This window comes from Allobosea sp. 117 (assembly GCF_000702305.1).
In the GTDB taxonomy this organism is placed as follows: Bacteria; Pseudomonadota; Alphaproteobacteria; order Rhizobiales; family Xanthobacteraceae; genus Ancylobacter.
Window position 1 is genome coordinate 23,611 of record NZ_KL370890.1, and the last position, 57,272, is coordinate 80,882.

Annotated in this window: 47 protein-coding genes and 1 pseudogene (1 of these 48 running past the window's edge); 13 read left to right on the top strand and 35 right to left on the bottom strand. The window is 67.8% G+C overall.

The window, feature by feature from the left end; translation table 11 throughout:
- Positions 1–156 precede the first annotated feature (156 nt).
- From cas2 to U742_RS0121350, 8 genes are all read right to left on the bottom strand, one after another.
- A complete protein-coding gene (gene cas2, locus U742_RS0121315) occupies positions 157–447 on the bottom strand; it encodes a CRISPR-associated endonuclease Cas2 (RefSeq protein ID WP_029356780.1) in 291 nt (96 codons plus the stop codon).
- A gap of 3 nt (positions 448–450) precedes the next feature.
- Positions 451–1,482 carry a type I-C CRISPR-associated endonuclease Cas1c gene (gene cas1c / locus U742_RS0121320; RefSeq protein ID WP_348981025.1) on the bottom strand — a complete coding sequence of 344 codons (1,032 nt, stop codon included), beginning with the start codon at positions 1,480–1,482 and terminating at the stop codon, positions 451–453.
- Between the two features lie 16 nt (positions 1,483–1,498).
- Complete coding sequence (gene cas4 / locus U742_RS0121325; RefSeq protein WP_029356784.1) at positions 1,499–2,140, bottom strand: CRISPR-associated protein Cas4; 642 nt, start codon at positions 2,138–2,140, stop codon at positions 1,499–1,501.
- Between the two features lie 10 nt (positions 2,141–2,150).
- Positions 2,151–3,092, bottom strand: coding sequence for a type I-C CRISPR-associated protein Cas7/Csd2 (gene cas7c, locus U742_RS0121330; RefSeq protein ID WP_029356787.1), 942 nt, complete (start codon positions 3,090–3,092; stop codon positions 2,151–2,153).
- A complete protein-coding gene (gene cas8c, locus U742_RS0121335) occupies positions 3,082–4,914 on the bottom strand; it encodes a type I-C CRISPR-associated protein Cas8c/Csd1 (RefSeq protein ID WP_029356790.1) in 1,833 nt (610 codons plus the stop codon). The genes cas7c and cas8c overlap by 11 nt, the downstream gene beginning before the upstream one ends.
- Entirely contained in the window at positions 4,911–5,588 is a 678-nt protein-coding gene (gene cas5c / locus U742_RS0121340) for a type I-C CRISPR-associated protein Cas5c (protein ID WP_029356792.1), read from the bottom strand. Before cas5c ends, cas8c begins: the two co-directional genes overlap by 4 nt.
- 172 nt (positions 5,589–5,760) lie before the next feature.
- Positions 5,761–8,103, bottom strand: a complete 2,343-nt coding sequence (locus U742_RS0121345) for a CRISPR-associated endonuclease Cas3'' (protein WP_156034303.1) — start codon at positions 8,101–8,103, stop codon at positions 5,761–5,763.
- Positions 8,104–8,741: 638 nt separating this feature from the next.
- Positions 8,742–9,755 carry an IS110 family RNA-guided transposase gene (locus U742_RS0121350; RefSeq protein ID WP_029356796.1) on the bottom strand — a complete coding sequence of 338 codons (1,014 nt, stop codon included), beginning with the start codon at positions 9,753–9,755 and terminating at the stop codon, positions 8,742–8,744.
- Between the two features lie 143 nt (positions 9,756–9,898).
- Here U742_RS0121350 and U742_RS22315 point away from each other — a divergent pair.
- Positions 9,899–10,487: pseudogene (locus U742_RS22315) on the top strand (transposase); the annotation flags it as partial.
- Positions 10,488–10,618: 131 nt separating this feature from the next.
- Here U742_RS22315 and U742_RS0121360 read toward each other — a convergent pair.
- Complete coding sequence (locus U742_RS0121360) at positions 10,619–11,221, bottom strand: TetR/AcrR family transcriptional regulator (RefSeq protein ID WP_029356798.1); 603 nt, start codon at positions 11,219–11,221, stop codon at positions 10,619–10,621.
- 85 nt (positions 11,222–11,306) lie between these two features.
- Between U742_RS0121360 and U742_RS0121365 the strand changes: the two genes are divergently transcribed.
- A complete protein-coding gene (locus U742_RS0121365; RefSeq protein ID WP_029356800.1) occupies positions 11,307–12,416 on the top strand; it encodes an efflux RND transporter periplasmic adaptor subunit in 1,110 nt (369 codons plus the stop codon).
- On the top strand, positions 12,416–15,526 hold the full coding sequence (locus U742_RS0121370) for an efflux RND transporter permease subunit (RefSeq protein ID WP_029356802.1): 3,111 nt from the start codon (positions 12,416–12,418) through the stop codon (positions 15,524–15,526). Before U742_RS0121365 ends, U742_RS0121370 begins: the two co-directional genes overlap by 1 nt.
- A 147-nt stretch (positions 15,527–15,673) precedes the next feature.
- On the opposite strand, the gene U742_RS0121375 is transcribed toward U742_RS0121370, so the two are convergent.
- Complete coding sequence (locus U742_RS0121375; RefSeq protein WP_029356804.1) at positions 15,674–16,567, bottom strand: LysR family transcriptional regulator; 894 nt, start codon at positions 16,565–16,567, stop codon at positions 15,674–15,676.
- 153 nt (positions 16,568–16,720) lie between these two features.
- Between U742_RS0121375 and U742_RS0121380 the strand changes: the two genes are divergently transcribed.
- Entirely contained in the window at positions 16,721–17,374 is a 654-nt protein-coding gene (locus U742_RS0121380; protein WP_029356806.1) for a hydrolase, read from the top strand.
- Between the two features lie 216 nt (positions 17,375–17,590).
- Here the strand turns inward: U742_RS0121380 and U742_RS0121385 are convergent, their stop codons facing one another.
- Positions 17,591–18,784 (bottom strand): MFS transporter, encoded by a 1,194-nt coding sequence (locus U742_RS0121385; RefSeq protein ID WP_197028311.1) that lies wholly within the window; start codon positions 18,782–18,784, stop codon positions 17,591–17,593.
- A 108-nt stretch (positions 18,785–18,892) separates the two neighbouring features.
- Positions 18,893–19,546 carry a Crp/Fnr family transcriptional regulator gene (locus U742_RS0121390; protein ID WP_051661407.1) on the bottom strand — a complete coding sequence of 218 codons (654 nt, stop codon included), beginning with the start codon at positions 19,544–19,546 and terminating at the stop codon, positions 18,893–18,895.
- A gap of 235 nt (positions 19,547–19,781) precedes the next feature.
- On the opposite strand from U742_RS0121390, the gene U742_RS0121395 reads away from it, so the two are divergent.
- The 3 genes from U742_RS0121395 (at position 19,782) to U742_RS0121405 (ending at position 23,202) form a co-directional block, all read left to right on the top strand.
- Positions 19,782–20,591, top strand: a complete 810-nt coding sequence (locus U742_RS0121395) for a hypothetical protein (RefSeq protein ID WP_197028312.1) — start codon at positions 19,782–19,784, stop codon at positions 20,589–20,591.
- Between the two features lie 126 nt (positions 20,592–20,717).
- The gene (locus tag U742_RS0121400; RefSeq protein WP_029356815.1) at positions 20,718–22,154 is read left to right on the top strand and encodes a DUF1254 domain-containing protein; all 1,437 of its coding nucleotides are present in this window, start codon (positions 20,718–20,720) and stop codon (positions 22,152–22,154) included.
- Between the two features lie 22 nt (positions 22,155–22,176).
- Positions 22,177–23,202, top strand: coding sequence for a DUF1214 domain-containing protein (locus tag U742_RS0121405; RefSeq protein ID WP_029356816.1), 1,026 nt, complete (start codon positions 22,177–22,179; stop codon positions 23,200–23,202).
- Between the two features lie 208 nt (positions 23,203–23,410).
- Here U742_RS0121405 and U742_RS0121410 read toward each other — a convergent pair whose 3' ends face one another.
- From U742_RS0121410 to U742_RS0121455, 9 genes are all read right to left on the bottom strand, one after another.
- Positions 23,411–24,484, bottom strand: coding sequence for a tartrate dehydrogenase (locus U742_RS0121410; RefSeq protein WP_029356818.1), 1,074 nt, complete (start codon positions 24,482–24,484; stop codon positions 23,411–23,413).
- Between the two features lie 83 nt (positions 24,485–24,567).
- Positions 24,568–26,265, bottom strand: coding sequence for a GMC family oxidoreductase (locus U742_RS0121415; protein WP_029356819.1), 1,698 nt, complete (start codon positions 26,263–26,265; stop codon positions 24,568–24,570).
- Complete coding sequence (locus U742_RS0121420; RefSeq protein WP_029356821.1) at positions 26,262–27,056, bottom strand: ABC transporter permease; 795 nt, start codon at positions 27,054–27,056, stop codon at positions 26,262–26,264. Before U742_RS0121420 ends, U742_RS0121415 begins: the two co-directional genes overlap by 4 nt.
- On the bottom strand, positions 27,056–27,928 hold the full coding sequence (locus tag U742_RS0121425; protein ID WP_029356822.1) for an ABC transporter permease: 873 nt from the start codon (positions 27,926–27,928) through the stop codon (positions 27,056–27,058). Before U742_RS0121425 ends, U742_RS0121420 begins: the two co-directional genes overlap by 1 nt.
- A gap of 87 nt (positions 27,929–28,015) precedes the next feature.
- Positions 28,016–29,053 carry an ABC transporter substrate-binding protein gene (locus U742_RS0121430; RefSeq protein WP_029356825.1) on the bottom strand — a complete coding sequence of 346 codons (1,038 nt, stop codon included), beginning with the start codon at positions 29,051–29,053 and terminating at the stop codon, positions 28,016–28,018.
- Positions 29,054–29,117: 64 nt separating this feature from the next.
- Positions 29,118–30,422: an NAD(P)/FAD-dependent oxidoreductase gene (locus U742_RS0121435; protein ID WP_029356827.1), complete on the bottom strand. Its 1,305-nt coding sequence runs from the start codon at positions 30,420–30,422 to the stop codon at positions 29,118–29,120.
- A 17-nt stretch (positions 30,423–30,439) separates the two neighbouring features.
- Positions 30,440–31,162, bottom strand: coding sequence for an HAD-IA family hydrolase (locus U742_RS0121440; RefSeq protein ID WP_029356829.1), 723 nt, complete (start codon positions 31,160–31,162; stop codon positions 30,440–30,442).
- A gap of 37 nt (positions 31,163–31,199) precedes the next feature.
- A complete protein-coding gene (locus U742_RS0121445) occupies positions 31,200–32,291 on the bottom strand; it encodes an ABC transporter ATP-binding protein (protein WP_029356831.1) in 1,092 nt (363 codons plus the stop codon).
- A gap of 103 nt (positions 32,292–32,394) precedes the next feature.
- Entirely contained in the window at positions 32,395–33,111 is a 717-nt protein-coding gene (locus tag U742_RS0121455; protein WP_029356832.1) for an HAD-IA family hydrolase, read from the bottom strand.
- Between the two features lie 97 nt (positions 33,112–33,208).
- Between U742_RS0121455 and U742_RS0121460 the strand changes: the two genes are divergently transcribed.
- The 3 genes from U742_RS0121460 (at position 33,209) to U742_RS0121470 (ending at position 42,678) form a co-directional block, all read left to right on the top strand.
- Positions 33,209–34,075 (top strand): LysR family transcriptional regulator, encoded by an 867-nt coding sequence (locus U742_RS0121460; RefSeq protein WP_029356833.1) that lies wholly within the window; start codon positions 33,209–33,211, stop codon positions 34,073–34,075.
- Between the two features lie 268 nt (positions 34,076–34,343).
- Positions 34,344–35,306: a LysR family transcriptional regulator gene (locus U742_RS0121465; protein WP_029356834.1), complete on the top strand. Its 963-nt coding sequence runs from the start codon at positions 34,344–34,346 to the stop codon at positions 35,304–35,306.
- Between the two features lie 247 nt (positions 35,307–35,553).
- Complete coding sequence (locus U742_RS0121470) at positions 35,554–42,678, top strand: autotransporter outer membrane beta-barrel domain-containing protein (RefSeq protein ID WP_156034304.1); 7,125 nt, start codon at positions 35,554–35,556, stop codon at positions 42,676–42,678.
- Positions 42,679–42,743: 65 nt separating this feature from the next.
- Here the strand turns inward: U742_RS0121470 and U742_RS0121475 are convergent, their stop codons facing one another.
- The 13 genes from U742_RS0121475 to U742_RS0121535 form a co-directional block, all read right to left on the bottom strand.
- Complete coding sequence (locus U742_RS0121475; RefSeq protein ID WP_029356838.1) at positions 42,744–42,923, bottom strand: hypothetical protein; 180 nt, start codon at positions 42,921–42,923, stop codon at positions 42,744–42,746.
- Positions 42,920–43,894 carry a YVTN family beta-propeller repeat protein gene (locus U742_RS0121480; protein ID WP_248310457.1) on the bottom strand — a complete coding sequence of 325 codons (975 nt, stop codon included), beginning with the start codon at positions 43,892–43,894 and terminating at the stop codon, positions 42,920–42,922. Before U742_RS0121480 ends, U742_RS0121475 begins: the two co-directional genes overlap by 4 nt.
- On the bottom strand, positions 43,891–44,412 hold the full coding sequence (locus U742_RS0121485) for an SRPBCC family protein (RefSeq protein WP_029356843.1): 522 nt from the start codon (positions 44,410–44,412) through the stop codon (positions 43,891–43,893). Before U742_RS0121485 ends, U742_RS0121480 begins: the two co-directional genes overlap by 4 nt.
- A 13-nt stretch (positions 44,413–44,425) precedes the next feature.
- The gene (locus U742_RS0121490) at positions 44,426–45,409 is read right to left on the bottom strand and encodes a VWA domain-containing protein (RefSeq protein ID WP_029356845.1); all 984 of its coding nucleotides are present in this window, start codon (positions 45,407–45,409) and stop codon (positions 44,426–44,428) included.
- Complete coding sequence (locus U742_RS0121495; protein ID WP_248310458.1) at positions 45,406–45,963, bottom strand: hypothetical protein; 558 nt, start codon at positions 45,961–45,963, stop codon at positions 45,406–45,408. Before U742_RS0121495 ends, U742_RS0121490 begins: the two co-directional genes overlap by 4 nt.
- Complete coding sequence (locus tag U742_RS0121500; protein ID WP_029356849.1) at positions 45,963–47,036, bottom strand: vWA domain-containing protein; 1,074 nt, start codon at positions 47,034–47,036, stop codon at positions 45,963–45,965. Before U742_RS0121500 ends, U742_RS0121495 begins: the two co-directional genes overlap by 1 nt.
- Positions 47,033–47,947 (bottom strand): hypothetical protein, encoded by a 915-nt coding sequence (locus U742_RS0121505; protein WP_029356851.1) that lies wholly within the window; start codon positions 47,945–47,947, stop codon positions 47,033–47,035. Before U742_RS0121505 ends, U742_RS0121500 begins: the two co-directional genes overlap by 4 nt.
- A 5-nt stretch (positions 47,948–47,952) precedes the next feature.
- Positions 47,953–48,819 (bottom strand): DUF58 domain-containing protein, encoded by an 867-nt coding sequence (locus tag U742_RS0121510; RefSeq protein WP_029356853.1) that lies wholly within the window; start codon positions 48,817–48,819, stop codon positions 47,953–47,955.
- Positions 48,816–49,847 (bottom strand): AAA family ATPase, encoded by a 1,032-nt coding sequence (locus tag U742_RS0121515; RefSeq protein ID WP_029356855.1) that lies wholly within the window; start codon positions 49,845–49,847, stop codon positions 48,816–48,818. Before U742_RS0121515 ends, U742_RS0121510 begins: the two co-directional genes overlap by 4 nt.
- Before the next feature lie 228 nt (positions 49,848–50,075).
- On the bottom strand, positions 50,076–50,387 hold the full coding sequence (locus U742_RS0121520; RefSeq protein WP_029356857.1) for a methanol dehydrogenase [cytochrome c] subunit: 312 nt from the start codon (positions 50,385–50,387) through the stop codon (positions 50,076–50,078).
- 48 nt (positions 50,388–50,435) lie between these two features.
- On the bottom strand, positions 50,436–51,014 hold the full coding sequence (gene moxG / locus U742_RS0121525) for a cytochrome c(L), periplasmic (RefSeq protein WP_029356858.1): 579 nt from the start codon (positions 51,012–51,014) through the stop codon (positions 50,436–50,438).
- Positions 51,015–51,087: 73 nt separating this feature from the next.
- Positions 51,088–51,960 (bottom strand): methanol oxidation system protein MoxJ, encoded by an 873-nt coding sequence (gene moxJ, locus U742_RS0121530; protein ID WP_029356859.1) that lies wholly within the window; start codon positions 51,958–51,960, stop codon positions 51,088–51,090.
- Positions 51,961–52,089: 129 nt separating this feature from the next.
- Entirely contained in the window at positions 52,090–53,991 is a 1,902-nt protein-coding gene (locus tag U742_RS0121535; protein WP_029356860.1) for a methanol/ethanol family PQQ-dependent dehydrogenase, read from the bottom strand.
- 435 nt (positions 53,992–54,426) lie between these two features.
- On the opposite strand from U742_RS0121535, the gene U742_RS0121540 reads away from it, so the two are divergent.
- Genes U742_RS0121540 through U742_RS0121550 form a run of 3 tightly spaced genes read left to right on the top strand, consistent with a single transcriptional unit; the run spans position 54,427 to position 57,100 of the window.
- Complete coding sequence (locus U742_RS0121540; protein ID WP_051661408.1) at positions 54,427–54,957, top strand: hypothetical protein; 531 nt, start codon at positions 54,427–54,429, stop codon at positions 54,955–54,957.
- Entirely contained in the window at positions 54,954–56,411 is a 1,458-nt protein-coding gene (locus tag U742_RS0121545; RefSeq protein ID WP_051661409.1) for an ATP-binding protein, read from the top strand. The genes U742_RS0121540 and U742_RS0121545 overlap by 4 nt, the downstream gene beginning before the upstream one ends.
- Positions 56,408–57,100, top strand: a complete 693-nt coding sequence (locus U742_RS0121550; RefSeq protein ID WP_051661410.1) for a response regulator transcription factor — start codon at positions 56,408–56,410, stop codon at positions 57,098–57,100. The genes U742_RS0121545 and U742_RS0121550 overlap by 4 nt, the downstream gene beginning before the upstream one ends.
- An 80-nt stretch (positions 57,101–57,180) precedes the next feature.
- Here U742_RS0121550 and U742_RS0121555 read toward each other — a convergent pair whose 3' ends face one another.
- Positions 57,181–57,272, bottom strand: partial view of a helix-turn-helix transcriptional regulator gene (locus tag U742_RS0121555; protein WP_156034305.1) — the final stretch only. The gene runs 745 nt beyond the window's last position; the window shows 92 of its 837 coding nt (coding positions 746–837); its start codon lies beyond the right edge, outside the window; the stop codon is at positions 57,181–57,183.

Below are 57,272 nucleotides of genomic sequence, written 5' to 3' on the forward strand. Positions count from 1 at the left end.
GGGAGAAAGCCGCCTCTTGCGCGATCCTCGACGCCTTGGGGGAAAAGGCGGTGGCGGATGAGCCGTTTGGCCGGAGGAGTTTGAGCGGCCGCAACGGTTTGCAGCCTGCGCGAACCGCCCTGCGCGGGCGTGTGCGCTAGTGGTTCGCGCAGGGGCTCAGAACAGCAGCGGCCCGTCGAGATCGAGGTTTGGTTTCGCGCCTACATGCTCGACCCGGCGTTTACCGTCCGCGCCGAGCCGATAGAAGCGCAGGCTGTCGGTCGCCTCGTCGATCTCGGCGATGAGCCGGGCCCGCAGCGCCACCCATTGCGATGGGTCGACCTCGCATTCGAACACCGAGTTCTGCACACGCTGGCCATAGTCGAGGCAGGCCCGCGCGACGCGGCGGAGCCGGCGGCGACCAGCCGCCGTCTCGGTCTGCACATCATAGGCGACCAGCATCAACATGCATCATTTCCAGACGAAGCCGGGATAGCCGTCGATATCGCCACGCAGATGGCGGGCCAGAAGCTGCGCTTGCGTATGTGCCACAAGGCCGAGCGGCAGCGTCTCGCCGAGGAAGGGGTGGATGAGTTCATCGCGCTTGCGCTCCTGCCAGGCGACAAGAACCTGCTTGCGCGCGGCGTCGGTCAGCCGTACGCCGCCCGTCTCCTCGACCGTGAAATCGTCCGGCGCGAGTTGCCGGCGATTGATCAGACTGAGCGCGAGCCGGTCCGCGAGGACGGGACGCAGTTCCTCCATCAGATCCAATGCGAGGCTGGTGCGGCCGGGCCGGTCGGCATGGAGGAAGCCGACCTGCGGGTCGAGGCCATGTGTCTCGAGGGCCGACCGGCAGTCATGACCGAGCAGTGCGTAGAAGAACGATAGCAGCGCGTTCATCCGGTCGAGTGGCGGGCGCCGCGAACGTCCGCCGAAGACGAAGGCGGGATCGCCGGATCGCAGCAGATGATTGAAGGCGCCGAAATAGACCTGCGCCGCCTCGCCCTCCAACCCGCGCAGCAGCTCGACGCTCGGCGCGCCGAGGGTACGGTGCGCCACATCAGTCAGGCGCCGCTCGGCGGCCTCCAGCGCCTCTCGCCTCCCAGCGGGCAGGGTCGCGCCATGGTCGCGCAGCGCCCGGCGGATGACGGTGCGCTGGTTCGCGGCCTTTGCGGCAACGATGCCGCGCACGACGGGCACGCCTCGCGCGGTATCATCCGCGGCGCGGAACTGCGCACGGCGGAGCAGTACGTTGCCGGTATGGGGCCCTTCGACGCGGGCGAGGAAGCGTCCGTTGGGGTCGAGATGCGATACGGTGATGCCGGCTTCCGCGCAGGCGGCCAGCAGCGCCGGGGAGGCGCCCGGCCGCCCGAAACTGACCACGCCCTCCAGCATGTGCAGCGGCGCGCGGCCCCGCTCCGTCCCGTCGACCTCGACGACCAGATTGGCCCCGTCCTTGCGCAGCCAGGCGTCTTCGCTAGTGACATATATGGTGTTGAGCATGCGCCGCATCGCCGCCTCACGATCCGATCTGCGCGACGAGCCAGCGTGCCACCGACGGGGGCTTTTCCAGCCGTGCCGGCTGACAGAAGGCTTCGAGCGAGCAGCGCCGACAGGCCGGCATATGGACCGGCGGTGGCGTCGTCTGCGCCGCAATCATGGCGCGCGCTGCCAAAGCTGTGTGTGCCGTCAGACTCCGTAGCGTGTCGTCAAAAAGCACGTTCAGACGGCGACGGGTTTCGCCATAGAACAGGGCGCCCTCGGGAACCGGCACGCCGAACGCTTCCTCGAGGCATATGGCCTGCGCGCAGAGCTGCACCTCGTCGGCGCGGTGAGCCTTGGGCTTGCCGCGCTTGTATTCGACCGGGAACGGCACGCCGGGCGCGCCACGAAATTCCACCACATCGGCCTTGCCAGTGACGCCGAGCGTCACCGAGCGTAACGCCAAGCCGCGCGCCGTGCGCACGCCCTGTCGGGTATCGGGTCGGCCGGAATCCGCCTTCTCGTGCAGCAGCCGGCCTTCCGCAGTGGCGACATCTTCTGCCCAGAGCTGCTCGACATGGATCAGCGCGCATTGGCGTGGGCAGAACAGATAGTGCTGCAGCGCCGAGAGCGGGATCAGCGCCTCCTCCGTCTCACGATCGATGGGGGAGGCGCTCATAGGCTGCCTTCTACCTTTCGATGATCTCGATGCTGTCGGGCAGGCTATCGCGGTCGATAGTGATAGCGTAATCCTCGAAGCTGCGGGCCGGCGGGGCGTTGTCGAGCTTCTCGTCGCCGGGCTTGTTTTTCTCGTCCCGGAACACCCGCCAAGTCTTCACGCGGTCGAACAGCTCGTTGGCCTTCGCATTTCCCAGCGCCGAGGCGTGGCGGAAGATGACCAGCTTACGCGTCGCCATCTCGCCGCGCGCGGCGGAGCGATCATGCTCGAACATGTTGGCGAGCGCCTCGAACAGAAGGTCGAGATCGGCCTCGGAGAAGCCGGTGCCTTTGGTCGGGTGCGAGGCGAGCGAGGCGGAGACATAGCCATGGGCACGGTAGAGGCCATAGGGCACGATATGCTTGCGGCCCATGGTGCGCCCGCCCTTGGCGTCGGCATCAGCTTCCGTGGTCGCGGCGAGGCGGGTGATGGAAATTTCCAGCGGCAGGATCGGCTCGACGGAACGGGCGAAGTTGATCTGCACCGGCCCGCGCACCTGCCCTGCATTGACGCCGGTGGTCATGACGGCGCCGAAGCTGCGGATGTCCCAGAAATTGGCGCACATCCAGGCGGTGAGTTCGCGGGACTTGGCCTCTTCCTTCGGTCCTTTCTTGAGCTCGTCTGCCTTGGTGACATCCGGCAGTACCGCCGCCCAGGCGCGCTTGTGCTCGTTGTTGAGAGTGGCGCCATCGCGCATGTAGATCTCGTGGCCGGGTAGGTCGGGCCGGGCCAATGCCACGTAATTGCGGATCTTGCGCTTCAGCGCGACGTCGGAGACTAGCCCCTGATTGGTCTCCGGATCGAGGCGCGGCATGTTGCCGGCGTCGGGGTCGCCGTTCGGGTTGCCGTTCACGACGTCGAAATAAAGCACGAATTCGTGCCGGCGCGTGAGGCCGCTGGTCTCAGTCGTCATGGGCGTTGTCCTCCACGTCGGTGCTGGCGAGGTCGATGCCGGCAAGCTCTTCCTCGGCTTCGCGGTTGGCGAACTGTCCCTTGCGCTGGTGGTAGTAGCCGAGCACGAAGCGCCCCTGCTTTTCGAGCGGCAGCGAGCGCGGCAGGTGGTCGTCGAGCCGGTTGGTGATCTCCTCGATCTCGCGCTCCAGCCAGACGCCCTTGCCGCTCTTCCTGAGCTTGCCGAGGTGGTTCTGCGCACCGCGCATGAGCAGCGGGAACACACTGGCGGGCGTCGCCGAGGCGGCGCCGAAATAGCGGTCGCGAATGGTGGCGTTGACCCTGCCGAGCGCCATGCGCTGTGCCGTCTCATAGGCGGCGAAGAGGCGGCCGAGCTGATAGGCAGGATCGGCATTCTCCCTGTGGAGACTCACGGGCAGTTCCTCCTTGGCGCATTCATGGCTTGTAGGCGCGTGCGGTTCGGGTCTGTTCAGGCGGAAGTCGCGGACGAGCACCGCGCGGATCACGGCAGCGTGCCAGCCCGTCGCGGGATCGTCGCCCGCGCGCAGCCGCATCATCGCCGCAGCCAGAAGCGAGCGCGGATAGCGTGTACCTTCAAGCACCGCTCGCGCCACCTCGCCCGCCAGCAGCGGCGGGATGTTCTCGTATTTCTCCAGCATCGCCGTCGTTTTGAGCAGCAGCCACGAGATGGAGGGCGGCCGCTCGCCCCACGGCTTCGGCTCGATGGCTAGGTCGCGGTAATGTTCGGCCAGCCGCTGCACGAAGACACCGAAATCATCGGTCAGCCAGTAGCGAACCGACAGTCGGGCGGCGTTGGGCGCGAGGCCGAGGACGTGGAAGCGGGTCCTGGGATGCAGCCGAGCATCGAGCGTTTCGACGCCACGCCCCTGCATGATGAGCTCGAGCTGCTCGCGGACCTTGCGCGCTTGGTCGGGATCGTCCGGCGGCTCGGCTGCCGTAGCGAACCAGTCCTCCGCCGCCTGCGCCGCCGCCTCGTCGGCCACGACGGACGTATCGGCCCAGAACACAACCGTGGCGTCACCGATGCCGCGTGCGAGGCGGTTGCGGCTGGCGCGCTCCAACATGCCATTCAGCGCCGCGCCGTAGCGGAAAGCGGCCTCCTCGGAGGTCGGAGCATTGTCGCCCTGTTCCTTGCCGTAGGAGGTGAAGGCGTCGAGGTTGAAAGATACCAGCGCCGCACCGGAGGTCTGCGCACCATTCACCCCCTTGATGGTAGGGTGCAGCCGTTGCGCGACGGCCATGTTGCCGGTGACGAGGCAGGCCACGCGCGCGCCTGGGCCATTTGCCCCTGCCGCAAGCAGGGCCCGCGCCGCTTCGCGCTCGTGGATGAAGCGCATCTCGCCCTGGAGGCGGAAGATGATGTTGGCGTCGAGCAGGTCGGGATGGAAGGGCGGCGCGTCAAAGCGTTCCGGCGTCCAGCTCTCCAGGAAGCGATACAGCGCGACGAGGCCGGGATCATCGGCGGCGGCGAGCAGATCGAGATGCATGGTCTTGAAGGCTTCGTGTTCCAGCGCCGTGCGCTTGCCTTCGTCCGCCGTGCGGCCGAGCACATAGGCGCTCTTGTCCCAGAACAGGTTGGGCAGGATACCGGCCGTGCGCTTCACCGCTGCCGGGACCGAGAGCAATTGCGGCACCAGCTTCTTTCCGCTTTGTGCCCGAAGATCGATGACCGCCACGGGCGTGCCATCGGAGGCAATCTCGATGGCGAAGCTGATCTTTTCCCGCGAAAAACCCGGCGGCTCCGCTTTCCCCCGCGCGGCCATCCGCTCGTAGTAACGGTCGAGGGCCTGAAGAACCGTCATGCCACGGTCCCCACGGCGAGGCAGGCATTGACGTCCAGCACACCATTCGTCAGCCGCGCCTGGAAGAAGCGCGAGGTGTTGCCGTCGGCGAAGTCGATATCGTGAAGCATCCAGCCGAGATCGCGATCGCGCTGGTCGTCGGGCAACCGGCTTTCCGGCAGCGGGGCCCCGGCGGCGATCAGTTCGAAATCGGCCACGCATTCGCGGGTGCCGAGGCAGGGGCGGTGAAAGCACTGCCCGGCCGCTGCCCGACGATTGAACATGCTGAGATGCTTGGCCTCGCTGTCCTCCGGGCCCGCCTTTGCAGTCAGCTCGAAATGCGCCTCGATGACATAGGCGACGTCGTTCAGGAACATCGTCGCGCGCTGCTGGCGATTGTCATCGACCACGAAGCCGAGACCCGCCGTGCTGCCGGCGCGCATCGCCGTGCCGGCCGACGCCGCGCTGGCCTTGGCGCCGACCTCGTTGCGCCGGAAGGACTGAAACCGGATGGGTTTCAGAACATGAATGCGGTCAATGACCCACCGGATTGCCGGCTTCCAGTGGATGGCCTCAAGAATGCCGCGCGCCGCCGAAGGGGTCATCACGTCATAGGAGACGCGCTCGACCTTCATCTCCGGGCGTGTAAAGCACGCCCGCTCACCCCAGACATGCAGCCTGACACCGTAGGACATCTACCACCTCGGCTACAACGCAGAATCAGCTGTATCAAAGCACCTCAAACCAGATGCCCGAAGGGGGCAATTGCCGTTGGGAGAGACGGCTAACTTTTCCACCGACGATTGCAGAGGCTGAACCAAGCGCTGAAGCCATCTCGGTCAAAAAAGTGCTGCTCGACATTCGTATTTAGATGACGTTCAGTGCCACATTCCGGTACGTGATGTCGGCTAGGTCGACGCCGGTCTCTGGCAGGTAGAGGGCCAGATCGGCGAAGGCCAGAATCGCCTTGTCGAGCGCTGGGTGCACGGGTGTCAGCACGCCACGCAGCAGCCACTCGTCCCGTGCCTTTTTCGGGATCGGCACAACATATTGCTGCAGGCGCCGCAGGTCGGCGGCGCGCGGCAGTTCCGCCGCCGCAATACGCGCCAGCAGGTTCTTTGCATCGTCGTCCTGCGGATCAGCCTTCCACGGCACCACCACCGGCTCCATCACGTCCTCGTCGATCATGCAGAACGCCTCGGCGATGGAACGGAAGGGAAAGTCCAGGCTTCGGGCCGCCTCGCCGAGGGCGGGAAGGATGCCGGGATAGGCCCCCACCTTCGCCGCATCGAACGCCTCAGCCGCGTCGCCCTTCTGCCAGTACAGCTCGGCGAAATAGTCCTTCACCGCGTCGAGGCCGAGCGGGTCGGCGTGTTTGTCGAGCACCGGCTGCGCCGCCTGCCAGCGCAGCTTTATGTCATGCTGCAGATACCCCTCCACCGGTTCGAACACCACCACGCGCCCGAGCCGGGTCGGGTCCTCGGCATCGCGCAACTCGCCCTCGCGGTTGCAGCGGCCAGCGGCCTGCGCGATGGCATCGATTCCAGTTGCGGCACGCCACACTTCGGGAAAGCTGATGTCGACGCCCGCCTCGATCAGCGAGGTCGCCACGAGCCGCACAGGCTCGCCGGCCTTCAGCTTTGCCCGCAGTTCGTCCAGCACCAGCCGTCGATGGCGGGCGCACATCAGCGTGGAAAGATGCACGGCGCCCGGCAGCGTGCGGATGGCGTCGAACAGCGCCCGCGCGTGCCCCCGCGTGTTGACGATGCACAGCATCTGCGCCCGATTGGCGAAGCGCGCGGCGATGACGTCGGCGGCGATCGGGGTCTCTAACCGCTCCACCGCCACACGCTTCAACGCTGCGTAGAGGCCGGCCGGATCGGGCGCCAGTTCGCGTTCCGGAGGCAGGTCGAGCCCGATGGGCGTGCGGGCCTTGTCGAGCAGGGCGCCGTCGACCTGGCGCAGCGCCGGCTGAGTCGCCGTGCACAGCACCACGCTGGTGCGGTAGTTGCGGGCCAGCTGATCGATGACCGCCAGGCTCGGCAGCAGCAACGGCAACGGCAGGGTCTGCACCTCGTCCAGCACCACCACGCTGCCGGCGATGTTGTGCAGCTTGCGGCAACGCGAGGTGCGATTGGCGAACAGGCTCTCGAAGAACTGCACCGCCGTTGTGACGACGATCGGCACGTCCCAGTTCTCCGCTGCCCGTTGGAGCTTGGCGACAGCGCTGGGGGCCTCGTCGTCGGCCAGCCGTTCCTTGCGTGCCTTCTCCCAGTCGAAGCTGGCGTGATGTTCGAGAATGTCGTCGCTCCCGCCAAGCGCCTGCCGGAAAACGTCGGCCGTCTGCTCGATGATCGAGGTGTAGGGAATGACATAGATGATACGGCGCAGACCGTGGCGGACCGCGTGCTCCAGCGCGAAGGAAAGCGAGGCGAGCGTCTTGCCGCCGCCGGTCGGCACGGTGAGGCTGAACAGGCCCGGCTCCAGCGCAGCCTTGGCCATGGCGTGGTCGAGAATGCCGGCGCGCAGCGCGTTGAGTGGCGTCGGCTTGGCGGTGGCGCGCTTGCCCGCCATGAAGGCGGCGAGCCGGTCACGCAGCGCGACGAGACCGGTGTGATTGCCCCGCTCGATCGTCTCGCCGGTCGCCCCCGCGTAGAAGCGCTCCGTAGCGATGAAATCGGCATCGACGAGGCAGGAGAACAGCATTCGAAAGAGGAAGCTCAGGGCGAAGCCTCTCGGCCCTCCCGTCGGCGGCGGCGCGCGCGGCCTCAGCTCTGGCGCCTCCGGCAAAGGCTCGGCATGGTGTTGCCAGTCTGCCGGGACCAGCCGATGAGCCGCGTCCATGCGACGGTTCAGATCACTGCCATCGGCGAGGCCCGCATGATGGGCGGCGATGATGGCGGCGAGGACCATGCCGAGCGCCCTCCCGGGGCCCTTGCCATAGCGGTCGAGCGCGATGCGCGCCCCGGCGGAGGAATGGTCGCCGCCAGAGAGACGCCGTCCGGCGATATACGCCTGGAACTCCGGCGACACCTTGCCGATGTCGTGCAGCAGCCCGGCGAGGCGCAAGACTTCCGCCCAACCGAGCGGTTGCGCGAACTCCGCGGCGAGGGTACCGACGGCGGCGCTGTGGGCGGGGAGCGTCTCCCAGTTCTCGGGCGGCTGGCCCAGAAGCGAGTGTGCGTAGACGGTAGTCATGGGCGCGAACACGTTCTTGACGGCCGAAGCGTCGGCTCTCGACGCATCAGCCAAAGTCAGGGGAGGAGAGATTCTGATTCATGCCAGAAACTGCGTCGGCACGCCGACCGATGGTCCGCAGTTTGATCGCCATAGCTGAGGACGCAAAGCCAGAGATTTGATCTGTGGGCATTCTGGAAAGACGAGCCGGAACAAGTTGGGATGATTGCCGCCGAGGAGCTCCCAGAATTTGGGCCGCGGAGCGCCCGGATGAAACACCGCGTTGGCCGATATCAGAGTTCGATCTGCTCTGAATTCGTTCGCAATCCGCGCTATTCGGCCCCGTCGGTTTAGGGCAGAGAGCGCCAGAGGCAGACCTTGTTAAGTGGGTGTCTGAATGTCCGGCATGGCGCCGATAGTGTTCTCTAATAGGTCAAGGGTAGCAGCTCAGTTTGAGAGCGATATCGACGCTTTCGGGTGCCTGCGTTCTCTACGTGCTCATGGGCACTTGATGGGGTTGGCTGGGCGTGGAGCAGCTTGGTTGAAACCGCAGTCGGCCGACAGATCGGCAGCATGCGACAGAATCGGCGCCGTCATCCATTCCCTCCCTCGGGCGTCGCTCCCGCTCGGGAGCTGTTACGGCCTCCTGTGTGATCCGGCGCCGAGATCGGCTACGCCGGCTTGAACTCCGTGCCGTGCCGGAGCATGGCGTGCATGATGATGGCGAGCCGCCGGGCAAGCGCGACCCGCGCCTTCCGCATGCTGGATCGCTTGGCGATGCCCAAAGCCCATTCCTTCAGCTTCAGAGATCCTCGGTAGCGCGTGAGCATGACGTTCGCAGCCTCGTAGAGGAGCGTGCGCACGCGCCGGTCGCCGCATTTGGAGATGCTGCCGGTGTAGTCGACCTCGCCGGATTGATAGCGACGCGGCACCAGGCCCAGATAGGCGCCGATGTCTCGGGAGCGCCGGAAGCGTTCGGGGTCGTCGACGGCAGCCGTGAAGGCGAGCGCCGTGATATGGCCGACGCCCGGGATCGTCATCAATTGGCGGCAGGCTTCAGATGACCTGGCCAGCTTCTTCATGTCGGCATCGATGGCCGTGATGGCGGAGAGCACGGCGCCGCGCGCCGCGATGAGGCCTCGCATAGCGGCGGACAGGCCATCGATCCCTTCGCTTGCTCGCAGCGCCTGCTCGATGAAGGCAGGGTTGAGCGCTCGCGGCAAACGGACACCGAACACCACGGCGAGCCCGCGGATCTGGTTCTCCATCATCACACGCTGCCCGACCAGTTTCTTGCGGGCGATGATCAGCGAGCGAATGGCGTGTGCCGGGAGCGACTTCACGTGCGTTGGCTTGAAGAAGCCGGTTCGGGCGAGATGCGCCAGGCCGCGCGCATCGTTGCGGTCGGTCTTGTGGGTCGCCAGCGACTTGAGCGCCTGATAGGCCTGCCGGCTCTCGATACAGACCACCGGCAGGCCGAAGGCGACCAGGCCATGGTAGAGCATTGGCGCCATCCGACCGGTCTCGAAGACGACCCGCCGACACGCTGGAGCCCTCGCCAGTTCTGCCTCGATGGCGTCCGGCGCAGATGTGGCCTTTGCTTCGTGAACAATAGCCCCGTCCCGGTCGACAACGCAGATGTGCGTCGCTTCCATCGAGACATCCAGGCCCGCAAAATACTCCATGGTGGGTCTCCTCTTCCAATGACGGAGCCGAGCGTATCGGTCTCCGCAGAAGAGCTGCCGCCTATTACCCCATGTTGAAAAAGTCGGTGTTGCTGGGTGTGTGAAGCCCTGATTCAGTCGTCCTTGGGATGGAGGACAGGCTGATGATGGGCGAGCGGACGGGAGCGCAGGAGGCGCTGTTCTACGAGTTCGGCCTCGAGCGGTACATCCCGGCCGCCACCTTGTGCGGGCCGTTGATAGGTTCGTCGACCTGACCAACATCCGCGCGTACCTCAGGCCCTTCTACAGCGAGACCGGCCGGCCATCGATTAACCCGGAGCTGATGATCCGGATGCTGCTCGTTGGCTATTGCTTTGGGATCCGCTCCGAGCGGCGGCTGTGCGAGGAGGTTCCGGCTGAGGCTGGAAGGCCGCGTGCCTGACCATTCCACATTCTCGAAGAACTGTCATGGCGCTTCCGCGACAGTGACCTGTTGCGCGAGTTGTTCGAGACGACAGTCCGACGCCGCGTCGAGCAGGACCTGGTGGGTGGCGAAGGCTTCGCCGTCGATGCCAGCCCGATCACGCCAACAAGCAGCGGTCCGCCGCGGCCTCGGAACAAGTGGACTGGGAGGGTCTCGCCAAGACCCGTCGCTCGGTCCGGGAATATCTCGACACGCTCGACGAGGCGGCTCGGGGTGCGGCCAGCGAGGTGAAGCCGAAATTTGTCTCAAAGACTGATCCGGCGGCACGGCCACCCCGGCAATCATGGTCAGAGCCAGCGCCCGTCCGAGCGCCTCGCCGTCGGCGCGAGCTGGCGCTGACATCACGTTTCACTCCAAGGAGGCAACGGTTGCGCTGCGCGCCTCGGCCGAAGACAAGGTCTTAGCACTGTCCTGGCCGTGCATCGCCAGCAGATGACGCTGCCAGCACGCTCCTAGCGGCCGCTTGCAGGAACCGCTTCGACAAGTGCGTATCATTGACGGCGCGCGCCAGGAGCACCGCTCCGACCATCGTCGAGAGAGCAGCCATGGCTTTGCTGCCCGGCTCCTCGCCGTCGGCGTCGACCATCCATCGACCGAGCAGCGCGAGGTATTCTTGGATTCCGGCTTCGAATGACGCCTTCACGTCGGCACCCTGTCTGGCGGCATCCGAGCCAAGGGCGACGACCGGGCAGCCATCCATCCTCTCCGCGCAGTGCTCCGCGCTGAGATAGAACGCGATCACCTCGCCGAGCGGGTCCTGGGGATTGGCCGCGGCCGCGTCCGACCATCGGCGGAAAGCGCTCTCCAACGCCCGCCTGGAAGCCTGCGCCGCCAGATCGTCCTTGGAGTGGAACTGCTTGTAGAACGCGCCCTGCGTCAGCCCGGCGCTCTCCATCAGGCCCTTCAGGCCGATTCCATCGAAGCCGCGTTCCCGAAACAGGCGGCTTGCCACATTGATCACCGTCTGCCGGTTCTCCTCGGCCTGCACACGACTGACCCTCATCATCGGCCTCCATAATTAGATTGCGTTCGACATCTATATCCAATATAGAGTTCACTCGCAATCTAATACAGCGAGTGCCACGGCCATGAAAAGGAAGCCTGCCATTGTACTGGGAGGCGTGCTCGTTGCGGGGGTGGGGGCGGCTGCCTTCGCCGCGCTTTCGCTTCGCACGCAGGAAGCATCCGCCGTGAGCGATCCGCGGCAGGAGGCGCCGATTGTCAGGCTGACCACGGCTGCGCGGGTGAGCGGGACCGAACGCGGCTTCACGGGCATCATCGGGGCGCGGGTGCAGAGCAATCCCGGCTTTCGCGTTCCCGGGAAAATCATAGAGCGGCTCGTGAACGTTGGTGAGCAGGTCAAGGCCGGCCAACCGCTGATGCGGATCGACGAAGCCGACCTTCGCCTTGCACTCACGGCCAAGCGCAACGCGGCCGCCGCGGCTCGTGCAGCTTTCGTTCAGTCGGAAGCGGATGAGCGACGATACGCCAAGCTGGTGAGCGATGGCTGGTCTTCCCGACAGCGCTACGAACTGGCGAAAGCCGCGCTGGATACGGCCGCGGCGCAACTCGCAGCGGCCGAAGCCGACGCGCGGGTCGCGGAGAACGAGACGACCTATTCGGTTCTGGTGGCGGACGCAGATGGTACGGTCGTCGAAACGCTCGGCGAACCGGGCCAGGTGGTCTCCGCCGGCCAGCCGGTGGTCCGGCTCGCCCAGGCGGGGCCTCGCGAAGCGGTGGTTGCATTGCCCGAGACGATCCGGCCGGCGATCGGCTCGACAGCCGAGGCCAGCATGTATGGAGGTGATGGCCGCCGCTATGCGGCACATCTGCGGCAGTTGTCGGATTCCGCCGATCCCCAGACCCGCACCTACGAGGCGCGCTACGTGCTCGACGGCGAGGCCGCATCAGCACCGCTGGGCGCGACGGTAACCATTCGGCTTGCGAGCCAGGCGAGCCAGCCGCAAGTCCAGGTGCCGCTCGGAGCCGTGCTTGATGACGGCGAGAAGACCGGCGTTTGGGTTTTGGACCGCGCCACCTCGACGGTAACGTTCCGGCCCGTCAGGTTGGTGCGCGTGACCACCGAAACAGCCGTGATCTCCGGGCTGAACTCAGGGGATCCGGTCATTTCGCTCGGCGCTCATCTTCTGCAGGAAGGCGCTCACGTCCGCACCGCTTCTCAAAGCGGGGGCAACTGATGAGCCTCAATCTTTCCGCGATCGCCGTCCGCGAACGGGCGGTCACTCTGTTCTTCATCCTGCTGCTGGTGGCCGCCGGCGCCTACGCCTTCGTCATGCTCGGGCGGGCGGAGGACCCGAACTTCACCATCAAGACCCTGACGGTCACCACGGCGTGGCCGGGCGCGACGGCGCGCGAGATGCAGGACCTGGTCGCCGAGCCGCTGGAGAAGCGGATTCAGGAGCTGACCTGGTACGACCGGGTCGAGACGACCACGCGGCCGGGCTACGCCTATATGACGGTCACACTGAAGGACAGTACGCCGCCATCGGTCGTGCAGGAGGAGTTCTATCAGGCCCGCAAGAAGCTCGCGGACGAAGCCCGCAACCTGCCGTCCGGCGTCTACGGCCCCTTCGTCAACGACGAATATTCGGATGTGAGCTTCGCCCTTTATGCGCTGAAGGCCAAGGGCATGCCGATGCGCGAGCTGACCCGGCAGGCCGAGGTGATCCGCCAGGACCTCCTGCACGTGCCCGGCGTCAAGAAGATCAACATTCTCGGTGAACGTCCCGAACAGATTTTCGTCGAGTTCTCCCACGCCAAGCTGGCAACCCTAGGCGTGTCGGCGCTGGACATCGTCGCCGCCTTGCAGCGGCAGAACACCGTCACGCCGGCGGGCTCGATCGATACGCGGGGGCCGCGGGTCTTCATCCGGGTCGACGGTGCGTTCGATAGCATTCAGACGATCGCCGACACCCCGATCGTCGCTGCGGGGCGGACGCTGAAGCTTTCTGACATCGCCGAGGTTCGCCGCGGCTATGAAGATCCTCCCACCTACCTCATCCGACGTCAGGGCGAGCCCACCATCATGCTCGCGGCGGTCATGCAGGAGGGCGGGGATGGTCTCGCGCTGGGCAAGGCGCTGGAGGACAGGACCGCGGCTATCGCACAGACGCTGCCGCTCGGGATGACGCTCGACAAGGTGACCGATCAGGCCGTGAACATCGCCTCGGCGGTCGACGAATTCATGATGAAGTTTGCGATGGCGCTCGGCGTCGTGCTGCTGGTGAGCCTCGTCAGCCTCGGGTGGCGCGTCGGTATCGTCGTGGCGGCCGCCGTCCCGCTGACCCTTGCCGTCGTGTTCCTCATCATGCTCGAGACCGGCCGGTTCTTCGACCGCATCACGCTCGGCGCCCTCATCCTGGCGCTCGGCCTGCTCGTCGACGACGCCATCATCGCCATCGAGGTGATGGTGGTGAAGATGGAAGAGGGCATGGACCGCATCAGGGCGGCGGCCTATGCGTGGAGCCATACTGCGGCACCGATGCTGTCGGGTACGCTGGTAACGATCGCCGGCTTCCTGCCCGTCGGCTTCGCCCGCTCGACCGCCGGCGAATATGCCGGCAACATCTTCTGGGTCGTCGGCTTCGCGCTCATCGTATCCTGGATCGTCGCGGTGATCTTCACGCCCTATCTGGGCGTCAGGATGCTGCCGGAGATCAAGCCGATCCCGGGCGGGTCGCACGCGATTTACGATACGCCGACCTATCGCCGCCTGCGCAGCCTCATCACCTTTGCCGTGCGCCACAAATTCCTGACCTGCGCCGTCGTCGGCATCGCCTTCGCACTGTCCGTTGTCGGCATGGGCGCGGTGAAGCAGCAGTTCTTCCCGACATCCGACCGGCCGGAAGTGCTGGTGGAGGTCCGCCTGCCGGAAGGCACCAGCATTGAGACCACGACCGCCACGGTCGAAAAGCTAGAACATTGGCTGGACAGCCAGCCCGAGGCCAGGATCGTCACGAGCTATGTCGGCCAGGGCGCGCCGCGCTTCTTCTTCGCGATGGCGCCGGAGCTGCCCGATCCCGCCTTCGCCAAGATCGTCGTGCTGACCCCCGACGCCGAGGCGCGCGAGGCGTTGAAGCATCGCCTGCGCGACGCACTGGCGCAGGGGCTGGCTCCCGAGGCCTATGTCCGCGTCACCCAGCTCGTCTTCGGTCCCTATACGCCGTTCCCGGTCGAGTTCCGGGTCACGGGACCCGATCCCGCGCAGCTCTACGGCATCTCGGAAAAAGCTCTCGCCATCATGCGCGGCGTGCCCGACGTGCGGCAGGCCAATCGCGACTGGGGCAACCGCACACCCGTGCTGCGCTTCGTGCCGGATCAGGATCGGCTGAATCTGCTCGGCCTGTCGCCGGCGGAGGTCGGCCAGCAGCTTCAATTCCTCCTCACCGGCATCCCTGTCACGCAGGTGCGCGAGGATATCCGGAATGTCCCGATCGTGGCGCGTAGCGCCGGGTCCGAGAGACTCGATCCGACGCGGCTCGCGGATTTCTCGCTGATGAGCCGCGACGGGCGTCAGATCCCGCTCGACCAGATCGGGCATTCCGAAATCCGCATGGAGGAACCGATCCTCAAACGCCGCGACCGGACCCCCGTCATCACGATCCGCTCGGACATCAACGAGACGACCCAGCCTCCGGAGGTCTCAAAGCAGATCATGACCGCACTCCAGCCGCTGATCGCCTCGCTTCCGGCCGGCTACAGCATCCGGTTCGGCGGATCGATCGAAGAGGCCGGCAAGGCCAATGCCGCCCTGGGCAAGGTCTTTCCGCTGATGATCGCCGTGACGCTCGTCGTCATCATGCTCCAGGTGCGGTCCTTTTCGATGATGGCGATGGTGATGCTGACGGCTCCGCTCGGCGTTGTCGGGGTGGTCCCGACATTGATCGCCTTCAACCAGCCCTTCGGATTCAACGCCATCCTTGGCCTGATAGGCCTCGCCGGCATCCTGATGCGCAACACGCTGATCCTGACCGAACAGATCAAGGAGAACCGCGTGGCCGGCCTCGACGACTATCACGCCGTCATCGAGGCCACGGTGCAACGCACGCGCCCCGTGATCCTCACCGCCCTTGCCGCCGTGCTCGCCTTCATCCCCCTGACGCACTCCGTCTTCTGGGGGTCGATGGCCTATACGCTGATCGGCGGCACGGCGGTCGGCACGGTGCTGATCCTGCTCTTCCTGCCCGCGCTCTATGCCGCATGGTTCCGGATCAAGCCGATCGCAGACGAGGCTCCAGAGATCTCGGCTGAGCAGCCGGAGCTGCGCACAGCAATGGCTGCCGAGTAGGGCTCTGCCAGCGCGTGAGATGCTCGCCCGCTGGCAGAACCCGCACTGACCGCTTGACGTTTCCTGTTGGGAGCGCGGGAAGGGTGACGCGTCATGGCGCGACCGTCGAGCGCAATTCCTCAATAAGGCCTCGCCCCGCTCGCGCTCTTACCGGTCGAGGCCCCAAACGTCCGGATTTCGTGCGAAGTACTCGATCAGCATCTCCGTGAGCACCCTCACTTTCCGCGTGGGATGCTGACCCGGCGGCCGGACGACATACGCGCCTGCCGAAGGTGGGGGATAGCGCGTCATCACCGGAACGAGCGCGCCGGAGGCCACATATTCGTGCGTGATGCAGTCGGGGAGCCAGGCAATGCCCAGTCCTGCCGCCGCGGCGGCGGCGAGCGCCGTCGCGTTGTCGGCCTTGAACCTGCCCTGCGGCTGAACCGTGATGACCTTGTCGCCATCCATGAACTGCCAGGCTTCCGTTCCTTGCATGAGCGCCTGGTGGCTGGCGAGCTGCTCTACCGTCTCGGGTGAACCATGCGCTCTGATGTAGTCAGGGCTTGCGACAAGCTTTCCATAGATCGGCCCGATGCGCTTCGCGATCAGGTTGGAGTCCTGAAGGTAGCCGACCCGGATCGCGCAATCGAAACCCTCCGCGATCAGATCGACGAAGCGATCGCCGTAGGAGGTGTGGATATGGAGCAGCGGGTGGTGTTGCGCCATTTGCGCAACCACCGGGGCAAAGTGGGTCGGGCCGAAAGAAAGCGGCATGGCAATCCTCAGGCGGCCGCGCAGCTCACCGGTGGGGAGGATCGCTTCCCTCGCGGTGTCGATCTCGGCGCTGGCCCGGGCCGCATGATCCCTGAACGTGATACCCGCTTCCGTGAGCGCGGCGCCGCGGGTCGTTCGCGCAAGAAGCTGGACGCCTAGCTCCGCTTCGATCCGGAGAAGCCGCCGACTGACGATCGACTTGGAGACGCCGAGCCGGCGCGCGGCGGCCGATACACCCCCGGCATCGGCCACGGCGACGAAAGTCTGCAGATCCTCGATGTCCAAGTTGGCGTTCCCCGTTTTGCGACACAGCGTGCCGGTCTATGGCACTATCTCATCACCTAACGGAACGGCAAATTGCGCCCGGCAAGCGTCGCCCGCTGGCGCATGTCTTCCGCAAAACCAGCGCCGCTCCAAACGGCAGCAAAGGACGCAGCAATGACTTTTCGTAACGGCCTTGCTTCGCTTCTTCGTCCCGAAGACTCGGTCCTCGTTCTGATCGATCACCAGCCCTACCAGCTCGCCAACCTGAACAGCCACGAGCCGCAGATGGTGATCAACAATACGGCGGCCCTTGCGAAGACCGCCAGGGCCTTCGGTGTCCCCACCATCCTGACCTCCGTGATCGCCGAGCGGGGCGGGCTGCTGTTCCCCCAGATCACCGAGGTGTTTCCGGGCCAGGAGGTGATCGACCGGACGCTCATCAACACCTGGCAGGACCCGAAGGTGGTGGATGTGGTCAAGGCGACCGGACGCAAGCAGTTGATCATCGCCGGCCTGTGGACCGAGGTGTGCGTCGCCATGCCGGTGATCCAGGCTCTCGGCGAGGGCTGGGATGTAACGGTGGTCACCGATGCCTCCGGCGGCATTTCGGTCGAATCCCACGAGGTCGCCATAAAGCGCATGATCGCCGCCGGCGCGAACGTGATGACCTGGATGGCTGTGGCCGGCGAATGGCAGCGCGACTGGGCCCGGCTCGACACCGCCGTCAAGCTGACCGAGGTGCTCGTGCAGCACGGGGGCGGCAGCGGCATCGCCTATCTGTGGGAGCAGCAACTGCTCCGCACGCCGGTGCCGAGCGCCGCAGGCTGATCAGAGTCGGGATGGCGGGGAGCTCGATACGCGTCGAAATCGATCCGTATGTGGAGCCTCGCCACCCTCGCCTCGCGGGGAAGCCTTGTGATGTCGGGCAAGCCGGCACTTGAGACGAACCGCCGGGAGGGATTTCGCGCCCCGCAGTCAAAGCCCAGAGAGCAAAGCCCAAAGAACGACGTGTTTCCCCCCTTGCGACGATCAGGCGAGCCGAGATCATGCCTCGCCTGAGCGGGCAGCTTCGTCGATGGCCGAGAATCTGCGCCGGCGCGAGGCGCCGACCGCCAGGGCGAAGGCGATCGCCAGGAGGACCGTCGCGGCAAGAAACGGCATTTGCGGCGAGAGCTGATGCAGAGCCGCCCCGGTGAGCGGACCGATCGCCAGGCCCAGTCCCTGGCCGACCACGTTGAAGCCGGCGGCCTTCCCTTGAGCGCCCGGTCCGGTCCGCAGGCTGAGCGCGGCCAGATTGCCGGGCAGCATCAGCCCCAGCGCGACGCCGAGCAGGACGAGCGCACCGAACAGTTCCGCATAGGCCTGCGCCAGGGCGGCGAGAAGCAGGGCGATCGCCGCCAGCAGCGCGCCCGCGCCAAGCAGCGTCTCCGGCCTCAAGGCAAGCACCCGCAACACTCCGCCCTGCACCACGATCATCGCCAGGGCCGTCGCCATCAGCGCAAGTCCCGCCTTGGCGATGGAGTCGTCCGAAGCGAAGCCGAACGCGTCCTGCAGGCGGAGCGCCACGACCTGCTGCACGATGCTGTAGGCCGATATGGAGACGAGCGTGATCGCGAAAAACGGCCAGATGCGGGATAGATTCAGGTCGGCGCCCGGAGAGGCGGCCACCGCATGGTGCCGCCGCGGCTCGGGGGCGAACAGGGCCACGCTGGCGAGCGCCAGCCCGGCGAGCCCCGAAACGAGCAGGAAGGCCAGCACCGCGTCGCTGCCCCCGATGCGCCATGCCAGGGCCGAACCGATGATCGCGCCGAGCCCGTAGGCCGCGCCGAGGATTCCCATGCCGCCGGCGCGGGCCTCCGGCGCCGTGATGTCCGCGACATAGGCTTGGGATGCGGGGAGGAGGCCCGCGGACAGCAATGTCTGCGCCGATCGCGCCGCGAGGAAGAGGCCGAGCGCCAGCGCGCCGCTCATGGCGCCGTCCAGCCGGCGCCCGACGATGAAGCCGAACGCCAGGGGGGCGAGCATCGCACCCGTGAGCGCAATCACCAGCACGGGGCGGCGCCCGATGCGCTCGGTCAGATATCCCCAGGCCGGCGCCGCGATCATCAGCAGGAGGGCGGAGGCGGAGAGGATCGTTCCCGCCTGGATGTCCGTGAAGCCGAGACGGCGCCCGAGCGGAGGCAGCACCACGAACAGGAAGGACTGGCCGGCCGCATTGGCCATGACGGCGAGGAACAATGCGACCTGCGCCAGGCTGTGTCGGGTCGGTGGCATGACGTCCTCGAGATTGCATGTCCAAGGCAAGCGCGGCGGCCCGCTGCCGTCGTCGGACGACGGGGCGCGCGATCAGTCGGTCCCGTCTCCCTCGGCGAAGCGGCGGAGCGCTCCCGGGTCGGTGATGGTGATGGAGCGGTAGGTGTTGGTCAGCCACCCGGCCTCGGAGAAGCGCCTGATGGCGGCGTTGACCTGCTTGCGCGAGGCGTTCGCCATGACGCCGACCTCGCTCTGGGTCAGCGGGATCGGAACCTCTCCGATCCACGTCGTGCGCTGAAGCACCGAGGCGATCCTCCGGTCGGCCTCGGGCTTTTGCAGATCGTGGATCACGCGGAACAGGAACTCGACAGTCATCATCAGCATGAGCGCGACATGGTGCGTCACTGCCGGATCGCGCGCTGCCATCTGATCCATCGCGTCGAGGGGAAGGTGCAGCATCGTCGTTTCGACGACGGCCCTGAGCTCGGCCTTCCGTGGCTTGCGCGTGAGAAAGCAGCCTTCGCCGGTCCAGTGGCCTGGAACTCCCAGGAGGATCAGGCGGGGCGTCGCGCCCGCCGGGGCCAGGCTGACGCTGACGGTGCCCGACACAAGCCCGTAGATGCCGCCTGGGGGATCGTCGAGATGGAACACCGGCTCGCCCGCAGCGAAGTGCAGCAAGACCGAGCGCCGCAGCACTTCGCTCCGGAACGCTTCGGGCAGCGACGGCAGCCAGCCCTGCTCACCCATGATCTGCTCGGCGCGAGCTTTGCTGACCTGACCCAATGAAAAAGCCCCGGCTTTGTCCGATTTCGGACAATTACGATGTTGGCACCCGTTATATCAACAGCGACGACGTCGCGGCCGCCCAGTTCTTAGGCCAGCCGCGAACGGCGTTCGACGCATGGCGCGAGATAAGACGGCATCCAAAACCCGGTGCGGTGCCCTGAAGTATCGAGAAGGTCTGGAGTTTCGAGAAGGTAGGGTGACGATGCGCCCCGCAGTGACAGCGTGCCGGAATGTATTGTTCGCTGTCGGCCTGTTTGCCGGTCTGCCGGTACACGCGGCGGATCTGCCGCCTGCCGCGAGCGCTCCGCCTTCTCTGGTTCAATCCATCGGGCCGAGCTTCTCCTTCACCGGCTATGGCTGGGCCTCGGCGCTGCGTGGGCGCGCCTCGACGTTGCCGCCGCTGCCCGCAGCCGATGTCGGCCTCAGCTTCGGCGACATCCTGGAGGACTTCAACGGCGGGCTGATGGGCGCCGCCGAGATGCGCCTCGGCAACTGGGGGTTCATCGCCGACGCCATGTTCACCCAGGTGACGTCCGGCGCGACACTGCCGGGGCCGTACTTTTCCAGCGTGAACCTACGCTCGCGCACGCTCACCCTGCAGGCCTCCATTCTGTATCGGCTCCATAGCGACGTCACCTTCGACGTCGATCTGGGCGCGGGGCTGCGCTTCTGGAATCTCGACAACCGCCTGAAGATCGGTCGGGGCGCGTTGAACCTCGCCATCGAGCATTCCGAAGCGGAGAGCTGGCTCGATCCCGTGGTGGCCGCCCGGCTGATCGCTCGGGTCGGCGGACCCTGGAGCGTGACCCTGATCGGAGATGTCGGGGGCTTCGACGCGGGCTCGCGGCTGACTTGGCAGGCGCTCGGGACCGCGAACTACCACTGGAGCGAGAGCTGGACGCTCCACGCCGGCTACCGGGCCCTGCACGTCGACTACCGCAACGGCCCATTCCTCTACGACACGACCATGCACGGCCCGATCCTGGCCGCGACCTATCGGTTCTGACGGCGCCCGGAGACGCCCATGTCCATGTTCGACATCTCTGCGTGGCTCGTTCTGCGGCAGATCGCGATCCTCAACTACGTCAATCCCTTCTGAGCTGTTCGGGCCTACGGCCGGGAGAAAATCATCATGGCGAGCCCCTTCCACATCGACAGGCGGGCCCTTCTCGCGGCGCTCGCGAGCATTGGTGCGGGAGCCTCCCTGGGCCTCGCCGCGAGCCCTTCTGCCGCCCGGGCGGCAGAAGCCGACACGCTACGAGCGATCGCAAAGGAGGCGACGATCTGGGGCTTCCCGCTCGTCGACAATTATCGCATCCAATATTCGTACTTCGCGGATCGTGGCGGCCCCGAATTCAAGGCACCCTGGAACGTGATCGCCAACACGGCGCGCGTCTACACGCCGGAAGACAAGGCCATCCAGACGCCGAACTCGGACACGCCCTATTCCTATATTGGCGCCGACCTGCGCCGCGAGCCGCTGGTGATCTCTGTCCCGGCCGTGGAGGCCGGGCGCTATTACTCGCTGCAGTTCATCGACCAGTACACCTTCAACTTCGCCTATGTCGGCAGCCGCGCCACCGGCAACGAGGCCGGCAACTTCCTGCTCGCCGGTCCGCGCTGGAAGGGTCGCAAGCCACCGGGCGTGAAGAGTGTGATCCGCTGCGAGACCGATTTCGCCTTCGTGCTCTACCGTACCCAGCTCTTCGAGCCATCCGACATCGAGAAGGTCAAGGCGATCCAGGCGGATTACAAGGTGCAGCCGCTCTCGCGGTTTCTCGGCAAGCCGGCGCCGGCGGCCGCGCCCGCCATCGACTTTCCCCGGCCGCTCTCGCCCGAGCAGCAGCGGAACTCGGCCGAATTCTTCCAGGTCCTGAACTTCATCCTGCAATTCTGCCCGACACATGCTTCCGAGCGGGCCTTGCGCCGGCGCTTCGCCCGTATCGGCGTCGGGCCGGGCCGGGCGCTGGATATCGCCGGGCTCGCGCCCGAGCGGCGCAAGGCGCTTGAGGACGGCATGGCCGACGCCTGGAAGGCCTTCGCCGCCTTCAAGGCCGGCGAGCTCGACACCGGCAAGCGCACCGCGGCGGAAGGCTTCGGAACGCGGAGCTTCCTGAAGAACGACTACATGATCCGCATGGCCTCGGCGGCGCTGGGAATCTACGGCAATTCCAAGGAAGAGGCGCTCTATCCCTTCTACTACAGCGATTCCGCCGGCACCCCGCTGAACGGCAAGGACGGGCGCTATACGCTGCGGTTCGATCCGAAGAGTTCGTTCCCGGTCAACGCCTTCTGGTCGCTCACCGTCTACGAATTGCCGCAGAGCCTGCTCTCCGCGAATCCGCTTAACCGTTACCTCATCAACGCGCCGATGCTGCCGTCGCTGAAGCGGGATCCGGACGGGCAGGTGACGCTCTATCTCCAGCACGAATCCCCCGGGCCGGATCGCGAGGCGAACTGGCTGCCCGTTCCCGCCGGGCCGTTCTGGACGACGCTGCGCCTCTATTGGCCCAAGCCCGAGGCACTGGACGGCCGCTGGAAGCAGCCGCCGCTCCTGCGGGCGTCATAAGCATCGCAACAAGGAAGCGACCATGAAGCTGTTCCTCACGCTGGCGATCCTGGCCGTGCTCGGCCCCGCCGCATATGCGCAAGCTCCCCAGTCCAGGCCGGTGCCCGTCACGGTCGAGAACTTCCCGCGCGCCGAATCGGACCTCTACTTCTCCGGAATCGTCAGGAATGGCGGCTTCGGCAGATTCGACCACACGCGGGAGCCCGCGCCGCTCGACAAGCAGACGGTCATCCGCCTCAACCGCGATACCCTCTACTCTTCCGCGGTGTTCGACCTCGACGCCGGGCCGGTCACGATCACCATCCCCGATGCCGGCCGGCGCTTCATCTCCATGCAGGTGATCAACGAGGATCACTACACCCACCAGGTCGCCTACAAGCCGGGACCCTACACCCTGAGGCGCGAGGACGTCGGCACGCGCTATGTCGCCGTGGCGTTCCGCACGCTGGCCGACCCAGCGGACAAGCAGGATATGACGCAGGCCCACGCGGTGCAGGACGCCATCAAGGTCGAGCAACCGGGCGGGCCGGGCACGTTCGAGGTGCCGGCCTGGGATCAGGACGGCCAGAAGAAGATCCGCGACCTGCTCGTCGTTCTCGCCGATACGCTGTCCGACAAGAACCGGATGTTCGGCACCCGCGGAGAGGTCGACCCGGTCCGCTTCCTGCTCGGCACGGCTTCAGCCTGGGGCGGAAACCCGGACAAGGAAGCCGTCTACCTCAACGTCTTCCCCGAGAAGAACGACGGCCGGGCCGTCTACGGCCTGACGGTGCCGGCAAGCGTGCCGGTCGACGGCTTCTGGTCCGTCACGGTCTACAACGCCGAGGGCTTCTTCACGCCCAACGCGTTCGACGCCTATTCGCTCAACAACATCACCGCGGAGAAGAGCGCCGACGGCAGCTTCGACATTCAGTTCGGCGGCTGCGACGGCAAGATCGCCAATTGCCTGCCGGTCACGGCCGGCTGGAACTATATGGTCCGGCTCTATCGACCCCGTCCGGAAATCCTGAACGGCACCTGGACCTTCCCGGCCGCTGTCGCGCGATAGGCCGCCGATCTTCAGAAGGTCGGCGCCGATAGCTGGCCTGGATCGCCTCCAAGACGCTCGATCAACGGTGTCACCGTCGACGTGATATGGGCGGTCCCGACAGCGCGGAAACGGGCGAGCCCGGGCGGGGTTTTCGCGCGGGGATACGGGTTCGGATGGGCTGCCTCGTCAAAGGTGCCGGCCGCTCACGGCTGCGTCCAGCAGGGGCTCACTCGAGTGCCGCGGCAACCGCCTTGCCGCAGGTGGCGGTGTCGGCGCTGCCGCCGACATCGCCGGTGCGAGCCCTGGGCTCGATCAGCACGCGTTCCATCGCCCGTACGATCGCCGCCGCCGCGGCCGGTTCGCCGAGATGGTCGAGCATCATGGCGGCGGACCAGATCTGGCCCATCGGATTGGCGATGCCCTTGCCGGCGATGTCCGGCGCCGAGCCGTGCACGGGCTCGAACAGCGAGGGAAAGGTCCGGTCCGGATTGATGTTGCCGGACGGCGCGATGCCGATGGTGCCGGTGCAGGCGGGCCCGAGATCGGAGAGGATGTCGCCGAACAGGTTCGAGGCGACCACCACGTCGAACCGGTCCGGATGGAGCACGAACTGCGCCGTCAATATGTCGATGTGGTACTTGTCGGTGCGCACCTGCGGATAGGCGGCCTTCATGGCTTCCACGCGTTCGTCCCAGTAGGGCATGGTGATCGCGACGCCATTCGACTTGGTGGCCGAGGTGAGGTGCCTGTCGGGGCGCCGCATCGCCAGCTCGAAGGCGTATCTCAGCACCCGGTCGACGCCGTGGCGCGACATGACGGTTTCCTGGACCACGATCTCGCGCGGCGTGCCGGGATACATGCGCCCGCCGATCGAGGTGTACTCGCCCTCCGTGTTCTCGCGCACCACCCAGAAATCGATGTCGCCCGGCTTGCGGCCGACCAGCGGCGAGGGCACGCCCGGCATCAACCGCACCGGCCGCAGATTGACGTATTGGTCGAACTCGCGGCGGAACTGCAGCAGCGAGCCCCAGAGCGAGACATGGTCGGGCACGGTGTCGGGCCAGCCGACCGCGCCGAACAGGATGGCGTCGGACGAGCCGATCCGCTCCTTCCAGTCCTCCGGCATCATCTCGCCATGGCGGGCATACCAGTCGCAGCAGGCGAAGTCGTGCCAGGTCTGCTCGATCGCGAAGCCATAGAGCGAGGCGGCCTTCTCCAGCACGCGCACGCCCTCCGGCATCACTTCCTTGCCGATGCCGTCGCCGGGAATGACGGCGATGCGGTAGCGTCGTTCGGCCATGTCGTGGTCTCCTGCGTCAGGTGGGAAGGGGCGGCCGCCGTCTGGCCGCCGGCGCGGATTTCAGCCCGCTTATATCGGCGCGCTCAACGGCCGTTGCGGATGAAGGCGGCGATGCGCTCGGCAATCATGATGGTCGGCATGTTGGTATTGGCGCGCGGGATGGACGGCATCACCGAGGCGTCGGCGACGCGCAGGCCCTCCACGCCGAGCACGGTGCCGGTCGGCGAGGTCACGGCCTGCGGATCGTCGGCCCGGCCCATGCGGCAGGTGCCGGAGGGATGCCAGGTGCCCCCGACATTTGTCCGCACGAATTCGGTGAGCGTGTCGTCGTCGGTGAGCAGCCCGCGAATGGTGATGCCCTGCGTCACCACCGCATGGATGAGCGCCGCGCGCAGCGGCCCGGCGATGTCGAGCAATCCGGCGAGCGCGCCGCGCTGCACGGCGTTCCAGATGCCCGGCACGGCGATCTTCGCCACGCGCGGCGTGTAGCTCGCGGGGAACACCACGTCGCGGAACCCGTCCATGCCGGGATCGAGCAGCGCCTCCGCGCCCATGCGCAGCGCCGACTTCAGGCGGACGAGGTCGCGCTCGTCGCTGAGCATGCGGAAATCGACCTCGGGCTCGACGGCCGGGTCGCTCGAGGCGAGACGCAGGAAGCCACGCGAATAGGACTTGTTCACCCAGAAGAACAGGCTGCCGGTGCGCAGCCCCACCGAATGCCAGCCGGCGCGCGACAGGATCGCCGCGTGCATGTCGCCGGCCGGCGTTCCGGGCAGGTCGGAGGTATAGCGCCAGATCGCCTCCTCGTGGTGCTCGCCCGGATTGCGCTCGCGCGCCTCCGGCGGTAGCCAGGTGGCGACCGCGATCGAGGGGTGCTCCATCAGGTTGCGGCCGACGCCGTGCCGGTCGCGCACCACGGGGATGCCGAGCGTGCGCAGTTCCTCCGCCGGCCCGATGCCGGAGCGCAGCAGCAGCGCCGGCGAATGGATCGCGCCAGCCGCGAGCACGACCTGCCGCGCCGCGATCGTGAGCGGTCCGCTGCCCGGCCCCACGATCTCGGCGCCGGTGGCGCGGGTCCCCTCGAATATGAGGCGGGTCGCGACATGGCCGGTGAGAATCTTCAGATTGGGCCGCCGGCGCACCTCCGGCGTCAGATAGGCGAGCGAGGTCGGCTGGCGCTCGCCCTGGTCGCTCACCGCCACCACGCCGCGAAAGGTGCCGTCCTCCCATGGCCCGTTCTGGTCGAGCCGGATCGGATGGCCCCGCTTGTCCAGCGTCTTCATCACCCGCTCGACGAAGCGCGAGACCTGCCCGTCGCCGATGCGGCGCAGCACCAGCGGGCCGTCTGATCCGTGCAGCGGGCCGTCGAAGTCGCGGTCGGCCTCCATGGCGCGGAACACCGGCAGGCAGGCGTCCCACCCCCAGCCCTCCGCGCCCAGTTCCTCCCATTCGTCATAGTCGCCGGGCGCACCGCGATTGGCCATCAGCGCATTGATGGCCGACCCGCCGCCGAGAATCCGGGCCTGCTCGTAACGGCGGGGCCGCCGGCCGGCATTGCGCGTCGCGCCGCCCATGAGGGCGTTGAGGCCGCTCCAGATGTTGGACGTGTCGAGATAGGCGCGGCCGGGATAGCGCGCACGCACGTCGTCTGGAATGTCGTCCGCCGAGACGTTGCGGCCGGCCTCGACCAGGATGACGTCGCAATGCGGGTCTTCGGAGAGGCGCGCGGCCAGCACGCAGCCGGCCGAGCCGCCGCCGAGGATCAGTATGTCGGTGTTCATGACGCAGCGTTCGACTTCGCCTCGCCGCGCGCGCTGAGCGCGACCAGCATCACCACGAGGAACGACACCGCGGTGAGCAGCGTGCTGATCGCCGCGATGGTCGGGTCGATCTCGTCGCGCAGCGCGGTGAACATGCGCTTGGTCAGCGTCTGGTACTGGCCGCCGGAGATGAACAGCGCCACCACGGTCTCGTCGAGCGCCGAGATGAAGGCGAACAGCAGGCCGGTGATCACGCTCGGACGGATCTGCGGTAGCGTGACGATGAAGAAGGTGCGCAGCCGGTTCATGCCGAGGCTGCGCGAGACCATTTCCTGCGCCGGGTCGAACTTCCGCAGGCCCACCAGCACCGAGGTGATGACATAGGGCAGGCCGAGCATGACATTGGCGAGGATCAGGCCGGTCATGGTCGCGAGCAGGCCGACATTGGCATAGACGAGGAACACCCCCACCGCGGTGATCACGATCGGCACCACCAGCGGCAGCATCAGCACCACCTGCAGGCTGCGCACCAGCCGCGAATTGGCGAGGTTGAGCGCATAGGCCGCGGCGGTCCCCATCACCGTGGCGATGACGGCGCTCGACACCGCGACTATGAGGCTGACGCGGGTCGCCTGCATCCAGGCGGGGCTGGCGAGATAGGCCTCGTACCAGCGCAGTGACCAGGAGGGTGGCGGGAAGGCGAGGAAGCGCGCGCCGGAGAAGGACATCGGCACGATGATGACGATGGGGATCATCAGCCACAGCAGGACGAGGCCGACGAAGACGCGCAGCAGGATCTTCGGGACCGCCATCAGCGTGCCCCCATGATGCGCTCGAACGGGATCACGAGGCTGGCCAGGCGGAAGATGAAGAACACGCAGGCGAGCAGCACCACGCTGATCGAGGAGGCCGCACCCCACTCGTTGTAGACCTCGATATTGCGCGAGACCAGCATCGAGACCATGTAGGTCCGCCCGCCGCCGAGCAGCTCCGGCGTGATGTAGAAGCCGAGCGTCAGCACGAAGACCAGCACCATGCCGGCGACCACGCCGGGCAGCGACAGCGGCAGGAACACGCGCAGGAACACGTGCAGCGGCGTGCCGCCGAGGCTCGCCCCCGCCATGGTCAGTTCGGGCGGGATCTTCTGCATTGTGGCGTAGAGCGGCAGCACCATGAAGGGCAGCAGGATGTGCACGGTGGCGACGATGGTGCCGAACTCGTTGTTGACCAGCGTGAGCGGGGCGTCGATCAGCCCGAGGTCGGTCAGCGCCGAATTCACCAGTCCGCGCCGCTGCAGCAGGATCAGCCAGGCATAGGCACGCACCAGCACGCTGGTCCAGAACGGCAGCACCACCATCGCCAGGATGAAGATGCTCCAGCGCCGCGACGCCCCCGCCGCCACATAGGCGACGGGATAGCCGAGGATGAGCGCCGCGGCCGTCACGATGAAGGCCATTCGGAAGGTCTGCAGGAAGGTCATCCAGTAGACGTCGTCGGTGAGGAACCGGGCGTAGTGCGCCAGGGTGAACCCGCCGTCCTGCCGCACCGACTGCCAGGCGAGCCAGCCGAGCGGCACCACCAGCAGGCAGCCGACGACGGCGAGCGCCGGCGCCAGCAGCAGCAGGATCAGGCGGCGCTCGCGCCGGTCGTGCGCGACCGAAGGATTGATCGGCGACGTCGACATGGAAGCTTCCTCGCTAAACTCTTCCCGGCCGGATGGCATCGTCCGGCCGGAAAGAACGTGCTTTCAACAGCTTAGGTTAGCCGTCGCTCACTTCTGGATGAACGACGCCCAGCGCTTCTGCGCCTCCTCGCCCGCCGGCGAGCTCCACCACGCCACCGAGATCAATATCTGCTTGGCGGCGTTCTCCGGCGAGCTCGGCATCTGCGCGGCGCGCTCGGGCGAGATCTTGCCGGTCTTGTAGGCGGCGGGGTTGCCCGGGCCGTAGTCGATATAGGCCGGGAAGTTCGCCTGGATGTCGGGCGAGATCGCCGCGTTCAGGAACTTGTAGGAGGTCTCCAGATTGGGTGCGCCCTTGAGGATGCAGAGCGAGGTCTCCTGCAGGAAGCCCTGGTTGAAGGTGTAGCCGACCGGCGCCCCCTCCTTCATCACCGCGGTGACGCGGCCGTTCCACGCCATCTCCATGTCGATCTCGCCATCGGCCAGCAACTGCGCCGACTGGGCGCCGGAGGTCCACCACACGGTGACGTGGGGCTTCAGTTCCTCCAGCTTCTTGAAGGCGCGGTCGACATCGAGCGGATAGAGCTTGTCGGCCGGCACGCCGTCGGCCAGTAGCGCGGCCTCGAGCGTGGCCATCGGATGGCTGCGCAGCGCCCGCGTGCCCGGGAACTTCTTTACGTCCCAGAAATCCGCCCAGCTTTTTGGCCCGTTCTCGCCGTACTTCTTCTTGTTGAAGGCAAGAACCGACGAATAGAACTCGTAGGGAACCGAATAGGCCGTCTTGTATGCCGCCGGGATCTCGGCCGCGTTCGGCAGTTTGGAGAAGTCGAGCTTCTCGATCATGCCCTGCTCGCCGCCGCGGATGCAGTCCTTGGTGGGCGTGTCGATCACGTCCCAGACCGGCTTGCCGGTCGCGGTCTGGGTCTTCAGCACCGGCCAGGCGTCGGGCGAGGAATCCTGGTTGATGGTGATGCCGAGCAGCTTGGCGGCCGGATCGAGGATGGCCTTGGTCTGGGCCTCCTGATAGGCGCCGCCCTGGGATACGAAGGTGATCTGTTCGGCCGAGGCGGCCGCGGCCGACAGCAGCAGGGCCACCGCCATGGTCGAGATCGAGAGTGTCACGCGCATTCCGGTTCTCCTCTAGGTCCTTTTTGTCGGCCGCTGACGTTCGTGAGACGATGATCGCGGCGCGTCATCGCCCTATGGCGTCGAGGAACTGGTACCAGCCCGCGACCAGGCGGACGGCGGGTTCGCGCAGTCCGTAGAAGGGAATGGGATGGAGCGGCTGTCGCGTCAGCAGGCCGAGGTCCGGCTTGCCGCCGGTAACCAGCGCGGCGACATGGCGGCCGATCCCGGAGGCGAGCGCGACGCCGGTGCCGTTGTAGCCGACCGAATAGACGACGCGCTCGTCGAGCCGGCCAAGATGCGGCAGGCTGTCGAGCGTCATCGCCACCAGCCCCGACCAGCGATGCGTCACCTTCACCGAGGCGAGCTCGGGGAACTGGCGCACCATCTCCTTCTCCAGCGCGGCGAAGGCGGATTGCGTGTCGGTCTTGCCGAAGGCACCGCGCCCGCCATAGAGCAGGCGATCGCCGGATTTGCGGAACCAGCGCATCATCCGCCGCGTCTCGGTGTAGCTGCGCCCGGTGGCGAGCAGTCCGGCGCCCGGCGTGCCGGCCAGCGGCTCGGTGGCGATCATCGCCGATCGGAACGGGATGATAGCCTTGCGCACCGGTGCCGTCGCCGGCGTCAGGTCGGAATAGGAGTTGGTGGCGATCACGAGCTGGCGCGCGGTGATGCGTCCGCCCGGCGTCTCCACGATCACGCCCGCGCCGTCTCGCCCGAAGCGGATGACCGGCGTGCCCTCATAGATGGCGATCCCCTCGGCCTTGAGTCCGGCGGCCAGCCCGAGGACGAAATTCAGCGGATGGATAACCCCGCCATGGGTGCTGAGCATGCCACCGGTGAAGCCGCGCGAGCCTGTCTCGGCCGCCACCTCCCCGGCGCTCAGGATGGATATGCCGCGATCGCCCAGCGCCTCGCGCAGCCAGGCCGCCTCGCTCTTCAGCACCTCGAGCGTGTGGGCATTGTGGGCGCAGCGCAGCGAGCCCGAGGGCCGGTAATCCGCGCCCTCTATGCCGAGCTCCTCGACGAGTTGCCCGACATGCTCGACCGCCTCAAGTCCGAGATCGTGCATGCTGCGGGCGGTGTCGAGGCCGTATCGCGCGGCAATATCCTTGAAGCCGATGCGGAACTTGCCGGACACCACGCCGCCGTTGCGCCCGCTGGCGCCCCAGCCGATGCGGTTCGCTTCGAGCACCACCGGCGACAGCCCGGCCTTGGCGAGATAGCGCGCCGTGGAAAGCCCGGTATAGCCGCCGCCGATGATGGCGACGTCGAAGGCCTGGTCGCCCGACAGGCTTCCGATCTCCGGCCGGGCGACCGAGGTCGCCCGCCAGAGGGAGTCGATGTCGACCGGGGAGGGATGGGTGGCCATGGCCGTCGCACTCGATGTCAGGCGGCCGCGCGGGTGTCGGCGAGTTCCGCGTCGACCGCGTCGGCGAGCTGCTTCAGCGAGGAGAAGTGGAAGTCCGACTTAGTCAGCACCTTGGGATCCGGCGTGCCGCCGAAACCCTTCTGGCCTTGGCGACGCTCGATCCAGCAGGTGACATAGCCCTCGGCCTTGGCGACGCCGATGTCGTGATGCTGGCTCTGCGCGACATGCAGGATTTCGGACTGCTGGAAGCCGAGCGCCGACTGGCGCCCCTTGTTGAAGGCGAAGAAGCGGGGGTCCGGCTTGGCGCATCCGGTCTCGTCGCAGGTGACGCTGTCGTGGAACGGATTGCCGAGCGTCGCCGCATAGGCGGAGAAGGCGGTGCGGTCGGCATTGGTCATGGCGACCAGCCGGAAGTTCTTCCTGAGCCGGCAAAGCGCCTCGACGGAATCGGCGAAGGCCGGCCAGCGCAGCACCGCGAGCTGGAACGCCTCGGCGGTGGCTTCGTCGTTGTTGAAGCCGCATTCATTGGCGAGCGACAGATAGACATCCTTCATGGCGAAGGAGGAGCGCCCGTAGAACTTGTCCCGGCCGCGCTTGTAGGGCTCGAAGATCTCGTCGTCGCTCGCCGCGGCAGCCTTCGGGCCACCGAGCGTACGCACCGCGCCCAGGACACCCGTCTCGAAGTCGATCAGCGTGCCGACGACGTCGAACGTCATGACCTTGAAATCGGTGAACTTCATTTTCTTCGTTCCTTTTGGCAGATGTCGGGAATTCGGGTCAGCGGGCTTGCGGCACGACGATGGTGTCGTCCGGGTGGATGGCGACGGCGATGCGCTCGCCGGGCGCCTTCAGCAGCGATCGGCCCTGGTGGTTGCTCGGCACCCTGAGGCTGAGCCGCGCACCGCGGTCGAGTTCCAGGAAGATGCGGATGCTCTCGCCCTGGTAGAGCGTCTCGGTCACGACGCCGCTCAGCAGGTTCGGCGTCCCCGGCACGGCGTCCGGGGCGGCAGTGAGCTTCTCGGAATGGACGACGAGGAACAGTTCCGCGTCGTTCGGCACCGCCCGCGCGCAGACGAGGCGCGTGCCGTCGAGATCGACCGAGCGGTCGTCGACGCGCCGGACCGGCAGAAGCGTGGCCTCGCCTATGAAGCCAGCAACGAAGGAATCCGCCGGATTGTCGTGGAGGCGCTCCGGCGTATCGACCTGGACCAGTCGTCCCTTGTTCATGATGGCGATGCGGTCGCTCATGGTGAGCGCCTCGCGCTGGTCGTGCGTCACATAGATCATGGTGGCGGCGAGCTTGCGGTGCAGATGCTTGAGCTCGATCTGCATGGTCTCGCGCAATTGCTTGTCGAGAGCGGAGAGCGGCTCGTCCATCAGGATCAGGCGCGGTTCGAAGATCATGGCGCGGGCGAGCGCGACGCGCTGGCGCTGGCCGCCGGACAATTCGTGGATCTTGCGTTCGCCGAAGCCACCGAGCTCCACCATGTCGAGCGCCGCCTTGAGCCGCGCCGGCCATTCGGATTTCGGCATGCGCCGCGCGCGCAGCGGAAAGGTCACGTTGTCCGCGACATTCATGTGCGGGAACAGCGCGTAGTTCTGGAACACGATGCCGATGTCGCGCTTGTGCGGCGGCTCGAGGGTGATGTCGCGCTGGCCGAGGAAGATCGAACCGGAGGTCGGCTGGACGAAGCCGCCGAGAATGCCGAGCAGCGTCGTCTTGCCCGAGCCGGACGGCCCGAGGATCGAGACGAACTCGCCCGGCGCGACCTCGAGGTTGGTCTCGTCGAGCGCGCGGAAGCTTCCATAGAATTTGGAAGCGGCCCGAATGGAGACCCCTACTGTGTCGCGAGCAATCGTTCTCGACATGCTGTCCCGTTTCAGAAATCCAGGGGAATGGTTGGTGCCTCGGCGGAGCCGCCGCCGATGATGGCGGCCCCGCGCGGGGGTCGTTCCTCGGCGCGCATCGACCTCATCCTTCCCGGTCCACCGCGTCTGCGAGTTCCACCAGGCTCGCATAGTGGTAGTCGGGCTCGGTCACGACGGCGGGGGCCGGCGAGCCGCCGAAGCCCTTCTTGCCCCTGCGCCGCTCGATCCAGGCCGTGCGATAGCCGAGTTGCCGCGCCACGCCGATGTCGTGGTACTGGCTCTGCGCGACGTGGAGATAGTCCCCCAGCCTGAAGCCCTGCGGGCTCTGGCGTCCCCGGGCATAGGCGAAGAACTGGGGATCCGGCTTGCAGGTGCCGACATCCTCGGCGGTCACCGTATCGTCGAAGGGCTGCTCCATCGTCCGCACGAAATGATCGAGCGCCCAATTGTCGGAATTGGTCATCGCCACGAGACGAAAGCGCTTCCGCAGCCGCTTCAGCGCGTCGACTGTGTCGGGAAACGCCGGCCACGCCGGAACCGACTGCCGGAACCCCTCCACCGTGGCCTCGTCGGCGGGAAGTCCCAGCTCCGCGGCCATGGTGCGGTAGGCCGGCGCCATCATCGGCGGGAAGGGCAGGCCGGGCGTCCGGTCGTGCTCGATCGCTTCCGCCTTTCCATAGCTCAGCAGGATCGCCTCGTCGTCGAGCTGCAATCCCGCCCGCTCGGCGATCGGGCGGACATAGTCGAGGATGCCGGCCTCGAAATCGATCAGGGTGCCGACAACGTCGAAGGTGAGAATCTTGAAATCGCTGAGGTTCATCGGATGCCTAGCCGCCTTTTACGAACACGAGCGAACGCTAGCCGGCTTGCAGGAATGACAGAAATGATATGTTCTCATGCGCACATCGAATTTTGTCATGGTCATCGACATGCGCCTCGATATCGACTCCCTGCGAGCATTCAAGACCGTGCTGGAACTCGGCGGCGTGACGCGTGCCGCCCACAAGCTGAACCTGACCCAGTCGGCGGTCAGTCATAAGCTGACGCGGCTGGAGGAGCGCATCGGCCGCCCCATCCTCCTGAAAGGCAGCAGCGGCTTCGTCCCGACCTCCGACGGGCGGAGCCTGCTGTCCTATGCCGAGCGCCTGATCGCCCTGCATGACGAGGCGGCGGCCCATTTCCGATCGTCCGAGCTCGCTGGCGAAGTCCGGCTGGGCGCCACGGAGGATGCGGCCAGCGAGTGGCTGGCGGCCGTGCTGGGCCGGTTCCGCAGGCTGCACCCGCGCGTCTCTCTGAGCATTCGCGTGGCGCAGAGTCTCGTCCTGGAGCAATGGCTCAGGGCGGGAGACCTCGACCTCGCTATGATGCAGATATTCGTTCACGACAAGACACCGCACGACCTCGAATTGTGGCGGGAAGACCTGATCTGGGTGCAGTCGACGGATCATCCCTTCACCCTTGAGAGCAGCATTCCGTTCGTGTCCTTCGACGAAAACTGCTTCTACCGCCGCGCGGCGCAGGAAGCGCTTGCCGTGACGGGCCGAAGCCTGAACGTCGTCCTGGAGTGCCCGAGCTGCGACGGCGTGACGGCCGGGATTCGCCACGGGCTGGGCGTGGGTGTAATCGGCCGCCGGCATCTCGAGCCCGGTCTGATGGAGATCGAGCACGGCCTTCCGGCCTTTCCGCAGATCTGCCACATCGCCCGCTCGGGCAAACGTTTATCCGCAGATCTGGAGAAGACCCTGATGGAAGCCGTCTCCCAGGAGATGGTTCACGACATGTAATCATGTTGACTTCCAACTCATGCCTATGAGCTGACCTGCCGCCTGTTCCTGACGTCCTAGCCCTCGCCGCCGGCATTGCGGCAGGCGATCCTCCTCCATTCTCGGGATGAGCTTACCGGCCGGGCCGCTGCCGCGGCCCGTCATGCCATCCCATCACCTTGCGCTTACATTTTGTTGGGCTCGCACCGAGCCGTTGACGGACCGCAGGAGACCAACGATCCGACGCGGGTTCAATTGAAAAAAAATCTGGCCGGCATTACATTATGTAATGCGTAAGCTTCGCCTTGCCCTGCCCTCCATGAATGGCTTCTTCACCTTCGAGGCGGCGGCGCGCTGTGGCAATTTCGCCCGCGCCGCCGAGGAACTCAACGTGACCCCGGCGGCGGTGAGCCGGATGATGGGCCGGCTGGAGGAGCATCTGGGCATCAGCCTGTTCGAGCGCATGCCCGGCGGCGTCACCCTGACCGAGGCCGGGCGCATCCTTTACGAGGCGATCTCCCGCGGCTTCTCGGGCATCGAGCATGCGCTGCGCGAGATCGAGGACCGCAAGACCGGGGTCGAGACGGTCACGCTCTCGGTCTCGACCGGCTTCACGACGCACTGGATCATGCCGCACATGGCGGAGATCAAGCGCGCCTTTCCCTCGCTCGAGCTGCGCTTCCAGCTCATCATGTCGGCGCTCTCCGGGCCGGTCACCGATGTCGACCTCGGCATGCGCTTCGTCGACGGGCCGGACGAGCGCCACGAGGCGAGCTACATCATGCCGGAGATACTGGTGCCGATCTGCAGCCCGGGCTATCGCGACGGGCAGCGGGGCTCGATCGCCGACGCGGCAAGCCCGGTGGAGACGCTGATCGATCTCGGCGAGGCACAGCCGGACTGGTCGCAGGTGTTCTTCCCCGGCGATCCGGGCGCCGCGACCAACTCAATGATCTTCTCCGACTATGCGATCGTCGTGCAGGCGGCGATGCTCGGCCAGGGGGTGGCGCTCGGCTGGCTGAACGTCACCTGTCACTGGCTGCGGACGCAGGCGCTGGTGCCCGCGAGCCCGCGGGTCAAGGTCACCGGCCGGCACTGCCAGTTCGTGCGCTCGCGCGACAAGCCGCTGCGGCCGATCGTGGCCGAGGTCCGCGACTGGATTATCGCCCGCCTCGCCGAGGATGTCCGGCACGTGGCCGAGCTCTATCCGGAGCTTCGGCTCGACGCGATGCTCGAACGCGGCCGCGGCTAGATGCGATCGCCCCGGTCCGGGCGATGGCGATATCGCAGGCGCGGATGAGGCGGCCTCTGCTGCCGCAGGACTTACCCCTTGGGGTAATGGCGCTTTCCGCCGTCCGTTTGCATCATCGCCCGTCGTAAGGTCCGCGCTGCACCGGGGGGAGCGGCCGGCCTGGGGCGGGACGGGCTCCGGCTGGTTGGGGAAGGCGATGACCCGGGCATGGCGGCTGGCCGCCGTGCATCATGGGGGGCGTCAGTCCATGTCTGATCGAATCGCCGACACCGGCGATGGCGAGCACCGCGCTGGCGCTGCAGGGACAGCGTGCGCCACGGTGCATAGACGGCTGATCGCCGGGCTCCTCGCTTCCACCGCCTGGATCGCCGTTTCGAGCGATGCCTCGGCGCAGGCGACGTGCGGGGCTTCGGGCAGCGGCTATAGCTGCTCCATCGCCAGCGGGGACTATACCTCGCCGATAACGGTCACCGAGCCGGGCAACGCTCCTTCCGGCAACGCATTGACCGTGAACAATGCCGGCACCATCGACATCGGCGTCGGCGCAGTCCCGACCTCCTCGGTCGGCGTCTATGCCCTGGGCGCGTCGATCACCGGCGACAATTCGGTCAATAACGGAAATGCCTCCGGCCTGACCGTCGTCAATACCGGGGCGATCACGCTCGGGGACGGCGTGACGGCCTATTATAACTACAACATCTACGGCATTTGGGCGCAGCAGGCGGCGAGCGGGCTCGGCTCCACCACCGCCCCTGCGGCAGTGTTCAATTACGGCACCGTCACTGTGGATCCCACGTCGGCCGTCCAGGTGGTGGAAGCCTTCGGCATCTGGGTGAGCGACCAGGGCGGGGCGACCTTTGGCAACTCCTACGGTGCCTCCGTCTATAATGGCGGCGCGATCACCGTGACGGCGACCGGCCAGCAGGGCGCGGCCGGCATCGATGCGTTCTCCACCGGCGCCTATCAGGGCACCGCCGGCTCCGATTCGGGAGTAGGCGGCGTGGTTTCGGTGGTGAATGCGGCGCCGGTGACCGTTGACTGGACGTGGCAGAATGTCGGCAACAACAGCGGCGTCTTCGGCATCCAGGCGATCTCGACCGGCAGCGGCGGGGCGAACGTCGCCGCGTACACGATTGCAAGCGGCGGCGACGGCATCTGGGCCGGGCCGTCGCAGATCGTCCTGAATGCAGGCGGTGACGTGACGGTCACGGCGAACGGGACGCCCCAGAATGTCGCGGTTCCCGGCCTTTCGATCCTCAACGCCGTCTCCCCCGGCACCCCGCTCCAGGGTGCCGGCCTGTTCGCGGCGACCTTCGGCGGCAATGGCGGGGCGGGCTACGGCAACAACCAAAATGGCGGCGACGGCGCGGAGGGTGCGCGGGCCGGCATCGACATCGTGGATGCGAGCGTGACCACCACCGGCAGCGGGCTGCCTGCCCTCGCGCTGCTGGTGCAGGCCGGGAGCGGCGGGTATTCCGGCTGCCAAAACTTTAATGACTGCTCGTTCTGGGAGTTCAACAACTACAGCTATGAGAGCAATGGCGGCGCGGGCGGCGACGTCTACCCCAATGCCGATAGCGGCATCCAGATCGCCGCGCTGACCGCTCCGGTCACCATCTCGACCAATGGCGACAATTCCGCCGGCATACTGGCGCTGCTGCAGGGCGGCACGGGCGGCAGTGGCGGCGTCGTACCCGCCGCCGGCACTGCCGGCGCGGGCGGCGCGGGCGGCAGCGTCTTCGCCACGCTGAACATCGGCCTTTCCGGGACAGGAGGTCAGCCGGTCACCGTGGTGACGCAGGGCACCAATTCTCCGGGCATCTCCGCGTTCAGCCTCGGCAGCGACGGGCACGACGGCGCCGAGGCGGCCGACAGCCTCGACAGCATCACCGCCGGCGCTGGCGGAAATGGTGGAAATGGCGGCGCCATCAATGTCCAGTTGTCGAACGCATCCGTGACCACGCTGCAAGATCAGTCCATCGGCATCTATGTCCTTTCGCAAGGCGGCACCGGGGCAGGCGGCGGCCTGGCCGACGGCGGCTCCATCGAACAACATGGCGGCGACGGCGGCGATGGCGGCTCGACGGGAGACGTGACGGTCACGCTCGATCCCGGCTCCGCTATCATCACCTATGGCGTCTCCTCGTCGGGCATCGTGGCGACCAGCATCAGCGGCGGCGGCGGCGATGGCGGCGGGGCGAGCGGCGGGCATGCGCACGCCGGCATCGGCGGCACCGGAGGAAACGCCGGCAACGCGACGGTCGACAATGCCGGCACCATCGTCACCCACGGGGCGTCGGCGCGCGGCATCGTCGCGCAGTCGATCGCCGGGTCGGGCGGCGGCGGCGGCTATTCCTATGGCACCTTCAGCAGTTCGGGCGGGACCGGCGCGGCGGCGGGCACCGCCGGTACCGCTGCCGTGACCAACAGCGGCGACATCACCACCTATGGCTCGAACGCCCATGGCGTGCTGCTGCAATCCATCGGCGGCGGCGGTGGCGCCGGCGGCCAGGCCGGCGGCTCCTTCGACACGGTTGGCGGCAGCGCCAGCGACACGCCTAACGAGTCCGATGGCGGCACCGTCCTCTTCACCTCGGACGGCGGCAGCATCGTCACCGACGGCTTCGGGGCCTTCGGCGTGCTCGGCCAGTCGATCGGCGGCGGCGGCGGCGATGGCGGCGGCGCGGCGGGCGGCAATGTCGTCGTCGGCGGCAATGGCGGCGCGGGTGGCGCGGGTGGAACCGTTACCGCCGAGCTCAACGCCGGCACCGAAATCCTCACCCTGGACGACGGCTCGGCCGGCGTCGTCATGCAGTCGATCGGTGGCGGCGGCGGCAATGGCGGCAATGCCAGCGCCAACAGCATCTTCATAACGACGGCGGTCGGAGGTGCTGCCGGCGGCGGCGGCGACGGCGGCGCAGTTACCATCAATACCGACGACGCCAGCATCACCACCGCCGGCACCAAGGCGCCCGGTATTCTGGCACAGTCGATCGGCGGCGGCGGCGGAGCGGGCGGCTGGGCGATCGCGAAAACGGCGTCGGCGGCCATCGGCGTCTCCTCGGCGGTCGGCGGTAACGGTGGAACCGGCGGAGACGCCTCGACGTCGACCGTCACCTTGGCCGGCACCTCGGTGCTGACAGGCCTGCAGATCGAGCTGCTGGGCGACGGCATCGCGCTGGAGCAGTCGCATTGCGCGGACGCGACCTGCAACATGCTTTCGGTCGACAGCTATGGCGCCGTGGTGCAGAGCATCGGCGGCGGCGGCGGCATGGGTGGTTCCGCGATGGCGCAGTCGCTGGTGCTGGCCATACCCAACCCCAGCGGCGACCAGGCCGCGCTGGCCGTGAGCCTCTCGGTGGGCGGTTCAGGCGGCGATGGCGGCAACGGCGACACGGCGCAGTTCTTCCAGACGCAGGGCAGCACGATCACCACCTATGGCCAGGGCTCTGGTGGTGCACTGGTGCAGTCGATCGGCGGCGGCGGCGGCGCAGGCGGCGATTCCTCCGCCAATGCCTCCGTGCTTGGCTACGATACGCCGGGAGATGTCACGTCGCTTGCCATCTCGACAGCCGTCACCGTCGGGGGCTCGGGCGGCAGCGGCGGCACGGGCGGCGAGGTGATCGTGGCGCTTGGCGGCACGCTCGACGGCAGCGGCGATTTCACTGCCGATCCGACCGGCAGTGCGCCGACCTCCATCACCACCTATGGCGACTATGCCAACGGCATAACCGCGCAGTCGATCGGCGGCGGCGGCGGTAATGCCGGCTTCGGCGCCGGCAACACCCAGTCTTTCGGTACCGGAAGCAGCACCTCGATCACCGCGACGCTGGGCTCGCAGGGCGGCGCGGGCGGGAATGGCGGCCAGGTCTACGCCTTTATCGGCGCCGGCGACGGCATCACCACCTGGGGCTCCGGCTCGGTCGGCCTGCTGGCGCAGTCGATCGGCGGCGGCGGCGGCACCTCGCAAGGCGGCTCGTTCAGCCTGGCGCAGACCATCGGCACGGGCGAGAACAACCCGGTGCTGAAGCCGAGCGTGACGGTCAATATCGGCCTCGGTTCCGACGCCACCGGCGGCAATGGTGGCAATCTGAACATCGACGTCGCGGCGCCGATCACCACCCATGGCGGCGATGCGGTCGGCGTGCTGGCGCAATCGATCGGCGGCGGCGGTGGCCTCGGCGGCTCCGCCGGATCGGACGGTTCGGCGGACAACCCGATCGTCGCCACCAATAACGGCCTCGCCGAGCGCGAATTCTCCAGCGAGGTTTCCAGCTTCCTGCAGAACGTGTTCCAGGGCGACAACGACGGCAGCAACATCCCTTCCATCGACACGAGCTTCACGTTGTCCATCGGCGGCAAGGGCGCGCAGGGCGGCACGGGCGGGAATATCGGGCTCGTCATATCGGCGCCGATCACCACGTCCGGCGACTGGGCGAGCGGCGTGGTCGCGCAGTCGATCGGCGGCGGCGGCGGCAAGGGAGGCACGGCGGCGGCAACCGGCACCGGCGGCCTTCCCGAGATCACTATCAATTCGACCGTCGCGCTCGGCGGCAGCGGCGGCTCGGGCAACAATGCCGGCGAGGTGGTCATCGACCTGCAAGCGGGCGACGCCGTCATCCAGACCGCCGGCTACGGCGCGAGCGGCATCATCGCGCAGTCGATCGGCGGCGGCGGCGGCATGGGTGCCGATGGCTCGGACAGTGCGACGGGTCTCGTGACACTCGGCCAGGACGAGGGCGGGAACCCCGGCAGTGGCGGTACCGGCGGCCCGGTGCAGTTCGAATATTACGACACAAACGGCTCGACGGTGGCCACCACCGGCGTCGCGGCCGATGCCATCATCCTGCAATCGGTCGGCGGCGGTGGCGGCATCGGCGGCGCCGGCAGCAGCCTGTTCGGCGGCGTGACGCAGCAATCCACCTCGTGGACGCTGACGGCCGGCGGCAATTCCGGCTCCGGCGGCGATGGCGGTACCGTGCTGGTGCAGCAGGGCGTGAACAACGCCATACTGAACGTCTCCACGCAGGGCGACTACTCGATCGGCCTGCTGGCGCAGTCGATCGGCGGCGGCGGCGGCCTGATCAGCGTCCAGCCGACCGCCGAGACCGTGACCGCCAATCTCGGCGGCCAGATGTCGAGCGGCAATGGCGGCACGGTCACCATCAATGTCGCCAACGTCAATCTCAGCACGCAGGGCGTTGCCGCGCACGGCATCGTTGCGCAGTCGATCGGCGGCGGCGGCGGCTATATCCGGATCAACGACACCGGCGACACGGCGGCGACGCCTTCGCTGACCACGACATGGAGCACGTCCGATTCGGATACCCTCACGCAGGGGGCCGGAAGCGGCGGCGACGTGAACGTCACCTTCATCGGCGGCAGCGTCACCGTTACCGGCGCGGGGGCGGTCGGCATCCTCGCGCAGTCGCTCGGCGGCGGCGGCGGCGTGCTGGTGAGCGACGGCTCGATCTTCGCCGGCACCGCGGCATCGACCTCGGGCATCTGCATCGATTCATGCACCGGCGGCGGCAATGTCGCCGTCATCGCCAACGGCGATATCTCGGCCACCGGCACGAACGGCATCGGCATCTTCGCCCAGAGCCAGGGCAGCAGCGGCCTAACCACCACCCTAAACGGCACCGTCGCCGTCACCGTCATCTCGAACGTGACAGGCGGCAGCGGCACTGCCGCCACCGATACGCAATCCGGCGCCGCCGGCGTCTGGATCGATGGCGACAATTCCGGCAACACCGTTACCGTCGCCTCCGGCGCTACCCTTACCACCAGCCTCGGCACCAGCGGCACGGCGATCCTGCAGACCGGCGGCGGCATCACTACCGTCAACAATTCCGGCACCGTCGACGGCGCCGTCTATCTGAACGGCGGCACGTTCAACAACGTCAATGGTGGCGTGCACAACACCGGCAGCGTCAATGACGGCGACGTGGTCAACCACGGCACGCTGAACGTCGGCATGTCCGACGAGATCCGCATCACCCATGTCACCGGCGACTTCACCCAGACCAGCGAGGGTCAGCTCGGCGTGACCATCGACTCGCTCAACAAGGCGGGGGATCTCCTCGACGTGGCGGGCCTCGCCCTGATCGACGGGCTCATCGTGCCGACCGCGATCTCGCTCCTGCCCGGGCCGGTGCAGGTCGTGACCGCCAGCAGCCTGAGCTCCACGGCCGATGCGCAGGACTCCCTGCTGTTTCGCTGGGACGCCGAGCAGTTCGGGAACAGCATCTCGATCACGCCGCATGCCGACTTCACGCCCGCCGGCGTCGCCCTCACCCGGAGCCAGGCCTCGCTCGCCGACTATCTTTCGCGCGCCTGGGACAATTCCGACGCCGGGATGGCCATCACCTTCGCCCAGCTTTCGCAGATCGGCGGAGCCGGCAGCTACACAGCGGCACTCAACGAATATTCGGGCAAGGACATCCAGGCGCAGTCGATCGCCTACGCCAATACGGCCGGCACCATCCTCGGCGCCTCGCTGACCTGCCCGGTCTTCAGCGGCGGCCGACCCGACGGCGAGGATAGCTGCGTGTGGGCCGACATCTCCGGGCGCTGGAGCGACCAGGACACCACCGCCGAGATCCAGGGCTACAACGTCTCCGCCACCAGCTACCGCATCGGTGGCCAGCACGAGATCGCCCAGGACTGGTATCTCGGCGGCTCCTTCGCCGTCGGCACCTCCTCGGCCTCGATGGCCGGCGGCTCCGACGGGGACGGCGAGACCTATGACGGCTCCGTCTCGCTGCGCCACACCGTCGGGCCATGGTTCTTCGCCGGCTCGGTGGCGATGGGCTACGGCTCCTTCGACAACACCCGGCTGGTCAATCTGCCGGGTTCCAGCGCGGCGCTGGAGAGCGATTCCAGCATCTTCCTGGCCGGCGCGCGGCTGCGGGCCGGCTATCAGTTCACCTTCGAGGACTGGTACGTCCGGCCCTATGGGGACGTCGACCTGATCTACTCGCACATGCCGGGGGTGACCGAGAGGGGTTCGCCGATCTACGCCCTTCAGCTCGACAGCAGCAGCAAGACCAATGTCGGCCTGTCGGCGATGGTCGAGGTCGGCGGCCGGGTGGAGCTGCAGAACGCGATCACGCTGCGTCCCTATGCGGCCGTCGGCGTCACCTATTTGCCGGACAACACGCGTTCGGTGGATGCGAGCTTCGCCGGCGCGCTCGCCGCCGACGGCACCTTCACCGACTATCTGGAGGCGCCGGAGGTGCTGGGCCGCATCGATCTCGGCCTGCAGTTCCTGCGCGCCGGCGGCTTCGAGTTCCGGGCCGGCTACATGGCCGATATCGGCGACACCTATGTGAGCCAGTCGGCAAGCGCACGGCTCGTCTACCGGTTCTAGTGGGATCGCGGCGCCGGGGCCCACAGAGACGGGCGCTCGCGCGGACGGAGCCGCCCCTCGGCAGGTCAGTCAGTCGCCGCTTCGAGGTCGAAATTCTCGCCTGGGAAGAAGCGGGCAAGGCGAACATCCGCCGTGCGCATGCCCCTCCATCCCTTCCTTTCGGGAGATGCGGAGGTGACCAGGGCAAGGTCGCGCGCGGCCGCGCGGGTCGCCCGCTGCCACGTCACCGTCTTCAGCGAGCTCACGGCCGGTCACCATCAAGGACGACCATCATCCGCGGTCCCGGTGCGACGGCCACACGGTAGTCGCACACGGAAGCCAAAGCGCGGCCGGCGATGCAAAGACGGTCTTCCGCCCAGACGGCGACGACGAGGCGGCCATCGGCGGTGAACACGACGCCTTCGGGGTAGTCGCCGGCCTTCATCTCCGCGAGGACGCGCCGCCCGGCGCGGTCGAGCATCGCGACCTTCCCGCTCTGCTGGTTGGTGACGGCAATGCGGCTCCCGTCGGACGTGACCGCGACCCCATAGGGCATGAGGCCGACCCGAATGCGCGAGACTTCGCTCAGCGCGGCGGTGTCGATGACGGACAGGTCGTTGCTGCGCACATTCGCGACGTAGAGCTCGCGGCCGTCCGGAGACAGCGCAAGGGCGAAGGGGGCGCGGCCGGTCGGGATGGCGGCGATCCGGCGCATCGTCGCGAGATCGACCACGCTGACCTGGTCGCTCTCGCGGTCGGCGACATAGGCGCGCCCTCCGCGCTCGTCGACGACGAGCCCGGCCGGCGAACGGCCGACCGCGGCACGGGCCGTTTCCCGGCCGGTCCCGGCGTCGAGCCGGATGAGCGCATCGGCGCTCCAGTCGCTGACGAGCAGGCTGCGTCCCTCGCCGATAACGGCAATGCCGAAAGGCTCGGCGCCCGCCTTGAAGGAGTCCGTGACGCGCCGCTCCGCGATGTCCACGCGCGAGACGAGCCCCAGATCCGGGTGTGTCACGAACAGCGTCCGTCCATCCACGGAGCCGGCTATCCCGGCCGGCACGCGCGGCAACCCGATCTCGGCCGCGACGGAACCTGTCGCCGCGTCCACCAGGGTGAGGCGCGCACCCTGCTGGGAAACGACGGCGACGATCTCGCCTGCCGAGGTCGCGGAGAACGACGCGTTGGCGAGCATCGCGCCGGCGAGCGCCGCGCACAGCGTCGACTTCGAAGCGATCACTTCGCCGCCGCCTTTTTCAGCCCTTCCAGCCCTTGCCTGATGAAGTCCGTCATCGCCGCGACGGCGGCCTCGTCATTCAGGTTCTCTGGCGGCTCATTCGTCGTGTCGGCGCGGTAGAAGCGGGCGCCCCAGCTCACCTCGCTGCCCCCGGCGGCGGGCGTCACCTCGATGGTGACGGTGTAGAAGCTCACCGGCAGCGCCTCCACATTCTCCTTCGACAGCCGGTAGGAGAGGCGCCGGGCGCCGGCATCCACCTCGTCCAGCCCCTCGACGAGCTCGCCCTTGGCGAGCGTGATGGTGCGCTCGGCGCCGGCCGCCTCGCCGGTGGCCTTGGACTGCTTCACCAGCGGGTGCCAGTCGGCGATCGAGCCGAAGGCTGCGATCAGCTTCCACACCGTCTCCGGAGGCGCGGCGATCGTCACGCGATCGTCGGCCTTCTGCGGCGTCGGTCCATGCGCCGTCACGGGCGAGAGGCCGAGAAGCAGGAGAGCGGCGGCGAAGGCAAGGCGCTGGAGCATCATGTCGTTTCCTTCAATGGGCAGGGATGGCGCGGCGCGAGGCGAGGGCGCCGGCGGCGAAGAGAGTGGCGAGGCACAGCAGGGCGAGCGCGGCCGGCACCGGCGCCGTGTCGACGCGCACGCTCACCGGCCGGACACGCGTGCCCGCTTCCACCGCGGTGGCCAGCGCCGACGGGTCGCCAAGGCGGGTGAAGCCGAGCCCGGTCTGTGCGGCGAGCGCGCGCAGATGCTCCTCGCGCATGGCGCTCAGATGCTCGGTCCCGCTCGCCGGATCCCCGCCCCATGGCGCGTTGCGCGGGTTCCAGCCGGCGCGGGAGGGCGCATCCGCCGGCGGCGGGCCGGAACGGTTCTCCTGCGGCACGTCCTGCTCGCCGTAGAAACCGATCTCACGGCCATCCTCGTCGAATTTCGGGATCGGCGCGGGCTCGCTGCCGCCGACGCCGACGAGTAGGCCGGAGACCTTGCCCGGCTCGCCGTCGAACGCCGGCAGGCCGGAGCCCGGCAAGGGCGGGGCCTCGTGCCCGTCGGTGAGGAATACGAGATCGGCCTTGAGGTCGGCCGCCATGGCGAGGGCGGCATGCACGCCGCGCGCGACATAGCTGTCGCCCTCCCAGGCCATGCGCCAGTCGAGCCCCTCGATGGAGCCGTCGATGGCGGCGAAGTTCTCGCACACCTCCGCCGGCTCGAAGAGCAGGAAGCTGCGCCGCTCGGTGAAGATGCCGAGCCCGAGCCGCGATTCGCACGGTAGCGCCGCCAGCAGTGCGCGGGCCGCTCGCTTGGCTTCGGCGAGCCGGGAGGCGGGGGTGCCGTCGATCCGGTAGTCGCGCACATTCATGCTGCCGGTGACGTCGATCACCAGGACGAGGTCCCGCGCGGAACGCGTGAGTTCCATGCGAGGCGCCGCCAGCGCGGCGGCGAGCGCGAGCAGCGCAACCGCGAGCAGCCAGAAGCGCGCGTCGCGCAGCCGCGGGTGGGAAGCAAGCGCGCGCCGCCTCATGGCAGCCCCTTGGGCACGCCCGGCAGATCGGTCCACAGGCGCTTGGCGGCTTCCGGCGGGATCTCCTCGCCCTCGGTGTCGAGCTGCGGAAAATCACGGACCAGCCGCATGGCGATATCCAGATTGTACTTCGCGTCCCAGAAACCGGGGTCGAGCGTCAGCGCGCGGCGGTAGCCCTCCTTGGCGAGCCGCACCAGCGGAATGGCGGGATCGATGCGGTTCGCCTCGAGATGCGCGATCGCCGCGCGCAGGCGCGCATTGGCGAGGTCGTAGAACGCCGCGACGGCGACGGACCGGTCGCCAGCCGCCGCGATCTGCTGCACCAGCGGCTGCGCCTCGTCGAGCCGGTCCCGGGTGGCGAGGAAATGCAGGCGCGCGAAGAGCAGCGCGGCCGGGTCGGCAGGGTCGGTCGCGAGATCGTGCCCGGCGGTGATGGAGGCGATCAGCGCATTGTCGCGCCGGTCGAGGCCGAGCCGGACGGCGAAATAAAGCGCCGCGGCAAGGCTGGCACCGAGCACGAGCAGGATGAGTGGAACGGCGAGCCGGCGCCTCATCATGCGGCCTCCCGCACGGGCGCCCTGCCCCCCTGCGCGCGGACCGCGGCGGCGTGCGATGCCAGATCGCGCTCCGCCAGCTTGGCGAGGAGCAGCAGGCCCACCGCGACGGCCGCGATCGCGAAGGCCATGCGGGCGAGATCGCGGCGCGGCACCCGCTCGATGTAGCGGATCGGCCGCGTCTCCTGCCGGTCGATGTCGGCGATCGCCTGCGCCACTGCTTCCGGGCTGGTGGCCTCGAAAGCGCGGTAGGGCACGCCGAGGCTTTGCAGGAAAAGGTGGAGATGCCGCTCCGGATTGGCCTGTGGCGTGTCCTCTCCGGGCGGCGGAACGTCAAAGATGCCGGGCGATCCGCGCGAGCGCAGGAACAGCCAGTAGAGGTGCACCGGCGTACGCGCCGCCGCGTCGCGCAGCGCCTCCTGCACCCGCCGGTCGATCAGCGCGGCGCCGTCGGAGACCAGAAGGACGGCCCTCGAAGCGTCTGTCGTATCGCCCGCGAAGCCGGCGAGCGCCAGCGCCAGTCCGCGTCCGACATCGGTGAAGGCGAGGCCGGGCCGGTCGATGGCGGCGATCGCGGCCTGAACGACGTCATGATGGTCGGTCAGCGGCAGCACCGGCATGGGCGAGGTGGAGAAGGCGGAGACGCCGATGCGGTCATGCGGGCGGCGCGCGACGAAGTCGCCGAGCAGGCGCCTGGCGGCAGTCGATTTCGATTCCTGGTCGCCGGCCGGGGCGCGTCCGGCGAAGCTGTTGTCCATGCTGGAGGAGCGGTCCAGCAGCAGCACAAGGTGGGCGCCGGTGCCGACCCGCTGGATGCTCTGCTCGCGCCGGTGCAGGCCGGCGAGGCCCAGCACGAGCGCGGCCAGGGCGAGCATGCCGGCGGCGCGCAGCAGCCAGCCCACGGCCCGCGAGGTGACATCGTCCGGCACCAGCACCAGCGCGGGGACCGGCCGCCGGCGGAAGGCCGTCGCGAACAGGGGAAGAAGCGCCAATGCCAGCAGCATAAGGACGAACGGATGGTCGACGCCCCAGCCGCCGAAGAGCCGCGCCCAGAACGCAGGTAGCTCGCTCATGCCGTCCCCCGCTCGATGGCCCGCAGGCGGCGGGCGAGCGCGACGAGATCGGGCGCCGGCAGCTCGCCCTGTGCGCCGGCGGCGTCCTCGCCGAAGAAGGCACGCCGCGAGGCGTCGAACAGCCGGCACACCTCGGTCTCCGTCGCGCGGAAGGCGGGATGCGCCTCGAAGAAGGCGGGCAGGTCCTCGGCGAGCACCCGCTTCCCCGCCGTCGCGTCGAAGGCCCGATGCAGTGCCAGCAGTGCCGCCCGATAGGCGGAAGAGGACGATGCGTGCAGCGCGGCGCGGACGGTGCGGGACGCACCGGCGAAGGGCCGGCGCTGTCGCCGGCCGAACGGCCCCCACCCCATCCGCCAGGCTAGGAGGGCGAGGGCGGCAAGCGCCGCCAGCGTAGAGGCGACGAGGCCGCGCAATGCCCCCGCTGTCGCGATGGGGCGGGGTTCGATGTCCGGGCGCAGCGCCATCGGCGCGCCGGCGCCGGTCGAGACGATCTCGCGCAGCGGCGAGGACAGAAACGACCAGGCGGGCACGTCGATCGCGACCCGCCGCCCGCCATCCGTCGCCGCAAGGGCAAGCCCCGGAATGGCGAGCCGCTTCGGTTCCAGCGGCGCGTAGAGGGTCTGGTAGACGAGGTCGAGCGTGTAGCGGTGCGTGCCGGCGCTCACGCCATGATCGGTCAGCCGCGCCTCACGCAGGTCGAGCCAATAGTCCAGCGCGCGCGGGCGCGGCAGCGAGGCGGCGTCGAGCACGAAGGGGGGATCGAGCGCGATCTCGACCGTGAGCGCGATGGCGTCGCCGATCACATAGCCGAAGGGGCGCGGCGCATAGAGCTCGACCGAGCGAACCTGCGCCTGTGCTGGCGGCGTGGCGAGCGTCGCCAGAAGAAGCGCGGCGGCAAGGCGCGTCCGCATCCCGCTCAGCCCTCCATCAGCCGGCGCGCGAGCGCATCGGTGTCGAGCGCGTCCTCCAGCTCGAATGCCCGCAGGCCGCGCCGCGCGAACAGCGCGTCGAGCGCGGCGCGGCGCTCCCGCGCGGCGATGCGCCAGCGCCGCTGCAGGCCGGGATGCATGAAGACGAGGCGGGAGACCCCGGTTTCGAGGTCACCCACCTCGATGAAGCCCCAGTTCGGCAGGTCGTGCTCCATGGCGCTGTCGCGTACCACCACCGGGATGACGTCATGCCGCCACAGCGCGGCGAGCAGGCGCTCGGTCTCCTCGGCCGGCATCAGGAAGTCGGAGACGAGGAAGACCAGCGCGCGCCGCGCCGGAAGCCGCTCGGCAGCCTCCAACAGGCCGGCCGCGCCGCGCCCTCGCGGACGCACCGCGCGCAGCACGCGCGCGACTTCCGCCTCGATCCCCCGTCGCCGACCGAGCGGGATGGTCGCCTCTTCGCGCAGCCGGGCGTCGGCGCCGAACAGCGCGAAGCTGTCGCCGCTGCGCATAGCCGAAAGCGCGACGACGGCGCAGAGATCGGCCACCCGTCCCGTCACCGCCCCGCCGAAGCCCATCGAGCCGGAGAGGTCGACGAGCGCCACCACCGGCACCGCGCGCCGCGGCGCGAACTGGCGCACATGCAGCTCGCCGAACGGGTCGCGCAGCGAGGCGCGCAGGTCGATGCGGCGCGGATCGGGATGGCGGAGCAGCCCAACATGGCGGCGGAACTCGCCCTCCGTGCCTTCCCCGCGGCCGGGATGGGCCCCCGGGAAGATCCCCTCCGGCCGCCAGCGGAGCCGGTAGGGTATCGGCTGGAGAGCCGGGCCGGGATCGCCGTCCTGCCCGGTCATGGCGCCGGCACCGTCTCGAACAGCCGGGCGATCAGCCCGCCGACGATGGCCTCGCGCCGCAATTCGTAGACGGGATCGATGAAGATGCGATGCGCCATCACCTCCGGGAACACCGCCCGGATATCCTCCGGTACCAGCATGTCGCGCCCTTCGAGGAAGGCCCGCACGCGCGCCGCGCGCACCAGATAGGACATGCCGCGCGGGCTGGCGCCGCCCTGCACGAGGCGCTCCATGTCGACGCCCTCGACCGTGATGCCGTGGCGCTGCGGTGCGCGTGTCGCCTCCCACAGGGCGAGCGTGTAGGCCTCCAGCGTCTCGCTGCCGCGCACGCCGGCCTGAATGGCGCGAGCCACCGCCTCCAGCCATTGCGGATCGAGCACGCCGATCTCGACCTCGCCGAGCAGCATGTCGACGTCATGGAAGCGGGGATCGAAGACGAGGCTGCGCCGCACGCCGGCATCGGCCGGGATGCCGACCTGCAGCTCCATCAGGAAGCGGTCGCGCGCGGCGGCCGGCAGCTCGAAGGTCTCCTCGCGCTCCACACGATTGCGGTCGGCGAAGACCTGCACATGCGGGAAGCGGTATTCGCGGTTGAAGGCGGAGACCGAGCGCTCCGCCATCAGCCGCAGCAGCAGCGAATGCACCTGCGGGCGGGCGCGGTTGATCTCGTTGAAGAAGAAGACGGAGAGGTCTTCGCCCTGGCGCAGCAGCGGGCCGGGATCGATGCGCGGCCGGCCGTCCTCGCCGAGATGGGCGTGATAGACGAGATCGGACGGCATCAGGTCGATGGTGCCCTCGATGCGCTCGAAGGCACCGCCGATGGCCCGCGCCATGGCGCGCAGCAGCGTGGTCTTGCCGACGCCGACGTCGCCTTCGAGAAGGACGTGGCCGCGGGCGAAGGTGGCGATGGTCAGGAGGCGGATCAGCCGCTGCTGCCCCAGCACGACCCTGCCGATCTCATGCTCGAAACGCAGGGCGCGGGCCCGCGCGTCCGAGAGGGTCGAATCGAGCTCACGAACGACGCGCATCGACATGCCTTTCACGACGGACGGCGCCTGGAGCATGCCCCGCAACGGTTTCCACCGGATCGGAAAGGCTCCAGCCGCGCCGGAAAAGGGCGCGGCCTCCGCGAACGGCAGGTCCCGTTCGCGTCGGCCGCGCCAGTCTCCCACCGATCGGGCGGAATGCCCGGAGGATCGCGTGACGAGAGCAGGAGGTGCGCCCGTCCCGGAGGTGGGTCCCGAAAAAGGGGTGGGTCAGTTCGAGCTCGGGATCTTGCTCACGTCGTAGACGAACTGGCCGGTCTTCTTGAAATACTCGACCCGCTGGGCGTTGCGCGCCTCCATGCCCTTGATCGATTCCGACTGCTTGTTGAGCTCCTTCGGATCGTGCTTCGGGTCGTATTTCGAGCCGGCCACCTTGTCGGGGTAGCCGGGCTTGGGCTCCCAGCAATTGCCGGGCGCCTTGCAGTTGGTGCCGTCATAGGCGTGCGCGCCGCCCGCCAGGATGAGGGCCAGCGCGGCGGCGCCGGTCATGGCGAGAAGTGCGCTGCGATCGATGAACTTCATGGTCGTGCTCCTGATCGTTTCCGTCCGTCTTCTCATTGCCCCGGGGCTTCAGCCGGCGGGTCCGCCGCACTCGGGAGGCGTCGCTTCCGACGGCTCGATGTGCTTGGCGTTGGCGTCGAAGGGCTTGAAGGCCTGGCGCTGCGCGGGGCTCAGCCAGGTCGCGCCCTTCGGATCTTCCTTGTAGAGGTGCCGCACCCAGGACATGACGAGCAGCATCTCGTTCATGTTGAGCGCGCCGTACATCGGTCCCATCTGGCCCTGGGCGCCGCCGAAGATGGTCTCGAACAGACCCTGGTCGGTCTCGTTCTTCGGGTAGGTCCAGTAGGCGTCGTTCAGGCCCGGGCCGATCTTGCCTTCCCCGTAATGTCCATGGCAGCCGGAGCACATGGAGAGGAACAGCTCGTGCGCCTTGGGCAGGCAGATCGGGTTCTCGACATAGATGTTCTCGCCGGTCTGCAGGAAGTGCTTCACCGCCTTGGTGTCGCGTCCCTCCTCGGGCGCCTCCGACAGGTCGAGCGGCTGGCCGGTCACCGTGTTGGTGAGCATGATCGCGGCATGGGCGCCCCATGCCAGCGCGCCGACCGCCAGGACGGTCGCCGCCGTCTTTACCAGGATTGTCTTTCGCATCTCGCCTTCGCATCGCGGGGATCGGGAGGGGGCCGGCGGCGTCGCGCCGCCGGGGCAGGCGCCGCGCGGGCGCCTAGCTGTTCGGCTTGAGGAGCGGGATGCCTTCCTCGGACAGGATCTTCTCGATCTTCGGCCGGGCCTTCTCCAGCCCGACATTGATGTCCGCCAGGAGCGCGTCGTCGCCTTTGCGCACGCCGACCGCCTGGTCGTAATGCATCGGGATGGGCGGTGCGTCGGGGCGGTCGAGGTCGTTCCGGATCACCGTCATGCGCAGCGGGGTCGAGGAGGACTTCACGTAGCGCGCCACCTCGGGGGCGAAGGCGATGCCGATGTCGGCCTCACCGCCCGCCACCTCGCTGACGATCCGGTCGCCGGGGACCTGGACCCACTGGTTGCGCCGCGACTTGAAGTTGACCAGCGAGTACATGTAGGCGGCGTTGTCCTCGAAGCGGCCGATGCGCTTCAGCATGGTCTCGGCCGGCGAGTAGAAACGCACCGCGAAGCGGGTCTGGTCCCGGACCTGCTGGTCGTCCCAGTTCTCGGCGGTGATGTTGCGCTCGGCCCGGCTCACCAGCACGTAGCCGGTGCGGTAATAGGGCCGGGAGGTGAGCATGCGCTCGTCGCCGGCGTCGACGCCCATGACGACGTCGCAAGTGTTCTTGTCGAGCTGGTCGCGCACCAGATAGATGCCCGGCTGCTCGGTCCGCACGAAGACCGGCTTGCGGCCCATCGCCTCGGCGAGCGCCATGGCGACGCGGTCCTCGAAGCCGCTGGAATCCTTCTCCGAGAACGGCGCCTCGGCATTCGAGGCGCAGATGCGCAGCTCGGCGTTCGCGCTCTTCTCCGGCACGCCTGCCGCCTCGCCGCGAGCGGCTCCGGCGAGGGCGGCGGCGGCGAGGCCGGCGGCGAGCAGCACGATATGGCTGACGGCCTGTCGCTTCGACATGAGGGCATCCTCCTGGCGGTTGCGGGTGCGCGTCAGGCGCCACCCGCGTCGGAGCTGTGGTGATCGGGGTGAGACGGCCGCCCATCTCCGGGGAGGGCTTCGTCGACGGGCGGCCGAGTGAAGGGGCGATCAGCCGCCGGTCTTCACCGTCGTGGCGTATTCGCCGAGGTTCGGGTCGTCATAGGGGCCCTTGCCGTCGAGCGAGAACACCATCACGCCGCCGCCCATCTGGGTGTAGTGCTGGAGGTTCTTGAAGGCGCCCACCGAGCCGAGGCCGGCGGTCGGATCGTTGAGGTCGAACACCAGGCCGACGCCCGGCCAGCCGCCGACGCCGTAATAGATGGCGACGTACTGCGTGCCGTTATGGGTGAAGGTCATCGGGTGACCGATCACGCCGGAGGGCAGCTTGAACTTCCAGAGCAGCTCGCCGGTGTCGCTGTCGCGCGCCTTGATGAAGCCGTCCAGCGTTCCGTAGAACATCACGCCGCCGGCGGTGGCCAGCGTGCCGCCCCAGGCCGCGAAGCGCTCCATCACCTCCCACTTGTACTTGTTGTTGATGGCGTCATAGGCCTTCACCTGGCCGAGACCCTCGTATTTCTGACGGTCGCCCTTCGGGCCGGGATACATCCACAGCGTCGCGCCGACGAAGAACTGGCCGGCGCGGTAGGGCAGCATGAACGGCTCCCAGTCCATGCAGATGTGGTTGATGCCCATGAAGAAGGACTTGCGCTCCGGGTCGTAGGAGTCGTGGCCCTGGTTGTGGTAGCCCATCGCCGAGGGGCAGATGTCGCGGCCCTTGTGGTCCATGCGGGTGGCATATTCCGGGTCGCGCTGCGGCAGGCCGGTCTTGAGGTCGACCTGCTTCACCCAGTTCACGGTGTCGTCGATCTTGTCGGCCGAGATCAGGTCGCCATTCTCGCGGTCGAGCGTGTAGACGATGCCGTTGCGGTCCGGATGGGTGAGCAGCTTGCGCATCTTGCCGGTCTTGTCCTGCTGCTCGGAGAGCATCATGACGTTGACGCCGGCATAGTCCCATTCGTCGTGCGGGGTCTTCTGGTAGCCGAACTTGGCCTCGCCGGTGTCGATGTCGCGGCCCCAGATGGTCATGGTCCACTTGTTATCGCCGGGGCGCATGGTCTCGTTCCACGGCGCCGGGTTGCCGGAGCCGTAATAGAAGAGGTTGGTGCCCGGATCGAAGGCGTACCAGCCCCAGTTGGTGCCGCCGCCGATCTTCCAGGCCTCGCCCTCCCAGGTCGCCTTGCCGAGGCCCTTCTGGCCGTAATGCGGGTTGGCGCTGTTGAAGTCGTTGGCGAGGCGGACCTCCTCGTCAGGGCCGGTGGCGTAGGCGCGCCACTTCTGGGCGCCGGTGGCGATGTCGTAGGCGGTGACGTAGCCACGCACGCCGAGCTCGGCGCCGGACGAGCCGATCAGCACGGTGTCCTTCACCACATAGGGCGCGATGGTGAGCGTCGAGCCGACCTTGATGTCGGAGTTCTCGAGCTTCCAGTATTCCTCGCCGGTCTTGGCGTTGAGGGCGACCACATGGCCGTCGAGCTGCGTCTTGATGATGAGCGGGCCGACCGTGCCGTTGCCCGGCCAGTAGGCGAGGCCGCGGTTGACGACGTCGCAGCAGGCGACCGCGCGGGCGGTCGGGTTCTGCTTCGGCTTGTGCTGCCAGAGGATCTTGCCGGGCTCGTCGAGCGAGACCGCGAAGGTGGTGTTGGGGAACGGCGAGTGGATGTACATGACGCCGTCGACGACGAGCGGCGTGCCCTCATGGCCGCTGAGCACGCCGGTGGAGAACGACCAGGCGGCCTTGAGCTGCTTGACGTTCTGCTTGTTGATCTGGTTCGCCTCGCTGTAGTTGTTGGCGCTGTAGTTCCGGCCGGTCATCGGCCAGTTGTCGGTGCTCTTCGACAGCTCGACCAGCTTGTCGTTGGCGAGCGCCGGCGCACCGGCGCCGAGACAGGCCGCACCCGCCAGGACGGCGGTGACGGCGAGCGCGGACACCGAAGAGTGGAATCGACTCATTTCAACTTCCCTCGCGTTTCCTGATCCCGAACGCTCCACATCCGTCCCGGCGGGGAGCCGGTGTCCGGTGCGGATTTCTTGGCTTCGCCCGCATGTCGCGCCGGCATTCGCTGCCAGCCGATATTTGCGAGTGAATATGAATTCTTATGATTTTCTAAGAAGTATTCTGGACTTGCTGAATATTGTTCGCGTGAACGAAAACTGGTGTCTTTAGGCATGTTGGAAATTCTGGTCGGGAACTTTTTCCCGATCGAGCGGAGATTTCATCGGTTTCATCCGGGAGACTTGTGGGAGCCTCAGGAAACTGGTTTCCTGCCAGAGGCTTGATGGCGGATCATCGAAGATGTTCAGCAGCATGGGCCCGAACGAGCGCGGCATCCGATTCGCTACGGAATGCCGCACGTCCACGATCTCATAAGACGATCATAAGTATAAATGAGTGAAACGCCCCTTCGCCTCGCCCGGGCACTGCTCGGCACCGCCCTCGCCCTGCCGCTCGCCGCATGCCCCGGCGAGAGCGAGCCGGAGCGGCGCGAGCGCGTCGCCGAGCCGGCGCCGGACGGGCTTTCCCGCAAGACGTGGCTCGCCCCCACCGACCGTACCGATCCCGCGCAGTGGCTCGCCAGCCGGGCGGCGGGGACGGACATCGCCGCCTCCGCGCCCGAGGTCGCCGGCTGGCGCGCCTTGCTGGCGGACGCTGATTCCCGCTTCGACGAGACCGACCGGATGATCGCCAACCGCGCGGTGCAGCTCGAGACCATGCTGGCCGGCATCGGCACGCGCGAGGATGCCCGGCAGCTCCTCGACGACCTCCTGCCGCTCGCCGCACCGGGGTCGCGGCGCGGCTTCAGCGATCTGTGCCACCATTACTTCAACCTGCGCTCGCAGGGTGCATCGCGCGAGGCGGCACTCGCGGAGCTGCACGCATCGGCGCCGGGCCCGACGCGGCAGGGGCCGACGCCATGAGCGCGGACGCGCCGAACGGCGGGTTCAATCTCTGGCAGGGGCGTTCGCTGCGCTGGCAGGTGATGGCGGCGGTGATCGCCGTCAATCTGTGCGCGGCGCTGGTGGCGGCCGCCGTCATCGTCGCCAATGCGCGGCGCGCGACGACGGTGGAGATCGGCTCCTCGCTGGCGATCGCGGCGCGCTTCGTGGAAGAGACGGTGGAGCGCCTCGCCAGCGCCGAGGGCGGGGCGGCCTCGCTGACCCAGCTTCCCGTCCACATCAGCGGCCTGCGGCACGTGCGCATCCGGATCGAGGACGCCGCCGGCAACGTCGTCGACCTTGCCCCCGGCGCCGGTGCGGCCGGCGACGACGACAGCGAGGGCGACGTGCCCGCGTGGTTCGCCGATCTGGTCACCGTCGACCGGATGGAGCGCGACATCCCGGTCGCCGAGAACGGCCGGATCATCGGTCGCGTGCGGGTGACCGGCGAGGCCTCCGACGAGATCGCCGAGGTGTGGGAGGACATGTCCGACCTCGCGCTGCTCGCCTTCGCGGTGAACATCGCGATCCTTCTCGCGCTCCATGTCGTGCTCGGCCGCCTGCTGCGGCCGCTGAAGACGCTCTCGGCCGGCCTGCACGAGCTGGAGGCAGGCCGCTTCGGGCATCGCCTGCCGACGCCTCAGGTGCGCGAGCTTGCCCTGATCGCCGACCGCTTCAACGCGCTGGGCACGGCGCTGAAGGCGGCGCAGGACGACAATGCCCGCCTCAACGAGCGGCTGATCCGGGTGCAGGACGACGAGCGGCGGCAGATCGCCGCCGACCTGCACGACGAGCTCGGACCGTGCCTGTTCGGCATCCGCGCCAATCTCGAATCCGTCGAGCGGCTGACCGGCCGCGCCGAGCCGGACCTCGCGCGGCGCATCGCCGAGCGGACCGGCACCATCGCCGGCATCCTCGACCGCGTGCAGGGGCTGAACCGGCGGCTGCTGCGCCGCATCCGCCCGATGGCTCTCGGGCACGTGCCGCTCGCCGCCGTGCTTGCCGACCTCGTCGCCGATTTCGAGAACCATTCGCCTGGCCGCACCGTCCGCTTCGAGGCGCACGGGCTGGCGGAGCGCTACGGCGACAGCATCGACATCACCATCTATCGCTGCATCCAGGAGGCGGTCACCAACGCGCTGCGCCACGGCAATGCGCGGACCATCCGCGTGACGCTGCGCGCCCTCGACGGATCCGGGCGCCTCGACCTCGCGGTGGAGGACGACGGAAGCGGCATGGCCGAGCAGGCCGCGCCGGGCTTCGGCCTGCTCGGCATCGAGGAGCGGCTTGGCGCGCTCGGCGGATCGTGGCGGATCGTGCCGGCCTCGCCGCGGGGCACCCGCATCGAGATCACCCTGCCGCTGGGCGGCGCTCCGTCGGGGGCCGCTCTCGATCTTCCCATCCCGGCTGACGCGACGAGGCTCAACGCCCTATGACGAGCGTGCTTGTGATCGACGACCATCCCATCGTGCAGCAGGGCTGCCGGCGCCTCCTCGAGGATGCCGGCGTCGAGCGCGTGCTCGAGGCGAGCACGGTGCTCGGCGGTTATCGCCTGTTCCGCCGCGAGAAGCCGGACGTGGTGATCGTCGACCTCGCGCTGAACGGCAGCGGGCTCAGCGGCCTCATGCTGGTGCGGCGCCTGAGGGCGCAGAACGCGCGCACGCCGATCCTCGTCTTCAGCATGCATGGCGATCCGGTGATCGCCAGCCGCGCGCTGGAAGCCGGCGCCACCGGCTATGTGCTGAAAGACACCTCCTCCGGGGCGCTGCTGGAGGCGTTCGAGAAGGTGCGGCGCGGCCAGCCTTATATGAGCCACGACCTCGCCATGCAGGTGGCGCTGCTCGGCAGCCGCAGCCGTACAACCCCGCTCGCCGACATCACGCCGCGCGAGCTGCAGACGCTGGCGCTGCTCGCCGACGGCAAGGACTACACGGCGATCGCCGGCGAGCTCGGCGTCAGCTACAAGACCGTCGCCAACACCTGCTCTCAGCTCAAATCCAAACTCGGCGCCTCCAGCCTGCCCGAGCTGGTGCGGGTCGCGATCCAGTATCTGTCGTCGTCGCCCGTCGGTGGACGCTCCGGGCCGTGGCCCGCCGCCGGCGCCGTGGACACCAAGCTGGGCTAGGTGGATTACGTCATGGTCCGGCCGAGAGCCGGCTCAACTCCAGCAGGCGATGCTCTGCTGCGCGTGTCGTTGATTGACGTTCAGCTCGTTTGCGCGAGCTCGGTGCCGATGTGCTTCAGGTACAGATTCAGCAGCTCGGCCTGGGTCGAGATGTTGAGCTTTTCGTAGGCGT

Bases quoted from the DNA above. Each gene is read 5' to 3' on its own strand.
- moxJ (WP_029356859.1), bottom strand. From the start codon at position 51,960: ATGTCGAAGCGACAGGCCGTCAGCCATATCGTGCTGCTCGCCGCCGGC.
- U742_RS0121410 (WP_029356818.1), bottom strand. From the start codon at position 24,484: ATGGCCGAACGACGCTACCGCATCGCCGTCATTCCCGGCGACGGCATC.
- U742_RS0121545 (WP_051661409.1), top strand. From the start codon at position 54,954: ATGAGCGCGGACGCGCCGAACGGCGGGTTCAATCTCTGGCAGGGGCGT.
- U742_RS0121440 (WP_029356829.1), bottom strand. From the start codon at position 31,162: ATGAAGTTCACCGATTTCAAGGTCATGACGTTCGACGTCGTCGGCACG.
- U742_RS0121415 (WP_029356819.1), bottom strand. From the start codon at position 26,265: ATGAACACCGACATACTGATCCTCGGCGGCGGCTCGGCCGGCTGCGTG.
- moxG (WP_029356858.1), bottom strand. From the start codon at position 51,014: ATGCGAAAGACAATCCTGGTAAAGACGGCGGCGACCGTCCTGGCGGTC.
- U742_RS0121405 (WP_029356816.1), top strand. From the start codon at position 22,177: ATGAAGCTGTTCCTCACGCTGGCGATCCTGGCCGTGCTCGGCCCCGCC.
- cas8c (WP_029356790.1), bottom strand. From the start codon at position 4,914: ATGACGGTTCTTCAGGCCCTCGACCGTTACTACGAGCGGATGGCCGCG.
- U742_RS0121455 (WP_029356832.1), bottom strand. From the start codon at position 33,111: ATGAACCTCAGCGATTTCAAGATTCTCACCTTCGACGTTGTCGGCACC.
- U742_RS0121535 (WP_029356860.1), bottom strand. From the start codon at position 53,991: ATGAGTCGATTCCACTCTTCGGTGTCCGCGCTCGCCGTCACCGCCGTC.
- U742_RS0121540 (WP_051661408.1), top strand. From the start codon at position 54,427: ATGAGTGAAACGCCCCTTCGCCTCGCCCGGGCACTGCTCGGCACCGCC.
- U742_RS0121500 (WP_029356849.1), bottom strand. From the start codon at position 47,036: ATGAGCGAGCTACCTGCGTTCTGGGCGCGGCTCTTCGGCGGCTGGGGC.
- U742_RS0121490 (WP_029356845.1), bottom strand. From the start codon at position 45,409: ATGAGGCGGCGCGCGCTTGCTTCCCACCCGCGGCTGCGCGACGCGCGC.
- cas5c (WP_029356792.1), bottom strand. From the start codon at position 5,588: ATGTCCTACGGTGTCAGGCTGCATGTCTGGGGTGAGCGGGCGTGCTTT.
- U742_RS0121370 (WP_029356802.1), top strand. From the start codon at position 12,416: ATGAGCCTCAATCTTTCCGCGATCGCCGTCCGCGAACGGGCGGTCACT.
- U742_RS0121505 (WP_029356851.1), bottom strand. From the start codon at position 47,947: ATGCGGACGCGCCTTGCCGCCGCGCTTCTTCTGGCGACGCTCGCCACG.
- U742_RS0121420 (WP_029356821.1), bottom strand. From the start codon at position 27,056: ATGGCGGTCCCGAAGATCCTGCTGCGCGTCTTCGTCGGCCTCGTCCTG.
- U742_RS0121460 (WP_029356833.1), top strand. From the start codon at position 33,209: ATGGTCATCGACATGCGCCTCGATATCGACTCCCTGCGAGCATTCAAG.
- U742_RS0121430 (WP_029356825.1), bottom strand. From the start codon at position 29,053: ATGCGCGTGACACTCTCGATCTCGACCATGGCGGTGGCCCTGCTGCTG.
- cas4 (WP_029356784.1), bottom strand. From the start codon at position 2,140: ATGAGCGCCTCCCCCATCGATCGTGAGACGGAGGAGGCGCTGATCCCG.
- U742_RS0121520 (WP_029356857.1), bottom strand. From the start codon at position 50,387: ATGAAGTTCATCGATCGCAGCGCACTTCTCGCCATGACCGGCGCCGCC.
- U742_RS0121515 (WP_029356855.1), bottom strand. From the start codon at position 49,847: ATGCGCGTCGTTCGTGAGCTCGATTCGACCCTCTCGGACGCGCGGGCC.
- U742_RS0121435 (WP_029356827.1), bottom strand. From the start codon at position 30,422: ATGGCCACCCATCCCTCCCCGGTCGACATCGACTCCCTCTGGCGGGCG.
- U742_RS0121425 (WP_029356822.1), bottom strand. From the start codon at position 27,928: ATGTCGACGTCGCCGATCAATCCTTCGGTCGCGCACGACCGGCGCGAG.
- U742_RS0121400 (WP_029356815.1), top strand. From the start codon at position 20,718: ATGGCGAGCCCCTTCCACATCGACAGGCGGGCCCTTCTCGCGGCGCTC.
- U742_RS0121485 (WP_029356843.1), bottom strand. From the start codon at position 44,412: ATGCTCCAGCGCCTTGCCTTCGCCGCCGCTCTCCTGCTTCTCGGCCTC.
- U742_RS0121360 (WP_029356798.1), bottom strand. From the start codon at position 11,221: ATGAGGGTCAGTCGTGTGCAGGCCGAGGAGAACCGGCAGACGGTGATC.
- U742_RS0121510 (WP_029356853.1), bottom strand. From the start codon at position 48,819: ATGACCGGGCAGGACGGCGATCCCGGCCCGGCTCTCCAGCCGATACCC.
- U742_RS0121495 (WP_248310458.1), bottom strand. From the start codon at position 45,963: ATGAGGCGCCGGCTCGCCGTTCCACTCATCCTGCTCGTGCTCGGTGCC.
- U742_RS0121470 (WP_156034304.1), top strand. From the start codon at position 35,554: ATGTCTGATCGAATCGCCGACACCGGCGATGGCGAGCACCGCGCTGGC.
- U742_RS0121445 (WP_029356831.1), bottom strand. From the start codon at position 32,291: ATGTCGAGAACGATTGCTCGCGACACAGTAGGGGTCTCCATTCGGGCC.
- U742_RS0121350 (WP_029356796.1), bottom strand. From the start codon at position 9,755: ATGGAGTATTTTGCGGGCCTGGATGTCTCGATGGAAGCGACGCACATC.
- cas2 (WP_029356780.1), bottom strand. From the start codon at position 447: ATGTTGATGCTGGTCGCCTATGATGTGCAGACCGAGACGGCGGCTGGT.
- U742_RS0121365 (WP_029356800.1), top strand. From the start codon at position 11,307: ATGAAAAGGAAGCCTGCCATTGTACTGGGAGGCGTGCTCGTTGCGGGG.
- U742_RS0121550 (WP_051661410.1), top strand. From the start codon at position 56,408: ATGACGAGCGTGCTTGTGATCGACGACCATCCCATCGTGCAGCAGGGC.
- cas7c (WP_029356787.1), bottom strand. From the start codon at position 3,092: ATGACGACTGAGACCAGCGGCCTCACGCGCCGGCACGAATTCGTGCTT.
- U742_RS0121465 (WP_029356834.1), top strand. From the start codon at position 34,344: ATGCGTAAGCTTCGCCTTGCCCTGCCCTCCATGAATGGCTTCTTCACC.
- cas1c (WP_348981025.1), bottom strand. From the start codon at position 1,482: ATGCTCAACACCATATATGTCACTAGCGAAGACGCCTGGCTGCGCAAG.
- U742_RS0121390 (WP_051661407.1), bottom strand. From the start codon at position 19,546: ATGGGTGAGCAGGGCTGGCTGCCGTCGCTGCCCGAAGCGTTCCGGAGC.
- U742_RS0121380 (WP_029356806.1), top strand. From the start codon at position 16,721: ATGACTTTTCGTAACGGCCTTGCTTCGCTTCTTCGTCCCGAAGACTCG.